Annotated in this window: 49 protein-coding genes and 1 tRNA gene (1 of these 50 only partly in view); 23 read left to right on the forward strand and 27 right to left on the reverse strand. The window is 66.3% G+C overall.

The window, feature by feature from the left end; all coding sequences use genetic code 11:
- The coding region (locus tag OLX02_RS14840; RefSeq protein WP_264424098.1) for an Ig-like domain-containing protein at positions 1-2,450 on the forward strand (2,450 nt) is incomplete at its 5' end.
- A 186-nt stretch (positions 2,451-2,636) separates the two neighbouring features.
- Here OLX02_RS14840 and OLX02_RS14845 read toward each other — a convergent pair.
- Positions 2,637-2,713, reverse strand: a tRNA-Pro gene (locus tag OLX02_RS14845).
- Positions 2,714-2,931: 218 nt separating this feature from the next.
- Here OLX02_RS14845 and yajC point away from each other — a divergent pair.
- From yajC to secF, 3 genes are read left to right on the forward strand one after another with little or no spacing between them, the layout of a single operon-like run.
- The gene (yajC, locus tag OLX02_RS14850; RefSeq protein WP_264424100.1) at positions 2,932-3,279 is read left to right on the forward strand and encodes a preprotein translocase subunit YajC; all 348 of its coding nucleotides are present in this window, start codon (positions 2,932-2,934) and stop codon (positions 3,277-3,279) included.
- Between the two features lie 27 nt (positions 3,280-3,306).
- The gene (gene secD / locus OLX02_RS14855; protein ID WP_264424102.1) at positions 3,307-4,911 is read left to right on the forward strand and encodes a protein translocase subunit SecD; all 1,605 of its coding nucleotides are present in this window, start codon (positions 3,307-3,309) and stop codon (positions 4,909-4,911) included.
- Between the two features lie 15 nt (positions 4,912-4,926).
- On the forward strand, positions 4,927-5,904 hold the full coding sequence (gene secF, locus OLX02_RS14860) for a protein translocase subunit SecF (protein WP_264424104.1): 978 nt from the start codon (positions 4,927-4,929) through the stop codon (positions 5,902-5,904).
- A gap of 58 nt (positions 5,905-5,962) precedes the next feature.
- Here the strand turns inward: secF and OLX02_RS14865 are convergent, their stop codons facing one another.
- On the reverse strand, positions 5,963-7,144 hold the full coding sequence (locus OLX02_RS14865; RefSeq protein ID WP_264424106.1) for a glycosyltransferase: 1,182 nt from the start codon (positions 7,142-7,144) through the stop codon (positions 5,963-5,965).
- 28 nt (positions 7,145-7,172) lie between these two features.
- Positions 7,173-7,745 carry a helix-turn-helix domain-containing protein gene (locus OLX02_RS14870; RefSeq protein WP_264424107.1) on the reverse strand — a complete coding sequence of 191 codons (573 nt, stop codon included), beginning with the start codon at positions 7,743-7,745 and terminating at the stop codon, positions 7,173-7,175.
- A gap of 120 nt (positions 7,746-7,865) precedes the next feature.
- Between OLX02_RS14870 and OLX02_RS14875 the strand changes: the two genes are divergently transcribed.
- From OLX02_RS14875 to OLX02_RS14885, 3 genes are all read left to right on the forward strand, one after another.
- Positions 7,866-8,339, forward strand: coding sequence for a DUF6456 domain-containing protein (locus OLX02_RS14875; protein WP_264424109.1), 474 nt, complete (start codon positions 7,866-7,868; stop codon positions 8,337-8,339).
- Positions 8,340-8,433: 94 nt separating this feature from the next.
- A complete protein-coding gene (locus OLX02_RS14880) occupies positions 8,434-10,245 on the forward strand; it encodes a DUF885 domain-containing protein (protein ID WP_264424111.1) in 1,812 nt (603 codons plus the stop codon).
- 26 nt (positions 10,246-10,271) lie between these two features.
- Entirely contained in the window at positions 10,272-12,086 is a 1,815-nt protein-coding gene (locus tag OLX02_RS14885; protein WP_264424112.1) for a DUF885 domain-containing protein, read from the forward strand.
- Between the two features lie 192 nt (positions 12,087-12,278).
- Here the strand turns inward: OLX02_RS14885 and OLX02_RS14890 are convergent, their stop codons facing one another.
- Positions 12,279-14,063, reverse strand: coding sequence for an ABC-F family ATP-binding cassette domain-containing protein (locus OLX02_RS14890; RefSeq protein ID WP_264424114.1), 1,785 nt, complete (start codon positions 14,061-14,063; stop codon positions 12,279-12,281).
- A 155-nt stretch (positions 14,064-14,218) separates the two neighbouring features.
- On the opposite strand from OLX02_RS14890, the gene OLX02_RS14895 reads away from it, so the two are divergent.
- From OLX02_RS14895 to OLX02_RS14905, 3 genes are all read left to right on the forward strand, one after another.
- Positions 14,219-14,527, forward strand: coding sequence for a PepSY domain-containing protein (locus OLX02_RS14895; RefSeq protein WP_264424116.1), 309 nt, complete (start codon positions 14,219-14,221; stop codon positions 14,525-14,527).
- A gap of 118 nt (positions 14,528-14,645) precedes the next feature.
- Positions 14,646-15,320 carry a response regulator transcription factor gene (locus tag OLX02_RS14900; RefSeq protein ID WP_264424118.1) on the forward strand — a complete coding sequence of 225 codons (675 nt, stop codon included), beginning with the start codon at positions 14,646-14,648 and terminating at the stop codon, positions 15,318-15,320.
- A gap of 133 nt (positions 15,321-15,453) precedes the next feature.
- A complete protein-coding gene (locus OLX02_RS14905; protein WP_264424355.1) occupies positions 15,454-16,776 on the forward strand; it encodes a sensor histidine kinase in 1,323 nt (440 codons plus the stop codon).
- 3 nt (positions 16,777-16,779) lie between these two features.
- Here the strand turns inward: OLX02_RS14905 and OLX02_RS14910 are convergent, their stop codons facing one another.
- The 3 genes from OLX02_RS14910 to OLX02_RS14920 all read right to left on the reverse strand — a co-directional run bounded on the left by OLX02_RS14910 (position 16,780) and on the right by OLX02_RS14920 (position 20,093).
- Positions 16,780-17,433 carry a LuxR C-terminal-related transcriptional regulator gene (locus OLX02_RS14910; protein WP_264424120.1) on the reverse strand — a complete coding sequence of 218 codons (654 nt, stop codon included), beginning with the start codon at positions 17,431-17,433 and terminating at the stop codon, positions 16,780-16,782.
- A gap of 88 nt (positions 17,434-17,521) precedes the next feature.
- Positions 17,522-19,114: a fatty acid--CoA ligase gene (locus OLX02_RS14915; protein WP_264424122.1), complete on the reverse strand. Its 1,593-nt coding sequence runs from the start codon at positions 19,112-19,114 to the stop codon at positions 17,522-17,524.
- Between the two features lie 28 nt (positions 19,115-19,142).
- Positions 19,143-20,093, reverse strand: a complete 951-nt coding sequence (locus OLX02_RS14920) for an oxygenase MpaB family protein (RefSeq protein WP_264424123.1) — start codon at positions 20,091-20,093, stop codon at positions 19,143-19,145.
- A gap of 93 nt (positions 20,094-20,186) precedes the next feature.
- Between OLX02_RS14920 and OLX02_RS14925 the strand changes: the two genes are divergently transcribed.
- Together OLX02_RS14925 and OLX02_RS14930 are read left to right on the forward strand one after the other, a co-directional pair.
- Entirely contained in the window at positions 20,187-20,906 is a 720-nt protein-coding gene (locus tag OLX02_RS14925; protein ID WP_264424125.1) for a TetR/AcrR family transcriptional regulator, read from the forward strand.
- A gap of 65 nt (positions 20,907-20,971) precedes the next feature.
- Positions 20,972-22,201: an acyl-CoA dehydrogenase family protein gene (locus tag OLX02_RS14930; protein WP_264424126.1), complete on the forward strand. Its 1,230-nt coding sequence runs from the start codon at positions 20,972-20,974 to the stop codon at positions 22,199-22,201.
- A 78-nt stretch (positions 22,202-22,279) separates the two neighbouring features.
- Here OLX02_RS14930 and OLX02_RS14935 read toward each other — a convergent pair whose 3' ends face one another.
- A complete protein-coding gene (locus OLX02_RS14935; protein WP_264424127.1) occupies positions 22,280-23,359 on the reverse strand; it encodes an acyl-CoA dehydrogenase family protein in 1,080 nt (359 codons plus the stop codon).
- A 47-nt stretch (positions 23,360-23,406) separates the two neighbouring features.
- Positions 23,407-24,081, reverse strand: a complete 675-nt coding sequence (locus OLX02_RS14940; RefSeq protein WP_264424128.1) for a TetR family transcriptional regulator — start codon at positions 24,079-24,081, stop codon at positions 23,407-23,409.
- 153 nt (positions 24,082-24,234) lie between these two features.
- On the opposite strand from OLX02_RS14940, the gene OLX02_RS14945 reads away from it, so the two are divergent.
- From OLX02_RS14945 to OLX02_RS14960, 4 genes are all read left to right on the forward strand, one after another.
- The gene (locus tag OLX02_RS14945; protein ID WP_264424129.1) at positions 24,235-26,712 is read left to right on the forward strand and encodes a TonB-dependent receptor; all 2,478 of its coding nucleotides are present in this window, start codon (positions 24,235-24,237) and stop codon (positions 26,710-26,712) included.
- 52 nt (positions 26,713-26,764) lie between these two features.
- On the forward strand, positions 26,765-28,348 hold the full coding sequence (locus OLX02_RS14950; RefSeq protein WP_264424132.1) for a flavin-containing monooxygenase: 1,584 nt from the start codon (positions 26,765-26,767) through the stop codon (positions 28,346-28,348).
- A 70-nt stretch (positions 28,349-28,418) separates the two neighbouring features.
- Positions 28,419-29,060 carry a maleylacetoacetate isomerase gene (gene maiA, locus OLX02_RS14955; RefSeq protein ID WP_264424134.1) on the forward strand — a complete coding sequence of 214 codons (642 nt, stop codon included), beginning with the start codon at positions 28,419-28,421 and terminating at the stop codon, positions 29,058-29,060.
- 230 nt (positions 29,061-29,290) lie between these two features.
- Positions 29,291-29,542 carry a hypothetical protein gene (locus tag OLX02_RS14960; RefSeq protein ID WP_264424136.1) on the forward strand — a complete coding sequence of 84 codons (252 nt, stop codon included), beginning with the start codon at positions 29,291-29,293 and terminating at the stop codon, positions 29,540-29,542.
- Between the two features lie 24 nt (positions 29,543-29,566).
- On the opposite strand, the gene OLX02_RS14965 is transcribed toward OLX02_RS14960, so the two are convergent.
- A complete protein-coding gene (locus OLX02_RS14965) occupies positions 29,567-31,483 on the reverse strand; it encodes a hypothetical protein (RefSeq protein ID WP_264424138.1) in 1,917 nt (638 codons plus the stop codon).
- Positions 31,483-31,812: a hypothetical protein gene (locus OLX02_RS14970; RefSeq protein WP_264424140.1), complete on the reverse strand. Its 330-nt coding sequence runs from the start codon at positions 31,810-31,812 to the stop codon at positions 31,483-31,485. Before OLX02_RS14970 ends, OLX02_RS14965 begins: the two co-directional genes overlap by 1 nt.
- Positions 31,813-32,148: 336 nt before the next feature.
- Between OLX02_RS14970 and OLX02_RS14975 the strand changes: the two genes are divergently transcribed.
- Positions 32,149-32,898: a calcium-binding protein gene (locus tag OLX02_RS14975; RefSeq protein WP_264424142.1), complete on the forward strand. Its 750-nt coding sequence runs from the start codon at positions 32,149-32,151 to the stop codon at positions 32,896-32,898.
- 63 nt (positions 32,899-32,961) lie between these two features.
- Here the strand turns inward: OLX02_RS14975 and OLX02_RS14980 are convergent, their stop codons facing one another.
- Genes OLX02_RS14980 through cyoA form a run of 7 tightly spaced genes read right to left on the reverse strand, consistent with a single transcriptional unit; the run spans position 32,962 to position 39,813 of the window.
- Entirely contained in the window at positions 32,962-33,501 is a 540-nt protein-coding gene (locus tag OLX02_RS14980; RefSeq protein WP_264424143.1) for a response regulator transcription factor, read from the reverse strand.
- Positions 33,498-34,826: an ATP-binding protein gene (locus OLX02_RS14985; RefSeq protein WP_264424145.1), complete on the reverse strand. Its 1,329-nt coding sequence runs from the start codon at positions 34,824-34,826 to the stop codon at positions 33,498-33,500. The genes OLX02_RS14980 and OLX02_RS14985 overlap by 4 nt, the downstream gene beginning before the upstream one ends.
- The gene (locus tag OLX02_RS14990) at positions 34,823-35,545 is read right to left on the reverse strand and encodes an SURF1 family protein (RefSeq protein ID WP_264424147.1); all 723 of its coding nucleotides are present in this window, start codon (positions 35,543-35,545) and stop codon (positions 34,823-34,825) included. The genes OLX02_RS14985 and OLX02_RS14990 overlap by 4 nt, the downstream gene beginning before the upstream one ends.
- Positions 35,542-35,919 carry a cytochrome o ubiquinol oxidase subunit IV gene (gene cyoD / locus OLX02_RS14995; protein ID WP_264424149.1) on the reverse strand — a complete coding sequence of 126 codons (378 nt, stop codon included), beginning with the start codon at positions 35,917-35,919 and terminating at the stop codon, positions 35,542-35,544. Before cyoD ends, OLX02_RS14990 begins: the two co-directional genes overlap by 4 nt.
- On the reverse strand, positions 35,916-36,563 hold the full coding sequence (gene cyoC / locus OLX02_RS15000) for a cytochrome o ubiquinol oxidase subunit III (protein ID WP_264424150.1): 648 nt from the start codon (positions 36,561-36,563) through the stop codon (positions 35,916-35,918). The genes cyoD and cyoC overlap by 4 nt, the downstream gene beginning before the upstream one ends.
- Complete coding sequence (cyoB, locus tag OLX02_RS15005; RefSeq protein WP_264424151.1) at positions 36,560-38,566, reverse strand: cytochrome o ubiquinol oxidase subunit I; 2,007 nt, start codon at positions 38,564-38,566, stop codon at positions 36,560-36,562. Before cyoB ends, cyoC begins: the two co-directional genes overlap by 4 nt.
- Before the next feature lie 14 nt (positions 38,567-38,580).
- Positions 38,581-39,813 carry a ubiquinol oxidase subunit II gene (cyoA, locus tag OLX02_RS15010; RefSeq protein WP_264424152.1) on the reverse strand — a complete coding sequence of 411 codons (1,233 nt, stop codon included), beginning with the start codon at positions 39,811-39,813 and terminating at the stop codon, positions 38,581-38,583.
- A 134-nt stretch (positions 39,814-39,947) separates the two neighbouring features.
- Here cyoA and OLX02_RS15015 point away from each other — a divergent pair, with 134 nt between their 5' ends.
- Positions 39,948-41,270, forward strand: a complete 1,323-nt coding sequence (locus OLX02_RS15015) for an MFS transporter (protein ID WP_264424154.1) — start codon at positions 39,948-39,950, stop codon at positions 41,268-41,270.
- Positions 41,271-41,276: 6 nt separating this feature from the next.
- Here OLX02_RS15015 and OLX02_RS15020 read toward each other — a convergent pair whose 3' ends face one another.
- The 9 genes from OLX02_RS15020 to OLX02_RS15060 form a co-directional block, all read right to left on the reverse strand.
- Positions 41,277-42,152, reverse strand: coding sequence for a Rossmann-like and DUF2520 domain-containing protein (locus OLX02_RS15020; RefSeq protein WP_264424157.1), 876 nt, complete (start codon positions 42,150-42,152; stop codon positions 41,277-41,279).
- Between the two features lie 299 nt (positions 42,153-42,451).
- Complete coding sequence (locus tag OLX02_RS15025) at positions 42,452-43,285, reverse strand: AIM24 family protein (RefSeq protein WP_264424159.1); 834 nt, start codon at positions 43,283-43,285, stop codon at positions 42,452-42,454.
- A 73-nt stretch (positions 43,286-43,358) separates the two neighbouring features.
- Positions 43,359-45,356: a putative bifunctional diguanylate cyclase/phosphodiesterase gene (locus OLX02_RS15030; protein ID WP_264424161.1), complete on the reverse strand. Its 1,998-nt coding sequence runs from the start codon at positions 45,354-45,356 to the stop codon at positions 43,359-43,361.
- Entirely contained in the window at positions 45,353-45,892 is a 540-nt protein-coding gene (locus OLX02_RS15035; protein WP_264424163.1) for a heme NO-binding domain-containing protein, read from the reverse strand. Before OLX02_RS15035 ends, OLX02_RS15030 begins: the two co-directional genes overlap by 4 nt.
- Before the next feature lie 133 nt (positions 45,893-46,025).
- Positions 46,026-46,739 (reverse strand): TetR/AcrR family transcriptional regulator, encoded by a 714-nt coding sequence (locus OLX02_RS15040; protein ID WP_264424164.1) that lies wholly within the window; start codon positions 46,737-46,739, stop codon positions 46,026-46,028.
- The gene (locus tag OLX02_RS15045) at positions 46,702-46,890 is read right to left on the reverse strand and encodes a hypothetical protein (RefSeq protein ID WP_264424165.1); all 189 of its coding nucleotides are present in this window, start codon (positions 46,888-46,890) and stop codon (positions 46,702-46,704) included. Before OLX02_RS15045 ends, OLX02_RS15040 begins: the two co-directional genes overlap by 38 nt.
- A 133-nt stretch (positions 46,891-47,023) precedes the next feature.
- The gene (locus tag OLX02_RS15050; RefSeq protein ID WP_264424167.1) at positions 47,024-48,466 is read right to left on the reverse strand and encodes an efflux transporter outer membrane subunit; all 1,443 of its coding nucleotides are present in this window, start codon (positions 48,464-48,466) and stop codon (positions 47,024-47,026) included.
- Positions 48,466-50,082, reverse strand: coding sequence for an MDR family MFS transporter (locus OLX02_RS15055; RefSeq protein ID WP_264424169.1), 1,617 nt, complete (start codon positions 50,080-50,082; stop codon positions 48,466-48,468). The genes OLX02_RS15050 and OLX02_RS15055 overlap by 1 nt, the downstream gene beginning before the upstream one ends.
- Positions 50,079-51,242, reverse strand: a complete 1,164-nt coding sequence (locus OLX02_RS15060) for an HlyD family secretion protein (protein WP_264424170.1) — start codon at positions 51,240-51,242, stop codon at positions 50,079-50,081. The genes OLX02_RS15055 and OLX02_RS15060 overlap by 4 nt, the downstream gene beginning before the upstream one ends.
- A gap of 304 nt (positions 51,243-51,546) precedes the next feature.
- Between OLX02_RS15060 and ahpC the strand changes: the two genes are divergently transcribed.
- From ahpC to OLX02_RS15085, 5 genes are all read left to right on the forward strand, one after another.
- Positions 51,547-52,110 carry an alkyl hydroperoxide reductase subunit C gene (gene ahpC, locus OLX02_RS15065; RefSeq protein WP_264424171.1) on the forward strand — a complete coding sequence of 188 codons (564 nt, stop codon included), beginning with the start codon at positions 51,547-51,549 and terminating at the stop codon, positions 52,108-52,110.
- A gap of 169 nt (positions 52,111-52,279) precedes the next feature.
- Positions 52,280-53,836: an alkyl hydroperoxide reductase subunit F gene (gene ahpF, locus OLX02_RS15070; protein WP_264424357.1), complete on the forward strand. Its 1,557-nt coding sequence runs from the start codon at positions 52,280-52,282 to the stop codon at positions 53,834-53,836.
- Positions 53,837-53,917: 81 nt separating this feature from the next.
- Entirely contained in the window at positions 53,918-55,387 is a 1,470-nt protein-coding gene (locus OLX02_RS15075; RefSeq protein ID WP_264424173.1) for an ATP-binding protein, read from the forward strand.
- A gap of 107 nt (positions 55,388-55,494) precedes the next feature.
- Positions 55,495-55,878, forward strand: a complete 384-nt coding sequence (locus OLX02_RS15080; RefSeq protein ID WP_264424175.1) for a c-type cytochrome — start codon at positions 55,495-55,497, stop codon at positions 55,876-55,878.
- 89 nt (positions 55,879-55,967) lie between these two features.
- Positions 55,968-57,127: the 5' portion of a CaiB/BaiF CoA transferase family protein gene (locus tag OLX02_RS15085; RefSeq protein WP_264424176.1), read on the forward strand. The gene runs 91 nt beyond the window's last position; the window shows 1,160 of its 1,251 coding nt (coding positions 1-1,160); its start codon is at positions 55,968-55,970; the stop codon falls past the right edge of the window.

A 57,127-nucleotide genomic window follows, 5' to 3' on the forward strand; every position in this document is an offset into this window, starting at 1 on the left:
CTGCGGTCGAGATCGAGGGTGTCAGCGGCGGCGCCACGCCGCGCACCGTGTTCGACCTGACGCTCAACGATGTGGCTGTCAGTTCGGTGAGCAGTGGCGACAGCGCCGGAGGCGAATCATCGATCCAGGCCTCGTTCGGCTACAGCCGGATCGGCCTTGTCACCACCAGCCAGAACGCGGACGGCAGCCTTGGCGCGCAGCAATCGTTCGGCTGGGACATTGCCGCCAACAAGGCGATCGATCCGGCCACGCTCACCGCGCCGACCAACACGTTCGCGGGCGAGGTTCCTGATCCCGTCACTTATTACATCAAGATCGACGGCATCGCCGGGGATTCCGTCAGCAAGGACCACAAGGGCTGGTTCGAGGTCTCGTCTTACCAACTGGGAGCGAACAACACCGCCAGCCTGTTCGGCGGGGCGGGTGCCGGGAAGGCCGAATTCAGCGATCTGAACATCGCGCTAGCCGGCACCACCGCGCTGACCGCGCTTCTGGCCAGCAGTGCGGCCGGCAAGCATATCGCTGCCGTCGAGATCGAGGGCGTGAGCGGGGGCGCTACCCCAAGCACGGTGTTCGACCTGACGCTCAATGACGTGCTGGTCAGTTCGGTGAACAGCGGCACCGGGGGCGGTGACGGCGCCTTGTCGACCTCGGTTTCCTTCGGTTACAGCCGCATCGGGCTGGTGACGACCGAACAGAATCCGGACGGCAGCCCCGGAGACCGCTACGAATTCGGCTGGGATCTTGCCACCGCCAAGGTAATCGACCCGGACCTGCTCGCCATTCCCGATGACCGGGCGCCGCTGGTCGCTATCGGCAGCCTCGAGCTGGCCAGCGACACGGGCGCGTCTGCGCAAGACCTTGTCACCCGCGACGGACACGTGACACTCACGGGGACGGCCTCCGATGACGTGTCGGTCGCCAGCGTCCATATCCTCGATGGCACCACCGATCTTGGCGCCGCCACGCTGGTGGGCACCAACTGGACGTTCAGCGCGGAACTGGCGCCCGGCACGCACGTGCTCACCGCTGTCGCTACCGATTCCGGCGGGCAAACTGCCAGCACCGCCGCGCAGCCGGCGATCGTGGTCGATGTTGCGGCGCCCTCGCTTACCGTGGTGAGCGAAGTCCTGACCAACGATGCCGGCGCATCGCCGAGCGACTTCATCACGAACGATGGCCGTTTCACGCTGGCCGGCGCCGTCTCCGACAACCTCACGGCCGTTGGCGTGCACGTGTTCGATGGAACGACCGATCTTGGCGCGGCAACGGTGCTGGACGGTGGCTGGAGCTTCAGCGGAACCTTGCTGGCGGGGACGCATCATCTTTCCGCCGTGGCGGTCGATCTGGCCGGGAACAGCACCTCGGTGGACGCGGCCCAGGACATCACGGTGGACGCCACCGCGCCGACGGTTGCCACCAGCTTCCAGCATCTGCTGATCGATACCGGATCGTCTTCGACCGACGGGATCACCAGCGATGGCCGGATCTCGCTGGGCGGCACTGCGGCGGATAATCTTGCCTTGGCCAGCGTGCACGTGTTCGACGGAGTGACCGATCTTGGCGCGGCGTCCGTGGTGAACGGCAACTGGAGCTTCGAGACCGTGCTGGGTGCCGGCACGCACGCCTTGGTTGCGGTCGCCTATGACGTTGCGGGCAATCACACCGCATCTTTGCCGCAAGCGTCGGTGACGGTCGTGCCGCAGGCACCGATTGTCGGCAATCCGCTGCAAGCCGTGGTGCACGGGACGTCTGGAGCCGAGACCATCGTGTTCGGCACGAACAACCGGATCGTCATCGGCGGGAATGGCAACGACGTTTTCGCCATCGCCGGCGGCAGTTCTTTCGCAGGCCACATGGTGGTGGGCGGAGGCGGCACGGATACGTTGGATCTGTCCTCGCTTGGCTCGCCTCTGAACGTTCGCCTTGGCGGCGGATTAGCGATCGGGTCGGGACTGGGGCAGTTCTTTGCCTTATCGGTCGAGAACGTGATCGGCGGCAGCGGGAACGACACGCTGGGCGCCAGCAACTCCGTAAACACCCTGACGGGTGGGCGAGGGGCGGATATATTTGTCTACGCCTCGTTGAACGATGCCAGGAACCCCGGTGCGCCCGCCGGCGCCGCAAACGATACGATCACCGATTTCCATGAGGCAGCATTGTTCCCCGCAGGTCAGCGCGATGTCATCGACCTGCGCGGCATCGACGCCGTCCTGGGCGGACGGGATGATGCCTTCGCGTTCGTTACCAGCCCATGGAATGGTGCCGGCAATGCATTCACTGCCGCTGGCCAGATCCGCTACCAGTACGTCGTCGATTCCGCCGGGCAGGAGCATACGCTGATCTCGGGCAATGTTGACCGCATCGGGCAGGGCAATGGCCTGGCCGCGGATTTCGTGATCGACCTCATCGGCCATCACCAACTCGCCGCAGCCGATTTCCTGCTGTAGCGAGCGGCGCCCCTGCGTGGAAATGTCCTCGCAGGGGAGATGCCGTGCCGGGATCCGCGTTGGCATGTCCCTGTCGGTCGGCGCAGGGCAGCAGTATTGCGCCCGAAGCACGAAATACACCCGGCAGCCTCCCATTCGCCGCGTTGGCGATGGGGAGGGGATGGGCTTGGTCTGTATTCGGAAAATTGGTCGGGACGAGAGGATTCGAACCTCCGACCCCCACACCCCCAGTGTGATGCGCTACCAGGCTGCGCTACGTCCCGACCGGAAGCGGCGCCTATAGGCACCACTTTCAGGCATGGCAAGGGCCTTGGCGTCGATTTGCTGCCAGAGAACGTCGTTACGGACATTTCCGGCGCTTGGGCGGCGCTTCGATTGCCTTGATGCGGCAAGGCTGCTAGTCGCCCAGCCCACTATTCCCTCAGGTTGCGCAGCCGCGCGTCGGCTTCGCGCACCGTTGAAAAGAGTTTCCACCGATCCCATGAACGGTCCCGCCATGCTCAGCCTTCTTTCCGCAGCCGCGCCTGTCGCCGCTGCTACCGAACCGCCCGCCTACCTCCAGTTCCTGCCCCTCGTGGCGATGGCCGGTGTGTTCTACTTCCTGATCCTGCGCCCGCAGATGCGTCGGCAGAAGGATCACCAGACCAAGCTGTCGGCCCTGCAGAAGGGTGACCAGGTCGTCACCGCCGGCGGGCTGCTGGCCAAGGTGATCAAGGTGGATGAAAACACCGTCGATCTGGAACTTGCGCCCAACGTGCGCGTCAAGGCGGTGAAGTCGACCATCGGCGACATCGTTCCCCCGGGCGGCGCGGCCGCCGCCAACGACTGATCCCTCCGGCAGGAAGACCCGGTTCCCATGCTCGAATTCCCGCGCTGGAAAGTTCTGTGGCTGTGGTTGCTGACGCTGGTCTGCGCCCTGGCCGCAGTGCCCTCGCTTACCGCCACGATGGGCATCAGCCTGCCCGCCGCGCTGCCGCAGCCGAAGATCAATCTAGGCCTCGACCTTGCCGGCGGCAGCCACATCCTGCTCGAAGCCGATCCCTCGCAGGTGCGCCAGCAGCGCATCGAGGGTATGGACGAAAGCGTGCGCGGCAAGCTGAAGTCGCTCTCGGATCCGATCCGCATCAGCGACATTTCCAACCGCGGCGGCGCGCTGACCTTCCTTGTGGAGGACGTGACCAAGGTTGATGCAGTGCGCGAGGCGATCCTGCCGCTGACCAACGGCGCGGGCATGACCGGCAAGCGTGACTGGGCGATCACCGTCTCCGACGGCAACCGCTTCGTCCTGACGCCCACCCAGGAAGGCATCGACCAGGCGGTAAGCCAGGCGATGGACACTGCCGTGGAAGTCGTGCGCAAGCGCATCGACGCGCTGGGCACCAAGGAGCCGACGATCATCCGCCAGGGCGCCAACCGCATCGTGGTGCAGGTGCCGGGCCTTCAGGACCCGCAGGCGCTGAAGAACCTGCTGGGCCAGACGGCCAAGCTCGAATTCAAGCTGGTCGATACCACGGCGCTTCCGTCCGACGTGGCGCGCGGCATCGCGCCTCCGGGCAGCGAGATCGTGCCTTACGCCGATGCGCGTGAGGGCACTGCGCCCGCCATCGCTGTCAAGCGTCTGGGCGGCATTCGCGGCGACCAGCTGACCAATGCGCAGCAGACGAACAACCAGCAGACCAACGAACCCGTCGTCAGCATTACCTTCAACACCGAAGGCGGCGCGAAGTTCGCCAAGCTGACCACGCAGAACGTCAACAAGCCCTTCGCGATCATCCTCGATGGCAAGGTTCTGTCGGCGCCCAACATCAACGAGCCGATTCTGGGCGGTAGCGCCGTGATTTCGGGCCGCTTCACCACCGAAACCGCCAACCAGCTCGCCATCTCGCTGCGTTCGGGTGCGCTGCCGGTCGATCTTAAGGTGGTTGAGGAACGCACCGTCGGTCCGGACCTCGGCGCGGATTCGATCCGCAAGGGCATGATCGCGATGGGCGTCGGCACGCTGGCGCTGGCGGTGTTCATTCTCGTCACCTACGGCCGCTTCGGCGTCTATGCCTGTGCCGCGCTGGTCATCAACGTGCTGATGATCCTGGGCATCATGGGCATTGTCGGCACCACGCTGACGCTGCCCGGTATCGCCGGCTTCGTGCTGACCATCGGCGCCGCGGTCGATGCCAACGTGCTGATCAACGAACGCATCCGCGAGGAGCGGCACCGCGGGCGGCGCGTCGTCGCCGCAGTGGAGATGGGCTACAAGGAGGCCAGCCGCGCCATCTTCGACGCCAACATCACCAACGTGATCGCGGCCGTGCTGATGTTCGCCTTCGGCTCCGGCCCGGTGAAGGGCTTCGCTGTCGTGCTGATGATCGGTATCGCCACCTCGGTGTTCACCGCCGTGACCCTGACCCGCCTGTGGGTTGCGCAGTGGCTTCGCCGCGCGCGCCCGGCCGACCTGAACCTGTAAGAGGAGACGAAGGACATGAAGCTCCTCAAACTCGTTCCCGATCACACCAACATCCACTTCCTGAAGTGGCGGGTGCCATTCTACGTCGTCAGCCTGGTGCTCATGCTGGCCTCGATCGGCCTTGTAGCCACGCGCGGGCTCAACCTGGGCGTCGATTTCGTCGGCGGCCAGATGATCCGCGTGACGTTCGAGCGCAGCGCCGAAGCCCCCGTGGCGCAGCTGCGCAGCGAAGTGGCGAAGCTCGGTTATGGTGAGCCGATCATCCAGCGCTACGGCAAGCCGAACGAGATCTCGATCCGCATGAAGCTGCCCGAAGGATCGGACCACGATGCTTCGCTGTCGGACAAGATGGCCCGCACCATTACCGCGGACGTGAAGAAGAACCACGCCGACGCACGTATCGACGGCGTCGATTCGGTTTCGGGCAAGGTTTCCAAGGAACTGGGCTGGGACGCCTTTAAGGCGCTCGGCTTCGCGGCGCTGGCGGTGGCGGCCTATATCTGGCTGCGGTTCGAATGGCAGTTCGGCATCGGCGCACTGCTCAGCCTCGTCCACGACGTGACGCTGACGATGGGGATGTTCTCGCTGACGCAGATGGAGTTCGACCTCAACATCGTAGCCGCGCTGCTCACCCTGATCGGCTATTCGCTGAACGACACCATCGTTGTTTACGACCGCATCCGCGAGAACCTGAAAAAGTATCGCAAGATGCCGATGCCGGAACTGCTCGACCTTTCGGTGAACGAGACGCTGGCGCGCACGATCGTGACCTCGCTGTCGATGCTCATCACGCTGGTCGCGCTGCTGCTGTTCGGGCCGGACGTGATCTTCGGCTTCACCGCAGCGATCACGCTGGGCATTTTCGTCGGCACCTACAGCTCGATCTACATGGCCGCGCCGATCCTGATCTGGCTGAAGGTCAACCCGAAGAGCTTCGTGCCCACGGAAACCGCGCTGGAAAAGCAGGAGCGTCTGGCGCGCGAAGGCGCCTGACACGTCCGACAACAGGAAGCGGGTGCGTCATGAGGCCGCCCGTTTCCTGCAGGGCGCTTTATCGCGCCGCGACCACGCTTTCATAGATTTCCGCCAGCCGGGCCGCATTCTCCTCCCAGCTGAAATTCGCGGCGCAGGCGGCAATTTTATCCTGCGGCGTGCGGGCCGCAATCACGTCCTCAAGGCCCCGAGCGATCGCGGCCGGATCACGCTCCACCAGCCGTCCGGCGGCCGGATTGCGCACCACTTCGCGCGCGCCGCCGATGTCGGGAATCACCACCGGCGTGCCGCAGGCGAGTGCCTCGATCCAGGCATTGGCCAGACCTTCGCGCTCCGACGGCAGCACCATGGCATCCGCAGCGCTCAGCAGCGCCGGCAGGACATCGTGCCCCACGTTGCCGAGGAACCGGACCTTTGCGGCAACGCCGCAACTCTCTGCCAGCGCGCGCAGTGCCTGATCCTGCGAGCCTTCTCCCACGATGACGAGGCGCACGGCTGCCGGCAGGTGCGCCATGGCGCGGATCGCCAGGTCCAGTCCCTTGACCGGGACCAGTGCGCCGACGCTGACCACCAGTGGGCCATCCGTTGCAATGCCAAGACTGGCCACGCTTTGGCGGGCTTCCGCGCGGGGCAGGGGGCGGAAGCGCTGGCGGTCCAGCCCGGTGTAGTGGACCTGCAGGTGCCCGGTTTCGAGGCCGAGCACGGCCATGTCCCGCCCCAGCGCCGCCGACACCGAAAGAACGGCCGAGGCGCTTGCCGATGCGTCGCGCATTTGCCGCAAAGCCGAGGCACGCTCTCCCCAATAGTGAATGTCGGACCCGCGCGCCTTCATCGCAAAGGGCAGGCCCAGCGCACCGGCGATCCGCGCGGCGGCCGGGCCATCGGGATAGAAGAATTGCGCATCGACCATGTCGAACGGCTGCGCAGCGTGGAGGCGGCGGACCAGCGGCAGGATCGCGCGGGTGATCAGCGCCGGGTTGAACCGTCCGCTGAGGCCGGGGATCAGCGTGAAGCGCGGATGGTGGACAGTGACGCTGCCGGCCTGTTCGACCGGCGGGATCGCCATCAGCTTGGCATAGCGCTTGAGCGGCAGGGGCGGCAGGCCGATGGGATTGACCACGGTCACGTCCCAGTCGCCGCGCGCGGCCAGCGCTTCCATCTGCCGGGAAACGAACCGGCCGAAGCCGGGGCGCTGGGGGGCAGGGTAGAGCGTCGCAATGGACAGCAGGCGCCGGGTCACCGCGGGTCTTGGGTCCGGAAACGGAGGCTCACAGTCGGCGGACCAGCATTTCGGCCACGCCCAGCCATGCGGGCTGGTCGATCACCACCTGTCGCTGGCCGATCCCCGGCGGGAGCAGCGCGATGCGTCCGTTGTCGTGGTCGATCATGCGGCCGAAGGCGAAACGGCCGGCGGGGCGCGGCACCAGCACATCGCGGTTGAGCGACCGGGCGAAGTCCTCGGGGCCGCACTGGCGCAGCCACACCTGATCCCCTGCGCGGTATTCGCCGACGCTCGCTTCGACGCTGAGGACCACCACCGGGCTGTCGCCATCGGGCGCGAGCGGGAACACCGCCTCCATCGGGCGCGCCAGTGCTTCCGCGCCCTGCAGGCCCAGCCGTGCGATCATCGCTGTCGGCCGGTCGGTTTCGGCGCCGACCAGCAATTGCGGATCGACATCGAGCGCGCTGGCGATGCGATTCATCCAGGCGAGCGAAAGCGAGCGCATCCCCGTCTCCAGACGGCCGATGGTCTGCGCGGTGGTCGGCGGATCGCAGCGGGCGGCTACGTCGGCCAGTGTCAGACCCTTCTGGCGGCGAATGTCGCGAATGCGGTTGATCATGGCACGGCTGCTCTCGGCTAGTGATCGGCGGGGGCGTGCGCTTTCTGCTTTCCTACAAAGCGCTGCTTCGGGCAAGTATTTAGAATGTTCGTGTTGTGTTCTAAATTACCGGGAGGATTTATGTCTCAGGTACTGGAAGACCGAGAATTGACGACCGAAGGCCCCCTGCAGTGTTCGATGATGAAGGGCAAGTCGCGGACAGTAAAGGTAAATATTGCCGAATCTCCGCTGACGTGGCTGCATGCGCGTGGTCATCTCGATGACCGGCGGTTTGCCGCGGGCGAGCGGCTCCGCGCCGACTGGGAGTGCGCGCAGCTTGCCCCGGTGGTGACGATGCAATGGAATCCGGTGCGGCTGCCGCGCGATCCGGGCCGCGATCTCACCGCCGGAGAACGTCAACTGGCGGCGCGACGACGTTTCGATTCGGCCATTTCGGCCGCCGGAAACGGGCTTTCCGACATTCTCTGGCGCGTGGTCTGCGCGGGCGAGGGACTCCCTGTTGTCGAACGGGCGCTGGGATGGCCGGTGCGCAGTGGCAAGCTGGTGCTCGGGATCGCTCTTGATCGGGTGGCGGATTACTACCGCATCCGATGAACGGCTGACGGGCATCGACGGGCGACATTTGCCCGCTTCCCGAACCGGTTTCCAAGCGGTAACGCTTGCAACGACCGGTTCGGGGAGCATCATAATGGAAAGACGCGAATTTCTTGGCCTTGCTGGCGGCGCGGTGGCCGCTTGGGGGCTCAGCTGGCCCGGCCGGGTGCTCGCGCAGGGCAGCGCCGATGCGGCGCTCAACGCGCTGCTCGACCGGATCTTCTACGACGAACTGCTGCTCAACCCGGAACAGGCGACGGGATATGGCCTCGATCGCGGCGTTCGCTCGCAGCTGCGGTACCGCCTGAGCGACGGCAGCGAGGCGGGCAAGGCTGCGCAGGACGGGTTCAACCGCCGCGTGCTGTCCGAAATCCGTGCGTTCGATCCGGCCGGCCTCAGCGATGCGGGCAAGCGGATCAAGGCCATCGCCACCTACAAGTACGAGCAGGAACTCGTCGCCGATCCGCTGGGCGTGGACGATGTGCAGTCGCCCTATCCGATCACCCAGCAGGACGGCGTCTATTTCGGTATTCCAGATTTCCTCGACAGCCAGCATCCCATCGAGAGTGCGGAGGATGCCGAGGCCTATCTCTCGCGGCTTCACTTCTTCCGCTTTTCGCTGGATGAGCAGACCGAGGATCAGCGGCGCAAGGCCGCGCGCGGCCTCGTCGCGCCGGGCTGGTCGATCGATCTCGCGCTCGGCCAGATGAAGAAGCTGCGCCAACCCGCGCCCGAGCAGAACGCCATGGTCCGCTCGCTGGTGAAGCGCGCCGCCGCCAAACAGATCGCAGGCGACTGGGAAGCGCGCGCGGCAAAGCTGGTGGCCGGCGAGATCTATCCCGCGCTTGATCGCCAGATTGCGCTGATGGAGCGGCTGCGGCGTACTACGCGCCCCGGTGACGGCGCATGGCGCCTGCCCAAGGGCGATGCGATCTATGCCGCTGCACTGGCGCAGGCGACGACCACCACGATGACGCCCGAGGAAGTTCACAAGATCGGCCTGGAACAGGTCGCGGACATTTCGGGCAAGCTGGACGCCATCCTGAAGGGCGCTGGCTACACCAAGGGCACCGTGGGTGAACGGCTCACCGCGCTCAACCACGCGGGGGAACAGCTCTATCCCGATACCGACGAGGGCCGCGCCGCGCTGTTGGCGGGCCTTAACGCCGGGGTCGCGTCGATGCAGGGCAGGTTGCCGCGCGCCTTCGCGGACATTCCCAGCGAACCGCTCGAAATCCGCCGCGTGCCGATCGAGATCCAGGACGGCGCGCCCAATGGCTATTACTACTCCGCCGCGCTCGATGGTTCGCGCCCGGCGATCTACTGGATCAATCTCAAGTCCACCGGCGACTGGCCGAAATATTCCCTGCCCGCGCTGACCTATCACGAGGGCATCCCGGGCCATCACCTCCAGGGTGGCTACAGCCGCAAGGGCGGCGCGCTGCCGATGATGCTGAAGGACTATTTCCTGTCGGCCTACGGCGAGGGCTGGGCGCTCTATGCCGAGCAGCTGGCCGACGAGCTGGGCGGCTACAACGGCATCGAACAGGCGGGATATCTCCAGTCGTTCCTGTTCCGCGCCGCGCGGCTAGTGGTCGATACCGGGCTGAACCATTTCCGATGGAGCCGCGAGAAGGCGACGGACTACATGGTCGCGACCGTCGGCTTCGCGCGGCCGCGCAGCCAGCGCGAGGTCGAGCGCTATTGCGCCTCGATCGGGCAGGCGTGCAGCTACAAGATCGGCCACACCGCGTGGGTGCGCGCCCGGCAAAAGGCCGAGGCGGCGCTCGGGCCGAAGTTCAGCCTGCCGTGGTTCCACGACATCCTGAAGGAAGGCGTGATGCCTCTGTCGATGATGGAAGCCCGCGTCGAGGAGCGCACCGCCGAACGCCTGCGCACGGCCTGACCCTCCCACCAAGGAACAAGAAGATCATGGAACGACGGCAGTTTCTCGCCGGCAGCAGCGCGCTTGCAGCCCTCACCATCGCACGTCCGGCGGCGGCCTTCACTGCTGCACCCGCGTCCGGCGCCGATCTGGCGCTCGACGGGCTGTTCGGCCGCATCTTCAACGACACGCTGGCGCTGTCGCCCGAAAGCGTCAGCTCGCTGGGGCTGGACAAGGGTGACTGGGCCGCGATGAAGTCGCAGCTCGACGACCGCACCGAAGCAGGGGTCTCTGCGGGAGTGACGCAGACGCGGCAGGCCCTGGCGGATCTGGCCAAGGTGGACCGCGCGGCGCTGTCGCCGGCCAGCCTGCTCAATCTGGATGTGGTCAACTACCAGCTTGAAACCCGGCTCGACTCGCCACGGCTCAAGGTGGATGCGGTTCAGCGCCCCTACCGGCTCTACCAGCAGGGCGGCGCCTATTTTTCGCTGCCCGACTTTCTCGACAGCCGCCATACCATCGAGACGGCTGCCGATGCGGAAGCCTATCTCGCACGGCTCGCGCTGGTGGGCAGGGCGCTGGATGAAGACACCGCCGAGCAGAAGGCGCAGGCCGCGAGGGGGCTGGTCGCGCCGGGCTGGTCGCTCGATCTGACGCTGGGGCAGATGCAGAAGCTGCGCGCCGTGGCCGCAGGCGAGAACACCATGGTCGGCTCGCTGGTGCGCCGTGCCGCAGCAAAGGGCATTCCGGGCGATTGGAAGGCGCGCGCGGAAAAGATCGTCGCGGGCACGGTCTATCCCGCGCTCGACCGGCAGATCGCCCTGGTGCAGCAGCTGCGCGGCCAGACGCAGCCGGGCGATGGCGCATGGCGCCTGCCCAATGGCGATGCGATCTATGCCGCCGCGCTGCGGCAGGCGACGACCACGGAGTTCAGCCCGGAGGAGGTCCACAGGATCGGCCTCGATCAGGTGGCGGACCTGACGGCGAAGCTGGACGCGGTGCTCAAGGCTGCGGGGATGACCAAGGGCACGGTCGGCGAACGGCTTGCCGCGCTCAACGTCCAGCCGGACCAGCTCTACCCGAACACCGACGAAGGGCGCGCCACGCTCATCGCCAGCCTCAACGCGGGCGTGGCGCGGATGACCGGCCTGCTGCCGCGCGCCTTCGCCACCCTGCCGGGCCAGCCGCTCGAAATCCGCCGCGTTCCGGTGGAGATTCAGGACGGAGCGTCCAACGGCTACTACTACCGGGCTGCGCTGGATGGCTCGCGTCCGGCGATCTACTGGATCAATCTCAAGGACGTAGGCGACTGGCCGAAGTATTCGCTGCCGTCGCTGACCTACCACGAGGGCGTGCCGGGCCATCACCTGCAGATCTCCATCGCGCAGACGTCGAAGGACATTCCGATGCTTCGGAAGATCGGCGGGTTCTCGGCCTATTCCGAAGGCTGGGCGCTCTATTCGGAACAGCTGGCCGACGAACTCGGCGCTTATGACGGCATCGAGAAGGCGGGCTATCTCCAGTCCTTCCTGTTCCGCGCCGCGCGCCTCGTCATCGACACGGGGCTGCACACCAAGCGCTGGAGCCGTGAGCAGGCGACCGATTACATGGTCGCCACCACCGGCTTCGCCCGCCCGCGCAGCCAGCGCGAGGTAGAGCGTTACTGCACCATGATCGGGCAGGCGTGCAGCTACAAGATGGGCCACATCGCCTGGACCCGCGCGCGTGAAAAGGCGCAGAAGGCACTGGGGCCGAAGTTCGACGTCAAGCACTTCCACGAAGTGCTGCGCGAAGGCGCGATGCCGCTATCGATCCTCGAAAAGCGCATCGACGAAAGGACGGCGGCCGCGCTTCGGGGTTGAAAATGAAGGGGCAGGTTCGAGGGCCAGCGGCCCTCGAGCTCCCGTCACATCCCCGGCGTGGGTGAGAACAATTCGGCGGCGTAGCGCGTTTCCGGCGCCGTCACTCTATGGACGCGTGTCGGTGCCTCACGCGCCGGGCTTTCGCTGGAAGACGGAGGCAGGGTGCAGGGATGGTAAATCCCTGCAATATTCCTACCCTTCGGCCATTTCCGCCAGTTCCAGCCAGCGTTCTTCCGCTGCTTCCTTGTCGGCGCGCACCTTTTCCAGCGCGGCCATCAGCGCATCGAACTTCTTCGGATCCTTTGCGTAAAGGTCGGCGTCGGCCAGTTGTGCCTCGCCGCGCGCGATCGCCGCGTCCAGTTCCTCGATCCGCTTGGGCAGCAGCTCGTAGTCGCGCTGGTCCTTGTAGGAGAGCTTGCCCTTCTTGGGCGGCGGCGGGGGAGGGGGCGCCGCTTCGGCCTTCGCGGCCGTCGGTTTTGCCGGGGCGCTGCGGCTTTTGCGCATCTTCTCCCAGTCGGCATAGCCGCCCGCGACCACATCGACCTTGCCCGAGCCATCGAGGCCCAGCGTGATCGTCACGGTGCGGTCGAGGAAGTCGCGGTCGTGGCTGACGATCAGCACGGTGCCGTCGTAGTCCGAGATCACTTCCTGCAGCAGGTCGAGCGTTTCGAGATCGAGATCGTTGGTCGGTTCGTCCAGCACCAGCAGGTTGGAAAACCGCGCGAACTCGCGCGCCAGCAGCAGGCGCGAGCGTTCACCGCCCGATAGCGTGCCCACGCGCGCTTCGACGAGGCCGGGATCGAACAGGAAGTCCTTGAGATAGCCCTGGATGTGCTTGCGCACCCCGCGCACGTCGATCCAGTCTCCGCCTTCGGCCAGCACGTCGCGCACCCGCTTGTCGGGCGCCATCAGGCTGCGCTGCTGGTCGATCATCACGCCTTGCAGCGTCTTGGCCAGCGTCACCGTGCCGCTGTCGGGCTGGATCTCACCGGTCAGCAGCTTCAGCAGCGTGGTCTTGCCCGCGCCATTGGAACCCACCACGCCGATGCGGTCCTTGCGCGTGATGCGCAGCGAGAAGTCCTTGATGATCTGCCGGTCGCCGAAGGACTTGTTGACGTGATCGGCCACGATCACCGCTTTGCTCTTGGCATCGTCGCTGGCGATGGCGAGCTTGGCCGTGCCTTGCGGGCTGAGCATGGCGGCGCGCTGGGCGCGCATTTCCCACAGCTTCTCCAGCCGGCCCTGGTTGCGCTTGCGCCGGGCGGTCACGCCGCGTTCCAGCCAGTGCGCCTCGATCTTCAGCTTGGCATCGAGCTTGTCCGCGGCGCGCGCTTCCTCGGCGTAGACCTGTTCCATCCACGCTTCGTACCCGCCGAAGCCGATTTCCTTGCGGCGGAGCGATCCCCGGTCGAGCCACAAGGTTGCCCTGGTCAGTCGCTCGAGGAAGGTACGGTCGTGGCTGATGACCACGAAGGCGCCATTGTAGCGCTGGAGCCAGGATTCGAGCCAGTCGATCGCGGCAAGGTCGAGATGGTTGGTCGGCTCGTCCAGCAGCAGCAGGTCCGGTTCCATCGCCAGCGCGCGCGCCAGCGCCGCACGGCGCCGTTCGCCGCCGCTGGCGCTGTCGGCCTTGCGGCTCAGGTCGATGCCCAGCTGCCCGGCAATCGCTTCCACTTCGTGGCGTTGCGGGGCATCCTTGCCCGCCAGCGTGAAGTCGAGCAGCGTGTCATAGCCGGTGAAGAACGGGTCCTGCTCCAGCGTGACGACCTTGGTTCCCGGCTGGATCGAGCGGGTGCCCTTGTCGGCATCGATCTGCCCGCCGATCAGCTTGAGCAGCGTGGTCTTGCCCGCGCCGTTGCGCCCGATCAGCGCGAGCCGGTCACGCGGGCCGATGTTGATGTCGAGATCCCGGAAAAGCCAGCCGGTGCCCTGGACAAGGCCGAGGCCTTCCCAGCTGAGAATTGGTGCTGCTGCCATGGTCGCAGCGCCTAGCGCGCATCGCGCCGAACGTCCAGCCGCCGGGCCTCCAGGCTTTGCCGTGTGGTGCATTCCTGCCACCTTTGCGGATGAACCGCACCGGACGGGCATATTCACAGCTTGTTCAATGCGGCGGGGCTAGGCATCCCATCATTATGCGATGGACCGTCAAACTCGTCGGCGCGCTTGCCGCGCTTCATGTCGCCGCCGTGCCTCTCGTGGCCCACGCCGAACCGCGTGCGGACGAGCAGGGCGAGGCGCGCCGCGACTTGCGCGCGGGCAACGTCCGCAGCCTGCGCGACATCGAGCGGCGCGTGCTGCCCTCGAAGCCGGGGATGCAGTATCTTGGCCCCGAATACGATCCGGCCGCGATGGCCTATCGGCTCAAGTTCATCCGCGATGGCCGCGTGGTGTTCGTCGATGTCGATGCGCGCACCGGGCAGGTTCTCGGCGAGTCCCGCTGAACGCCGCCTTTTGGCCCCGTTTCTTGACCGTTCAGGTTCTTGGGACCATCTAGCCCTGTAACACGTTTGGCGTGAAATCCCCTTTTCCGGGGACGAAGCGCAAGAAGGGGCAGCCGCAATGCGTATCCTGATCGTCGAGGATGAACCCACCCTCGGCAAGCAGCTCAAGTCGACTCTGGAGCAAACCGGCTATGCGGTCGATCTTTCGACCGATGGCGAGGATGGCCACTTCCTCGGTTCGACCGAGGAATACGATGCCGTGATCCTCGATCTGGGCCTGCCCGAAATCGACGGCCTGACCGTGCTCGGTATGTGGCGCAAGGAAGGCCGGAAGTTTCCGGTGCTGGTGCTCACCGCGCGTGACAGCTGGTCCGACAAGGTCGCCGGCCTCGATGCCGGCGCCGACGATTATCTCGCCAAGCCTTTCCAGACCGAGGAACTGATCGCCCGCCTTCGCGCGCTGATCCGCCGCGCCTCGGGCAATTCCAGCTCCGAACTTACCGCCGGCGACGTGCGGCTCGACACCCGCTCTGGCCGCGTCACGCTGGGTGGCGAGCCGGTCAAGCTGACCGCGCAGGAATACAAGCTGCTGTCCTACCTGCTCCACCACAAGGGCAAGGTGGTCAGCCGCACCGAACTGATCGAGCATATCTACGATCAGGATTTCGACCGCGATTCCAACACGATCGAAGTCTTCGTCACCCGCATTCGCAAGAAGCTGGGTCCGGACGTGATCACCACGATCCGCGGCCTTGGCTACAGCCTCGACGATCCGGCGCTGCCGCGCGGCTGAGCCGCCCGCGTCCAGCCTCTTCGTCCTTCCGCAAGGTTACGTGCCGCCCGTGCAGGTCCCGGTCAAAGACAGCACGCCACAGGAAGGAAACGCTCCGCCGCGCGCGCCGCACACCGGCTCGCTCGCGCGGCGGATGCTGTTCATCGCCTTCGCGTGGATCACGGTGCTGCTGCTGGGCGGCGGCATCGCGCTCGACCGCACGCTGACCGGGCTGGTCACGCGCAATTTCGACGAGCAGCTGGGCTATATGCTGACCGCGATGGTCGCTTCGGCGGAAATCGGCCCGGATGGCGAAGTGTTCTTCAACCGTCCCTTGGGCGACCAGCGCTTTCTGGAACCCAACAGCGGGCTTTACTGGCAGATTTCGGGGCAGGGGCACGAGGATTTCCCCTCGCGCTCGCTGTGGGACCGCACGCTCAAGCTGAAGAACGACCACTTCGACAACCAGCCCCACATCTATGACAGCGACCAGTTCGACGGCGAACGCCTGCGCGTGATCGAACGTTCGGTGATTCTGCCGGGCAGCAACACGCTGTGGCAGTTCTCGGTCGCCGCCAGCCGGGGCGAAATCGACGCGCAGATCCGTCGCATCCGCTCGATCCTGGTGTGGTCGTTCGTGGTGCTCGGCCTTGGCCTGACGGGCATGGCGTCGCTTCAGACGTACTACGGCCTTTCGCCGCTACGCCGCGTGCGCCGCGCCATCCAGCTGATGCGCGAAGGCGGGGCCAGCCGCGTGGACGAGCCGCTGCCGCTGGAAGTGCAGCCGCTGGTACAGGAACTCAACGGCCTGCTCGAACACTCCGAGCGGCAGGCGGAGGAGGCGCGCACCCACGCCGGCAATCTCGCCCATGCGCTCAAGACCCCGCTGACCGTGGTGATGAACGCGGCGACAGCCAAGGCGCCCGATCTGGCCGATACCGTGATCCGCGAAGCCGCGGTGATGCGCCGACAGGTCGATCACCATCTCGCCCGCGCCCGCGCGGTGGGGCGGCGCGCCACCGGCCTTGCCCGTGCGCAGGTGTGGGAAAGCGCGGAGGCGGTGGAGCGTGCCGTCACCCGGCTCTATCCCAAATCCCGGCTCGACATGGACGGGAACCGCGATGCGCTGGTCGCGATCGAGCGGCAGGATCTGGACGAGATCCTCGGCAACCTGATCGAGAACGCGGCAAAGTATGGCGGCGGCTCGGTGTTCATTACCATCGACGCCGCGCCCACCGATCCCAAGTATTGCGATATCTGGGTCGAGGACGACGGCCTTGGCATCCCGGAAGCCGAACGCGAACGCATCTTCGACCGCGGCGCGCGGCTCGATACCGGCAAGCCCGGCACCGGCCTTGGCCTTGCCATCGTGCGCGACGTGGCAGAACTCTATGGCGGATCGGTCGAACTCGGCGAAAGCGAGGACCTTGGCGGTTTGCTCACCACGCTCCGGCTGCCGCGCGCGGCGGGGAAGTAGCGCTTACACCAGTCCGCGCTTGGCCGCCTCGATCGCGGCTTCGGCGCGGCTGGCAATGTTGAGCTTGCGGTAGATGTTCTTGACGTGGGTTCCCACGGTGTGCGCACCGATGCCCAGCGCGTGGGCGGCCTCGGCGATGGTCAGCCCGCGCCCGATCGCGCGCAGCACATCGGTTTCGCGCTGGGTGATCGCGACGTCCACCTCGACCGGCGCGCGCGCCTCGATCCGGAACCGCTCCAGCAGCTTGCGTGCGATCTGCGGGGAGACCGGCACTTCACCGCGCTCCAGCCCGCGCAGCCGCTCCTCGATGGCGGAAATGTCGTCGCCCTTGAGCAGGTAGCCCTGCGCGCCAGCGCCCAGCGCGCGCATCACGTTGCCGTCATCCTCGAAGATCGTGGTGACGATGCAGGTGGCGTTGGAATCGCCCGCAAGTTCTGAAATGATCGCATCGCCCGAACCGTCGGGCAAGCCAAGGTCGACCAGGGCGATCAGCGGCAGGTCGATCTCGCGGTGGTCGCGCAGCCACGCGCGCGCTTCCGCGAGCGAGCCGGCCTCGTGCGCGCGGGCCACCCCGAAGACGTCGGCCGCACGCTCCGCGAGAGCCTCTCTCAGCGGGGCGATGTCCTCGATGACCAGCACCTGGCGGCTGTCGTCCATGATCTCTCCCCGCTCTCCTGGCCGGCTCTACGCCGATGGGCGAGCGCAGGCCATCCCCGGATCGCGGGAGAGGGAGGCTACCTGCGGGTCAGTTTACCTGCCGTTCGTGTCCGGCCCAATACGGCTCGCGCAGCGTACGGCGCAGGATCTTGCCGGAAGGATTGCGCGGCAGCGCCGCGATCACATCGACCGACTTGGGCACCTTGAAGCCCGCCAGCCGCTCGCGCGTCCACTCGATCACGCTGGCCGGATCGATCGTGTGGCCGGGCTTGGGCACGCAGACGGCCTTGACCGCTTCGCCCCAGGTCTGGTCGGGCACGCCGATCACCGCCACTTCCAGCACGTCCGGATGGCCGTAGATCGCGCTTTCGACCTGCGCCGGATAGACGTTCTCGCCGCCGGAGATGATCATGTCCTTGATGCGGTCGTGCATGTAGACATAGCCGTCTTCGTCGATGTAGCCGGCGTCGCCCGTGGCGATCCAGCCATCGTCGGTCAGCGTGGCGCGCGTGGCTTCGGGCAGCTTCCAGTAACAGATCATGTTGTTGGACGACCGCGTCTGGATCTCGCCGATGGCGCCGGGGGGCAGCGTTTCGCCGTTATCGCCCACCACGCGCACTTCCACGCCGGGCAGCGGCTTGCCCGCCGAGCGCATCCGCTGGTTGCCTTCGGGCGTATGGTCTTCCGGCGGCAACATGCAGATCGTGCCGGTGGTCTCTGTCATGCCATAGGCTTGGATGAACTCGGCATCGAACATGGCGATGCATTCGCGCAGCAGTTCGAGCGGGATCGGCGATGCGCCATAGATGATGTATTTCAGGCGGCTGAAGTCGGTGCTGGCGCAGTCCGGGTGGTTGAGCAGCATCTGCAACGCCGCGGGCACGATGAAGAAGCGCGTCACGCCCTTCTGCTCCACCGCATCGAACACGGCGCGCGGCTCGAACTCCGACAGGATAATGCCCGGAAGGCCCGCGCCTAGCGCCATCACGCCCAGCCCGGTGCCGCCGATGTGCGCGCAGGGCATGGCGACAAGGATCGCCTCGTCGTCGGAAACGATCTGGTGCGGCAATTGCTGGCCCACGGTCTGCTTGCGCAGCCCGAACAGGTTGAGGTTGGACAGCACGGCGCCCTTGGGATTGCCGGTGGTGCCCGAGGTATAGAGCTGCAGCACCGCGTCCTCCGGTCCTGCCGGGGTGAAGGTGGCGCGGCCGGCGGCGTTGATCCAGCCGCGCGCTTCCTTGGCGGTGAAGCAGCGCAGCACCGAAGGCAACGCGGCGAAAGTGTCCTGCACCCCCTCGAACCCGTCACCCAGGAACACCGCCTTGGCCTCGGCATTTTCTGCGATCCACGCGGCTTCGGGCACGGCGAGCCGCCAGCCGATCGGCACCATCACCACGCCCACGCGCGCGGCGGCGAAGAACAGCGTGAAGTATAGCGCCGAGTTCTTGCCCAGCCAGGCGATGCGGTCGCCCTTGCCAATGCCCATCGCCGCCAGCGCGCCCACCGCGCGCGCGGTCGTCTCTTCCAGCTCACCATAGGTCAGCACCGCGTCCGGTCCGTCGAGCGCGATGCGGCCTGGCCGGTCCTCCGCCCAGAACCGGATGAAGTCATCAAAGGTGAGCAAGTGCGCGGTGCGCTCCGCAATAGTCTGCGGAACGCTCGCGAGCGTCGTTTCAGTCATGCCCCTAGTCTCCCGGACCGTGATTCTTTTATCGTTTGGCCGTGAGGATGCGTTGCTGGCGTTCGTATGGCAACCACGCAAAACTGCCGGGCAGGCCCAGCCGCTCGGCCGCCTGCCACGCGGGAGAGGTCGTGTCGCGCCAGGTATCGGCCAGCTTGCCGGCGGTCCGAAGCGCCATGCGGTCGAAGGTGGTGAGGTCCCACTCCGCGCCAAGTTCCAGCCGCTCACGCACCACGGGGGGCAGGATGGAGACCGCACCGCGCGCCAGCGCCCGGTGCAGGAACTTGGGCGTGCCCGGCGCCGCCTTGCCCGAAGCGATGATGTCGAGGAACTCGGTGTTGATCGGGTGCGGCTCGAAATCGGGCAGAAGCGCGTTCATCATGTCCATGAAGTCGGCTTCGGACGCGGCGCTGTGAGTCACGCCGTAAAGCGCGCCAACCGTCTGGCCTTCCTCGAAAAAGCGGGTCTGGTCTGCTTCCGAAAGCGGACGGACGAACGTGTGATAGGCCTTCATGAAGCCATAACCGGCGGTGGCATGGACCCAGTTGAGCAGTTCCGGTTCCAGGGCCTGATACGCGCGCCCACCGGGCGTCTCGCCGCCCACCTTGGCGTGCATCTTGGTCACCGCGCCGATCACCTTGCGGGCCATCGATGCGGGGCCATAGACCCCCACCATCGCCGCCGTGCCGGTGCGGCGCGAACGGCCGATGGGGTCGATCGGATAGACCGAATGGTCCCACACGCCGCTGCGGATTCGCGCGTCGGCGAATTCGAGCAGCACCGCTGCCACGCCGCCCACGCCCATCGCGATCATGTTGCGGAACACCTTCCACTGCACCGAATCGGGCGCGATCAGCGACGGTTCTCCCACCGGGTTGCGGAAATCGACCTTCCATTCGCGGGAAGCGGCCTTGCGCGCCCGCTCGGCGAGTGCCGGGGCGATGGTGTTTTCGTTCGTCTCGGGATCGTGCAGGGCCAAGGGGTTTCTCCGGTCTATACCTATCACGTGATATAGGTGAATTATCACGTGATAGGTTTCCCCGCAACACGTTCCGCCGTATAGGGGCGGCCCATGACACAATCGCCTTTTGCAAACCTTTCCGATGCCGCTGCCGCCACAGCTTCCGGCGCGGAAGGTATCCCAGGGAATGAGCACGCGAACGAAACCACGGCCCAGCGCATCCTGCGCACCGGCATGGCCTGTTTCGCGCGTGAAGGCTTTGCCGGTGCGACCACGCGGATGATCGCCTCCGCTGCGGGCGTGACGCTTCCCGTGATCGCCTATCACTTCGGCAACAAGGATGGCCTGCACCGCGCCTGTGCGCACGAAATCGTCGAGCAGCACCGCCGCCGCCTGCTGCCGCTCGTGGCTGCCGCGCGCACCGCGGCGGACGAGGGGGCGCTTTCGCCGCAGGACGCGCGCGCGTGGCTGGAGCGTATCCTGACCGCGCTGGTGGAGGCGATCACCGCCGATGCGGACCAGCGGCTCGCGACCGATTTCGTGCTGCGCGAAATGAGCGAGCAGGGACCGGGGTATGACTTGCTTTACGATAAGCTGTGGATGCCCGGCATCGGCCTTGTCGCCGATCTGCTGGCGCTTGCGCGCGGTCAGGCGCGGGCAGGGGAGGATGAGCGGATCGGCGCGCTGATGCTGCTCGCTTCGCTTTCCGCCTTCACGCGCGAGGAACCGGTGGCCCGCGCCTTCCTCGGCTGGGACAGTCTGGAGGATGGCCGGCGCCATGCCATCGCCCGCGCTGCCCACCGTCTGCTGGCCGGTCTCCTGATTGCATAGCCGGGCTTGCGGCATCCCCACCGGGTCGTTATCAAGTTTGATAAACAATTCGACGGGGAATGAAGATGGACCTGGACTGGACGGCCGAGGATCTGGCCTTTGCCGAGGAAGCGCGCGCCTTTTTTGAAAAGGAGCTGACTCCCGAACTGCGCGATGCCGGCCGCCTCATGACCAGCGTCTATGGCGATCACGATCTGGGCATGGAGTGGCAGGCGAAGCTCCACGCCAAGGGCTGGGCCGCGCCGAACTGGCAGCCCGAACACGGCGGACAGGACTGGACCGACGCGCAGCATTACCTGTTCGACCGCGAGCGCGTGCTGGCCGGTGCGCCGCCCACCTCGCCGATGGGCATCCACATGGTCGCCTATGTGATCCAGGCTTTCGGCACGCCTGCGCAAAAGGAGTTCTTCCTGCCCCGCATCCTGACGGGCGAGATTTTCTTCTGCCAGGGCTACAGCGAGCCGCAGTCGGGCTCGGATCTCGCGTCGCTGCAGATGCGCGCGGATTCGGATGGCGACGATTTCATTCTCAACGGCTCGAAGATCTGGACCACCCATGCGCAGCAGGCGAACTGGATGTTCTGCCTTGTGCGCACGACGCGCGGCCTGCGCCCGCAGCAGGGCATCACGTTCTTGCTGCTGGACATGACCGCGCCGGGCGTGGTCGTGCGTCCGCTGGTGATGACCTCGGGCGAAACGGTGCAGAACCAGATCTTCTTCACCGACGTGCGCGTCCCCAAGGCCAATGTCGTGGGCGCCATCGACGATGGCTGGACGGTGGCGAAGTATCTGCTCGAATTCGAGCGCGGCGCGCGCGGTTATGCGGCTGGCCTGAAAGTGCGCGCAGAGGCGCTGCGCGAACAGGCACGCACCGCGCCCACGCCTTCGGGCACGCTGCTCGATGACGAGGTCTTCGCCTCGCGCCTCGCGCGGCTGATGATGAAGCTCGATGTGCTGGAAGTGCTGGAGTTCAAGCTGCTCAGCGCCGCCAACGACGATGGCTCGGTCGGCGCGCTGTCGTCGATGATGAAAGTGCTCGGTACCGAGCTGGCGACCGAGATGACCGAACTCGCCTACCGCGCGGCGGGCACCACCGGCACGATCTACCAGCCGCACGGCACCCGTCCTGGCGGCGCGGTGCCCGGCCACGTGCCACCGGCCGATGGCAGCATCGTGGGCGATGTGTGGCAGGCGCTGGCCCCGCTGCGCTACTTCAACGAACGCGCCGGGCCGATCTATGCCGGCTCGAACGAGATCCAGCGCAACATTCTGGCGAAGCGCGTGCTCGGCCTCTGAGCCACGCTGCGGCCCAAAAGAAACCCCGGCCTTTCGCAAGGCCGGGGTTTCTTTTTGTGCAACGATGCGGCGGCGGGATCAGGCCACGCGCAGCTTCCGGTAGCGCGCGACATGGGCGTCGACATCGCCGAACTGGTTTTCGATCGCAGTCGTGCGGCGGAAATAGTGACCGACGCGCAGTTCTTCGGTCAGGCCCATTGCGCCGTGAAGCTGCACGGCCTGCTGTCCTACATAGCGCACCGCTTCGCCGATGGTCGCCTTGGCCGCCGAGACCGCTGCGCTGTCGTCGCCGCGCAGCGCCGCGAGGATCGCTGCCGCCGCGCTCTGCTCGATGTGAATGCGCATATCGACCATGCGATGCTGCAGCACCTGGAACGAGGCGAGTGCCTGCCCGAATTGCTTACGCTGCTTGGTGTAGTCGATGGTGTCGTCCAGCATCGTGCGCATCAGCCCGGTCGCCTCTGCGCAGATCGCGGCAGTGCCCGCATCGACCGCCGCGACAATCGCTTCGGCCACGCCGTCACCCACCGCAACCAGATCGGCCGGGGTGTTCTCCAGCCGGATGTCGGCGGCGGGATGATCGTCGATCAGGCGGTAGGCGCGCAGGGGCAGGGCGCTGCCGGCACCGCGCAGGCGGAACACGGCGGGACCCTTGTCGGTCTGTGCGGTGACGAGCACGGTATCGGCCTCTTCGGCCCAGCGCACGGCGCGCTTGGTGCCCGTCAGGTGCCATTCGGTGCCGTTCAGGATGGCCGTGGTGCGGATCGAAAGCGCGTCGCCGCGGCTCTGCTCCTCTTCCCAGCCCAGTACGATCACGCTGCCGGCGGCAAGAGCCTTGCCCAGTTCGTCCTGTCCGCCCAGCTTGCCCAGCAGGGTGCCCGCGATCACCGGGCCTTCGACGTAAGGCGTGGGCGCCAGCGCGCCGCCAAGCGCGTCCATCACCACCATGTGCGATTGCGCGCCGCCACCGAAGCCGCCCCAGGCTTCGGGCAGGCCTGCGCCGGCAAGGCCCAGTGCGCCGTGGATCTCGTCCCAGAACGCGCGCTGCCGGGCACCGCCGAGCAGTTCGCGGCGCCGGTCGAAGGCGAGATATTGCTTCAACCAGCCCGCCACGCTGTCGGACAGCATACGCAGGTCGTCGTCGAGTTCGAGGTTCACCTTGCAGTCTCCCAGGGTCTGTTTATCAACCCTGATAACGAGACTGTTCAGAGAAGCAAGCCGCGCATCAGCGTTTCGACGGTCTGTTCGCGGTAGCGCGCATGAAGCTCCGGATCGGCGTTTGGAATTCCCCCGAACACCGCCGAAAGCGTGAAGCGGTTGGAATAGAGCCCGTCGGCCGACCCGATCGTGTTGAAGTAGAACAGCTTGGGATCGAGTGGCCGGAACTCGCCCGCTTCCACACCCGCCGTGATGATGCGCGCCTGCGCATTGGCGATCGGCATCAGCAGTTCCTCGGCGATGTGGCGCACGCGCAGGGGATCGGATTCGCGCACCATCACCTGGATCAGGCGGTTGAGGTAGGGGATCTGGTAATAGGTATCGATGATGCCGCGCAGGTGGATGCGCATCCGTTCTGTCGGCGTCACGTCGAGCTTGAACAGGCGGTCGAGCTGGCGAATGCGCCTGTAGACGTCGCGGTCGAGTAGCGCGGCGAGCAGGCCTTCCTTGCTGCCGAAGAAATAGCGAATCATCGCGTGGTTCACCCCCGCGCGCGCCGCGATGTCGACAATCCCGATTTCCACCGTGTCCAGCTCGCGCATCAGCGCGCTGGCCGCGTCGAGCAGCGCTTCGCGGCTGTTCTCTCGTCCCGCGCGCGGTGAGGGGGCGCGCGGCGTGGGCGTGCGGGAAGGGTTGGCCGGGCTTCGGCTGGCATTGGTCATGACTTCGTTTGCGCTCCCCGTGGGCCACTTGGCAAGCGACGGCCTGCCACTTTTGGCAAATCTGCAACACTCGCAGAAAACTTAGTTATCATGATTGATAACTGATTATCGGGTGATAAAAGGCCGCAAACAAGGGTTCATGGGAGAGTAGAAATGTCGCTCACGAAAACACGCTGCCTACCGTTCCTGCTTGCCGGCTCGGTTCTTGCCGGTCCGGCTTTCGCCCAGACCGCGCCGCAATCCGCACCGCAGGCGGATCAGGCCAATGCGGCCTCGACGCAGGAAATCATCGTCACCGCCCAGCGCCGTGAACAGTCGCTCAGCGATGTTCCGGTGTCGATCCAGGCCTTTGGCGCAGAAACGCTGAAGAACCTGCGCGTCACCTCGACCGAGGATCTGCCTTCGGTCGCTCCGTCGCTCAACATCTCGCGCGGGTATCAGGGCATCCCGATCTACACGCTGCGCGGCGTCGGTTTCAACACGATCAACCTGTCCTCTACCTCGACCGTCGGCACCTATCTCGACGAAGTCGCACTGGCCTATCCGTTCATGAACTCGGGTCCGGTGTTTGATCTCGAGCGCGTGGAAGTGCTCAAGGGGCCGCAGGGCACGCTCTATGGCCGCAACACCACGGCCGGTCTGGTTAACTTCATCACCGCCAAGCCGAAGGATACGTTCTCGGCCGGGCTGACCGTCGAAGGCGGTAACTTCAAGACCTTCAATTCCGAAGGCTTCATCAACCTGCCCATGGGCGACAAGACCGCTCTGCGCGCAGCGTTCCGCACCGAGGACAGCTACGAAGGCTGGCAGAAGAGCGCGAGCCGCGACGAGCGCCTGGGTGAAGTCCATCGCTATGGCGGCCGCCTGACGCTGACTTCGCGGCCGGTCGACGGCATGAAGATCGAGATCGGCGCCAATGGCTGGATCAACAAGTCCGAGCCGCTGGCCGGGCAGGCCGTGGGCTTCACGCCCAACACCGATCCCGCCAACGGCACGTTCTTCAGCAATTTCAATGCCGCAGGCGTGCCTGCTTATGTGGCGAGCCACAAGAACACGTGGGATCAGAACCACGCCGATTGGGCGCCCCTGTCGCAGCGCGGGCCGGACATCGGCCGGGGCGCGGGCATTTCCGACCGCCTTGCCGAAAACGACTGGTTCATCGGCCTGCGCGGGTTGCTTGAATTCGAGATCACGCCCGATGTGACCTTCGTGTCGCTCACCGGCTACAACAAGGTGAAGCGCGAGGCGACGTTCGACTGGTCGGGCGCGCCCTATGAAATCCTGATCCAGAAGGCCGAAGGGCAGGCCCGTTCGATCAGCCAGGAAGTGCGCTTCCAGGGCAAGACCGGTCCCGCGGAATGGACGGTCGGGGGCTACTTCTCGAACGACAAGGTGACCGATACCAATCGCACCATGCTGGGCCAGAATGCCAACGTCGGCGCGGTCCGTGCGCTGGTATTCGGGCTGGACCTGTTGAACTCGCCTTTCAATTCCGATGGTTACACGGCGGCAGACGTCGCCACCTCGTTCCGCACCTATCGCGATACGGCGAACTTCGACGTCGAAACCAAGAGCCTGTTCGCCAGCGCCGACTGGACGCTGATGCGGGGCCTGACGCTGACCACCGGCATTCGTTACACCCGGGACACGCAGGACTACGCCGGCTGCTCGCGCGATTTCAACGGCTCGATGCAGCCCAACGTCAACCTGTTCAACCGCGCCTTCTTCTATCAGGTCTATGGTGCGTTCACCGCACCGATCGGCAAGAACCAGTGCAATACCTTCGACCCGGCGACCGGCACGTTCGGCATCGTCACCTCGAAGCTGGATGAGGACAACGTGGCCTGGCGCGCGGCGCTCGGCTGGGAAATCAATCCCGACGCACACCTCTTCGCCTCCGTTTCGCGCGGTTACAAGTCGGGCGCGACACCGGTGAATGCGGCGAACATCTCGACGCAGAACCGTCCGGCGCATCAGGAAAAACTGACGTCCTACGAACTGGGCACCAAGCTTTCGCTCCTGAACCGCGCGGTGAACCTGAACGTGACCGGGTTCTACTATGACTACGGCGACAAGCAGCTGTCGGTCTATTTCGCGGACCCGATCTACACCACGCTGCTGCGGCTCGACAATATTCCCAAGTCGCGCGCCTATGGCATCGACGGCGACGTCAGCGTGAACGTCGGGCGTCACTTGAACGTCCAGCTCGCCGCCACGCTGCTGAAGACCGAGATCCAGGGCTACGTGGGCATCGATGCGGGCGCCAAGACCTTCAACTACGATGGCGCCACGTTCCCGCTCAGCCCGAAGTTCTCGGGCGCGGCGACCGTCACGTGGGATTCGCCGGTCAGCGACAAGCTCGGTTTCCGGGCCATCGTGAACGGACGCTACCAGTCGTCGGCGAAGAACACGCTTGAGGACGATCCGCAGCTGAACCTCAAGCCCTACGGCACGATCAACGCCAGCCTCGCGCTGCACGATCTCGACAACAAGTGGGAAGTGTCGGTCTGGGCGCGCAACCTGACCAACGAATACTACTGGGTGTCGGCGGCGACCAACGCCAACCTTGCCGTCCGCTTCCCCGGCCACAACCGGACTTGGGGTGTGACGCTCAAGACGCTGTTCAAGTGATCGTCATTCAATTAATCGACTGACTAACGAAAAAGTGTAGGGAGATTTGGGAATGGTGCGCCGCGAGATCGACGCCGTCGTTGTCGGAGCCGGTTTTGCCGGAATGTACATGAGCTATCTCCTCCGGAAGGAGGGATACGATGTGCAGGGCATTGAGGCGGCGGCCGATGTCGGGGGAACGTGGTTCTGGAACCGCTACCCCGGCGCGCGGTGCGACATTCCCAGTCTTCTCTATCAATATAGCTGGAACGAGGAGATCCGCACATCGTGGCGCTGGAGCGAGAAATACGCGACCCAGCCCGAGATCCTGGCCTATGCCAATCACTGCGCGGATCTGCTGGACATCCGCCCGCTCTACCGCTTCCAGACGCGGGTGACCAAGGCGGAGTGGGACGAGGCAGCGGACCGCTGGCTGGTCGATACGGACAAGGGCGAGGCGCTGTCCGCCCGCTACCTGGTGATGGCGACGGGTGCGCTTTCGGTGCCCAAGGAACCCGATTTTCCGGGGTTGGACCGCTTCAAGGGCCCGCAGCCGGTCACCGGGCGCTGGCCGCATGAAGGCGTCGATTTCAAGGGCAAGCGCGTGGCCGTGGTGGGCACCGGCAGCTCAGCGATCCAGTCGCTGCCGCATATCGCCGCCGATGCCGCGCAGGTCTATGTTTTCCAGCGCACGCCGAATTTCAGCCTGCCGGCGCTGAACGCGCCCATCCCGGACGAGGAGCGCGAGGCGTTCGAGGCAGCCTGGCCGCTCTACAAGCAGGCGATCGACACCGGCGAGCCGGGCGTCGAAATGTTGCCCGAGGACTGGGAGCCGAGCGACGAGGAACTGGCCGAGCACGTCAAGGTGCTGTGGAACGGGGGTGGGCTTGTCTCCACCGTGATGATCCCGCGCCTGACCAAGGACGAGCGGATCAACGAGGCAGCCTGCGAATTCGTGCGCAGCCAGATCCGTGCGCAGGTAAATGATCCCGTGCTGGCGGAAAAGCTCAGCCCGCGCAGCTTCCCGATTTCGACCAAGCGCGCCTGCGTCGATACCGACTACTACGTGACCTACAACCGCGAGAACGTGACGCTGGTAGACCTCAATGAGGGCGCCATCGTCGAAGTGACGGAAAAGGGCATCCGTACCACGAACGCAGAGTACGAAGTCGACGTGATCGTCTGGGCGCTGGGCTTCGATGCGATGACCGGGGCGCTGACCCGCGTGGATATTCGCGGCAAGGACGGCACGCCGCTGAAGGATGCGTGGCATGGCGGCCCCGCGATGTGGAAGGGGATGATGGTGGCGGGCTTCCCCAACCTGTTCACCATCACCGGGCCGGGCAGTCCTTCGGTGCTGATGAACGTGATCCTTGCGGGCGAACACAACGTCGAATTCATCGCCGACGTGATCGACCGGATGCGCGAGCAGGGCGAAACCCGCGTCGAAGTGAGCGAGGCTGCGCAGGAAGCATGGGTGGACCACGTCCGACGTGAAGCCGAGGCGACGCTCTTTCCGCGCGCCAATTCGTGGTACATGGGCGCCAATATCCCGGGCAAGCCGCGGGTCATGCTTCCCTACGTCGGCATCGACTACAAGAAGCGGTTGAACCAGAACGTTGCTGCAGGCTTTCCCGGCCTGATGTTCGAGGGCTGAAGCGGGTTGCGCCGGGGATGGCGCGGTGCTTGATCCGGGGGACAGACCTGTCCTTTACGGAGAACGCGCCGTGGCAAACCCCGTCCGCCTGCATGCATATTTCCGCTCCAGCGCGTCGTGGCGGGTGCGCATCGCCTTGGCGATGAAGGGGATTGCGCATGAAACCGTGGCGCATTCGCTGCTCGACGGGGAGCAGCGCGACCCGGCCTATCTGGCGCTCAATCCGCAGGGACTGGTGCCTGCGCTGGAAATCGACGGGCTGGTGCTGACGCAGAGCCTGGCGATCTGCGAGTACCTGGATGAAACGCGGCCCGCGCCGCCGCTGCTACCCGCCGATCCGGCAGGGCGCGCGCACGTTCGTGCGCTGGCGCAGGCGATTGCGTGCGACGTTCATCCTCTTCAGAACCTGCGCGTGCTGCAAGCAGTGGTGAAGCTGGTCGGCAGCGCTGAGGCCGGACCGGCTTGGGGTCGGCGCGTGTGCGAGGAAGGGCTTGATGCCTTCGCTGCACTGGTCGCGAACGAGACGGGCGTGTTCTGCGCTGGGGACACCCCTGGGCTGGCTGACATCATGCTGGTGCCCCAGCTTGCCAATGCGCGGCGGTTCGGGGCTGACCTGCGCTGGCCGCGCCTGCTGGCGATCGAGCAGGCGTGCATGGCGCTTCCCGTCTTCGCCGACACCGCCCCGCAGCACCAGCCGGGCTTCACCCCCTGAGGCAGTTCTGCGGCGACTCGGTTTCGCACGGCTGCGCCACGCTCCGGACCCGCTCGAAGTATCCGAAATGACCCTCTAATACTCCTTGTCTGCCAGTGGGTTGGCGGGGTCGCGTCGAAGTGGATACGAAACGCCCTTTCTCTTCTTGTCCGCTCGTTCAACAACTGGCGAGCATGATGCTCCGGCACGGGATGACCACGGTGTCGTAGAGGGCTGAAGGGGAGGGCACGATGCGTCTGGACATAGGGATGCCAGCCTGGGATTTCTCGCTTGGGGGCGGAGTTTGCGGCGTTGCCTCGTACGCTCGCGTCGGCGCCTTGGCGGCGAACGACACTGCGGTGGAAGATGCGGCCTCGCTTCTGGTCGAAGCGCTCAATCGGCTGGATGTAGCCGATTGCCCGGTCGCGGCCGCCTTCGTGGATCACGCGCTGGCATTGCTTCGGCTTGAGCGCATGACGACCCTGGCCGAGCCGTTCGCCTGAACGGCCCCGCACAAGTCGCGGCCATCAGCCAGCGCGCAGCGTGACCTCGATCCGGCCGGGAAGGTCGATCGTGAATGTCGCCGTGCCATCCTGTGCCGCGACCAGATCCGTCTCCACAGCGCCTTCCAGCACATAGCGTCGACCGGGTTCCAACTGCGAAAGCCCGATGGTGTGGCGTCCGGCGCCGGCACCGGGCACGAACGTCGCTTCCAGGCCGGTTCCATCGCTCCAAGCCCGGGTTACCAGCACGGCGGGATATTCCAGCGTCTCGATCATCGGGCCGGCTAGGGCGGCCTTGGACGGCCCTTCGGTGAAAGTTCGGCGGAAATCGCCGGTGTCCATCAGCAGACCCATGATCGCGGTGGCGTTGCTGATGTTGGAGCCCTTGGCAAAGCGCAGCACGCCGCCATCGCGCTGGGGCTGGCAATCGCGCTCCAGCCCGGCGAGCGCAGCGGCGGCGAGGCGTTCGTCGCCAAACTCGCGCGCGGAAACGAGGTAGGTGCCATAGGCGCCGACGTGGCCGGTGCCGTACTTGCCCGCGTCCAGTCCTTCGCCGGGCATCGTCATGCGCGGCCCTTGCGCGTCCTCGCTCACCAGCGGGGCGATTTCCTCGCGCGCGATGGCCCAGAGCTGGCGCGCACGCGTGGGCAGGAAGGTGTTCTCGAAGAACGCATAGCCCGCTTCGCCGACGGGGAAGGGCACCGGCATCCCGGTCAGCTGGGAGCGCAAGCCCACGATCGAGCCCGAGGAATCGGTGAACTCGTCGTCGATGCCGCGCACCCAACCGTCGATGTGCCGGTCGACCAGCCGCGATCCGGTCAGCGCGTCATGCGTGACGAGGCTGAGCATCCCGTAGTGATTGCAGATCGGGTAGAGCCAGTTCGGCTCGCAGGCGAAGATCCCGAATTCCGCCTTGGCGTAGTTGGCATCGACCGACCCGTTGATCGTGCGGAAATCGTGGCGCCAGGCCTTCCGGTCGTTCAGCCGGAAGGTCAGGCTGCCCGGCTCCATGTAGCGCCGGTCGCCCGTCGCCAGCATATAGCCGCCGACGTGCGCGCCGAACCAGCCGGTCAGCATGATGTTGTCGCGGCCGGCCGGGTCCCAGTCGGTGAAGTTCAGGTGGCCCCAGCAACTTTCATAAACCCAGTAATCCCAGACCTTCTTCTCGAGATACTTCTCGATCAGGTTGCGCTGCGCCAGGCCCATGTAGCCGCGGAAGTTGGGCAGATAGGCCGTCTGCGCGACGGCCAGCGCAAAGCCCATGTGGTTGATCTGGTACCGCAGCGCCGCCGGCTGGAACTGGTCGATGATGGTGAAGCCATCGAAGCGGTCCACCGGTTGCAGCGCCCGGTCAAGCAGGTAGCGCAGGCCTGCCAGTTGCTCGGCATCCATTTCGCGCTTCGCCGGATCGGGTTCGTGCGCGGATTGCTGCGCCACCTCCGTAAAGGATTTGGGCAGGAAAGCGCTCCGCGCTGCCGCCTTGACGAGGCCGGCCGCGTGGGCCTTGCGATTGCTGCGCGCGAAGGCGAGGATGACCGCACCGGCGGCCAGCGGAACCGCGATCGGGGCGCCGGCCCACGTCGTCGGCCCGGACATCGCGCCTGCAAGCGCGGCGCTGCCCAGCCAGACGATGACCGGGGCAACGACAACTCCAGCCCAGAACCACGCCACGAGCGAAGCGACGAACAGCACCATCACCAGCGGAAACAGCAGCATGGCCCAGCCGCCCACGGCCAGGAACCCGCCGCCCGGAATCCACAGGCCAAGGCCCGCTGCCCGCCATGCAGGTGCAAGGCCCAGCAAAGTCGGCGCGAGGCCGGCCAGGCACAGCGCGGCATAGATCGTCCAGCTGCGCCGTTGGCGCGCGGCGGTGACTGGTCCCTTGATGCCCCGGTGCGGTGAAAGTCCGGGAATGTCGCGTTCGAGCGGGATCGTGGCCATCAGTTCCTCCAGCCGAGCGGGCGGCAGATATTTGCGTGAATAAGGGTCGCGATCGCAGGATCGTCGGCAGGATCGGAAAGGGCGGGGCGATCGGATGCGACTGCGGGGCCGGCAATCAGCGTGAGGATCGCCGCCTCCGCCGCCAGCAGACGGCGACGCCAGCCCCCGGATCGGGGGGCTGGTGACGGGGCGCGCGCAGTCTGGCCCGGACGCCAGGCGACGGCGGTGTCCATGCGTTCCTGACCGCGCAGTCCCAGGCTTCGTGCAAGCGCGCGGAACGGCGCGAGCAGCCGCATCAGCAGGAAAAACGCAAAGGCGCAGCAGGCCATGGGTCCTCTCCGGTCGGGTCGATCTGCCCGATTTCTAGTCAAACTATCCTAGTTATCGACCCGCGTCCAGCCCACCGTCCGTTGCGTTTTCCGGGAGCGGTTTCGCTTATGCTGCAGGCGGACGCGGTGCAGCAATTAGCCGGAACGGTTCGCCTTGATGTGGGCTCGGTTCATGGAATTTGCCAACCAGCGCCGAATATGCCGGCGGCCCTCTGCGTAACGATGGCACCGCGGCCGAGATGCCGAAGAGGCGCGAAGGCGCTCCGCATCTCCTAGCAGGCCCCGCTTTTGGTCATGCCGTCTTGCGCGGCGGGTTGTACAAAGGAAGCCAAGCCAATGGAACCGATTACCAAGTTCGCCATCGCCGCCGATGGCGAGGTGACCATGTATGTGAACCATGAAGGCACGTACGAGCATGAGGATTTGGCGCTCAACCAGCGCCTGTCCTTCGATGCATCGACCAATCAGATCGTGTTGACGACGACGCATGAGGACTACGTGCAGCTTGTCGCCTACGCGCAGACTCCCGATCCTGCCGATGATGTTGCCAACTTCGTAGTGACCAGCACGACCTATGCCGACCTTGCGGGGACGGTGATCACGAAGCCGACCGACCATCTTGCTGACGACGGCATCGCCGAGGATCAGGATCACGACGGATCGTGGGATGACAGCGTAAGCGGCACGGCCGGAAACGATGTCCGTCACGGCGGCGCCGGCGGTGATCATATCCGGGGGAATGACGGCGATGACCGGCTGTTCGGTGAGGAAGGCAACGATCACATCACCGGCGATGCCGGCAATGACACGATCAGTGGCGGCGCCCGTGCGGACGTGATTTCCGGGGGGCTGGGCAATGACCGCGTTTCCGCCATCGATGCGATCCCTTCGACCGTTGGCGACAATGCCTTCGCCTTCGTCGGCACGGCGGCGTTCACGGCAGCCGGGCAGATCCGCGTCGAGCAGGTTGGTGCCGACACGCTGGTCAGCTTGAACCTCGATACCAACCTGGCCACGGCGGAGATGTCGTTCATCCTCCAGGCGGTGGCATCGTCCACCGTGTCTGCGGTAGACTTCGTCCTGTAAGCACGGCTTCGGTCTTTTTCCGAGAAAGATGTAGCGGATCGGCCTCCCGGCCGGTCCGCGATTTCATCGCAGGGGTCGCTTTTCCAGCTTCCGCGCCAGCGTTCGGCGGTGCATTCCCAGCCGCCGCGCGGCTTCCGATATGTTGAAGTCGCACGCGACCAGCATGGAATGGATATGCTCCCATTCCACGGTCTTGATCGACGTCTTTCGGCTGTCGAGCGGGACGGTCGGATCGCCGGTGGTCCGGCCGAAGCCCGCCTCGATATCATCCGTGTTGGACGGCTTGACCAGATAGTGCGCCGCGCCCAGCTTGATCGCCTCTACCGCCGTGGCGATGCTGGCGAAGCCGGTCAGGACGACGATCCGGATCTCCGGGTCGCGCGTATGCAGCATCTGCACGCACGTGAGGCCCGAAGCGGTGCCCAGCTTCATGTCGACCACGGCATAGTCGAAGCCGGCCTCTGGCGGCAGCGCAGCGACACCATCGGGCGAGGCGGTGTGGGTGACGACATAGCCCCGCCGCTCGAACGAGCGGCGCAGCGTCCGCGCGAAGACCTCGTCGTCTTCCACGATCAGCAGGCGCGGAGCCACGGTCTCACTCATCCCCGCGCGCCCTTATCGTAGGCGAGCGAGGCCAGCGGAATGGCCAGCCGCACGCGCGCGCCGCCATCGGGCAGGTTGGCCACGTCAACCGTGCCGCCCAGCTTGCGCACCACGTTGACCACCAGGAACAGGCCCAGCCCGCCGCCGGCGCGCCCCTTGGTCGAAGAATAGGGCTTGCCGAACGATTCCAGCATTTCCGGGGCAAAGCCGGGGCCATGGTCGCGCACGTCGAGGAACAGCCGCCGCCGGGTGCGCCGCGCCTCGAAATCGACGGGGCCGGGCGAGACTTCCAGTGCATTGTCGATCACGTTGCCGATCACCTGGCGCAATGCGGGATCGGCGACGATCGAGACGTCCTCGCCCAGTTCGTCGGTCAGCCGGATTTCCCCGCCCGAGCGTTCGCGCCAGTCGGCTGCGATGTCCTGCACGAAGCCGCGCAAGGTCGTGATCGAGGGGTTTTCGCCGCGCACTTCACCGGCGGACATCAGGATGCCGGAGACGATCGATTTGCAGCGGCGAAGCTCCGTTTCCATTTCCACGACATCGGCGCGCAGGTCCGGGTCGGCGGCGATCGCTGGATGATGCGCCCAGTCGCCCAGGATCACCGACATCGAGGACATCGGCGTCCCCAGTTCGTGCGCGGCCCCTGACGCCAGCAGGCCCATCCGTACGATATGGCGTTCTTCCGCCGCCTGCTGGCTCAGCGCGGCAACGGCGGCTTCGGCCTGTCGCCGGTTGTGCCCCATGCGGATCACGAAATGGACCAGCAGCCACGCGTTGAGCGCGAAGCACACCAGGCTGCCCAGCAGGTAGAGCCGGAACGGATCGGGAGCATAGGCGGGCGGCAGGTCCAGCGGCTTGTAGAGGAAGGTCAGCACCGTCACCGCCACGACCGCGGCCAGCGCCACGATCCAGCTGCGGCTCGTCGGCAGCAGGATCACGCCGATGGCGATCTGGAGCAGGAACAGGAAGGTGAACGGGTTGGTCGATCCGCCGCTGAAATAGAGCTGCCAGCCGAGCGCTGCGACATCGAGCAGCACGGCGCCCAGCATCTCGCGGTCGGCGAAGCCTTCGCGGCTGCGGATGAGGCCGATGGTGGCGAAGTTCACCAGGACCAGCAGCACCGGCACTGCGATCAGCGGCACCAGCGGCAGGCGCACGTCGAGAACCGCGTCCGCGAAAACGATGGTGATGAGCTGCCCGAATACCGCCAGCCAGCGTAGTTGCACCAGCAGCACCATGTTGCGGGCGCTGGCCGGAACATAGCCTGGCGGCAGGCTGGCAGCCACGGGAAGGGCGGGCAGGGAAGGGCGCTTTCTGGTCATCCGGCCTTGCGCCATACCACGATCGCGCCGCCCACGCACATGACAGCAAGGGCAAACCAGGTCAGGGCATAGGCAAGGTGGCTGTTGGGGAACTGCACGACCGTGAGCCCCGCTACGGGCGAGGCACCGGCCGGAGACGGTGTTTCCACCTGGGCGTCCACGAACAGGCGCGGATCGGCGAGGATCAGCCGCCGCGCGGCGATGGCCGCCACGTCGCGCGAATACCATCGGTCCTGTGTGGGCACGTTGTCCCGCAGCCAGGTGCCCGCAGGCTCGCTGACCCGCAGCAGTCCGACGACCGTCACCGGCCCCGCGGGAACTGCCTTGCGCTGACCCGCCAGCCGGGTGCCGGCGGGTACGAAGCCCCGGTTGACATAGACGATCCGCCCACCGTTTTCACGCAGCGGCACCAGCACCCAGTATCCGCTGCCAAGTGTCGAGGTTCCGGTGACGAGCGCGGTGCCTTCGGGAAGGTAAGTGCCGGACACGCGCAGCCGGCGATAGGCGATGCCGTCGAGCGGGCCGTCGGGCAGCGTCTCCAGTCCGGTTGGCGCGGCGGCGATCATCCGCTCGACGCGCGCGATCAGCGCTTCCTTCCACGCGAGACGATGCACCTGCCATACGCCCAGCGCGCCGAACAGCAGCGTCAGCAGGATAAGAAGCGACACCAGCCGGAACGGGGCCGGCCGCGCCATCCCCGTCCCGGCAGCGCCTGTCATTGCATGTCGCCCATCGCTTGGGTCATCGGCATCATGTTGTGGTTGAGGTGATACATGACCCACAGCGTCCCGGCGAGGACGATCACCACCAGCACCAGCGTGAACAGCAGAGCCATCAGGTTCCAGCCGCCTTCCGCCTTGCCGTTCATGTGCAGGAAGAAGATCATGTGGACCACGATCTGCACGGCCGCGAACCCGGTGATGACCAGCGCGGTCAGGCTGCGATCCGCCAGCGCACCGCTCATCACCAGCCAGAACGGGATCGCGGTGAGGATCACCGAGAGGATGAATCCCATGGCATAATCGCGCATGGTGCCGTGGCCGGCGTCATGGCCGTGTGCATGTTCGGCATGATGTTCGTGCGAACCGCTCATCGCAGCATTCCCATCAGGTAGACGAAAGTGAAGACGCCGATCCAGACGACGTCGAGGAAGTGCCAGAACAGGCTGAGGCACATCAGGCGGCGCTGGTTGGCGGCGATCAGGCCATGCCGGCCCACCTGCACCAGCAGCACAGTCAGCCAGACGAGGCCGAACGTCACGTGCAGCCCGTGCGTGCCCACCAGCGTGAAGAACGCGGAAAGGAACGCGCTGCGCTGCGGCGTGGCGCCTTCGTGGATCAGGTGGCCGAACTCGTAAAGCTCGATGCCCAGGAAGGCTGCGCCGAACAGCGCCGTCACCACCAGCCAGGCCTGCGTCTGCCGCACCTGGCCGCGCTGCATCGCCAGCATGGCGAAGCCATAGGTGATCGACGAGAACAGCAGCATCGAGGTGTTCACCGCCACCAGCGGCAGGTCGAACAGGTCCTTCGGCCCCGGCCCCGCCGCATAGTTGCCGCCCAGCACGCCAAAGGCGGCGAACAGCATGGCGAAGATGAGGCAGTCGCTCATCAGGTAGATCCAGAAGCCCAGCATCGTGCTGCCGCCTTCGGGATGATCGTGCTCGTGCAGGTCGTAGTAGCGGGTGGTGAGCGCAGCGCTTCCGCCTGCGTTCGCCACCGGTTCGTGCTGTGCCGTCATGCTGCGGCTCCCTGCGCCAGCTGGCGCGTGCGGGCGTCTTCACACGCGGCCACGGTTTCGGCCGGGATGTGGAAGTCACGCCGGTAGTTGAAGGTATGGGCGATGGCGACCACCACGATGGCGGCGAAGCTGGCGGCGGCAAGCCACCAGATATGCCAGATCAGGGCGAAGCCGCAGACGGCGCTGATCGCCGAGAGGATCACGCCCGTGCCGGTGTTCTTCGGCATGTGGATCGGGCGGAATCCTTCGGTCGGCCGGGGCGCGCCCGCCGCCTTCATGTCGGCCCATGCGTCAAGGTCATGGACGATCGGCGTGAAGGCGAAGTTGTAGTCCGGCGGGGGCGAACTGGTCGACCATTCGAGCGTGCGCCCGCCCCAGGGATCGTCCGCGTTCACGCGCAGCTGGTCGCGGCGCAGGATGCTGACGGTGTACTGGATCAGCATGGCGGCGATGCCCATGGCGATCAGGAACGCGCCGAAGGCCGCGACCTGGAACCAGATCTGGATCGAGGGATCGTCGAACACCCGCATCCGGCGCGTCACGCCCATCAGGCCAAGGATGTAGAGCGGGGTGAACGCGACCCAGAAGCCCACGACCCACAGCCAGAAGCTGACCTTGCCCCAGAACGGTTCGAGCCGGAACCCGAAGGCCTTGGGCCACCAGTAGTTGATCGCCGCGAACACGCCGAACACCACGCCGCCGATGATCACGTTATGGAAGTGCGCGATCAGGAACAGCGAGTTGTGCAGCACGAAGTCGGCCGGGGGCACTGCCAGCAGCACGCCGGTCATGCCGCCGATCACGAAGGTCAGCATGAAGGCGACCGTCCACATCATCGGCAGGTCGAAGCGGATGCGACCGCGGTACATCGTGAACAGCCAGTTGAACAGCTTGGCGCCCGTGGGGATGGAAATGACCATCGTGGTGATGCCGAAGAAGCTGTTGACGCTGGCGCCCGATCCCATCGTGAAGAAGTGGTGCAGCCACACGATGTAGGACAGGATGGTGATGACCGCCGTGGCATAGACCATTGACGAATAACCAAAGAGCTTCTTGCCCGAGAACGTGGCAGTGATTTCGGAGAAGACACCGAACAGCGGCAGGATGAGGATGTAGACTTCCGGGTGGCCCCAGATCCAGATCAGGTTGATGTACAACATCGGGCTGCCGCCGAAGTCGTTGGTGAAGAAATTGGTGCCGATGGTGCGGTCCAGCCCCAGCATCGCCAGCACCGCGGTCAGCACCGGGAACGAGGCGACGATCAGGATGTTGGCGCACAGCGCGGTCCAGGTGAACACCGGCATCCGCATCATGGTCATGCCCGGCGCGCGCATCTTCACGATCGTGGCGATCAGGTTGATGCCGGACAAAGTCGTGCCCACGCCCGCGATCTGGAGCGACCAGATGTAGTAGTCCACGCCGACGCCGGGACTGTAGCCGAGGCCGGACAGCGGCGGGAAGGCGAGCCAGCCGGTCTGCGCGAACTCACCCACGAACAGCGATGCCATGACCAGCGCCGCGCCGGACGCCGTCATCCAGAAGCTGAAGTTGTTGAGGAACGGGAACGATACGTCGCGCGCGCCGATCTGCAGCGGGACGACATAGTTCATCAGCCCTGTCACGAACGGCATCGCCACGAAGAAGATCATGATCACGCCGTGCGCGGTGAAGATCTGATCGTAGTGGTGCGCGTTCAGGTAACCTTCCGATCCGTGGAAGGCCATCGCCTGTTGCAGGCGCATCATCACCGCGTCGGCAAAGCCGCGCAGGAACATGACCAGCCCCAGGATCATGTACATGATCCCGATCTTCTTGTGATCGACGCTGGTGAACCACTCCTTCCAGAGATAGCCCCACAGCTTGAACCAGGTGATGGCGGCGAGCAGCGCCACGCCGCCTAGGACGACGGCACCAAATGTGGCGAGCACGATCGGCTCGGTCGGGATGGCTGCAAGGCTCAGGCGGCCGAGCAGGGGAGACCAGATCTGTTCATGGACGGGCATGATGGGCACCGTGTTCAGGAATGAGGATGCGGGGCGGGGGTGGCGTCAGCGGCCGGGGGCGCCGCCGCCGGTGCGGGTGCCGGCCACAACGAAGGCCGGTAACGGTCGCGGGCAAGGTTCGCGCCGCGGAGCGGGGCCAGGCTGGCCGGCGCGCTGACGTGCGTGTCGGGCGCGGCGGTTGCGGTGTTGTCGGCGCAGGCGGCCTGCACCCACAGCTTGCCCTGCGCGGGGCTGGTGCCGGGCAGGGCGATGCCCACGTTCTCGCGGCCGAACTTGTCGTAGGTCAGCGCAGCCACGTTCCACGCGCCGGCCTTGCCGGTACCGCCGCGCGAGTCGAGCGCCATCATCTGGCCCATGCACATCTTGCCGGGTTCGACGCAGAGGTTGACCACCGCATCGAACAGGTCGGGCGCGATAGCGGCATAGCGGCGCACCGGCTCGCGTTCGCTCGGCTTTTCGAGCGTCAGGTAAGCGGCGCGGTCCAGCGTGCCGCCGCCCTTGGCGACAGACGAGGCCCAGGTTGCGAATTCATCGGGCGAAACGCCGCGCATCCGGAAGCGCATGTTGGAGAAGCCGGCGCCGCTGTAGTTCGCGGAAAAGCCCATGGACTCGCCCGGCCGGTTCAGCACGGCGTGAAGTTTGGTCTCCATCCCCGGCATCGCATAGATCTGCCCTGCCAGCGACGGCGCGTAGAACGAGTTCATCACCGTGGCTGACGTGATGCGGAAGCGCAGCGGTCGGTCGGTGGGCAGCACCAGCTCGTTGACCGTGGCGATCTTCTGTTCGGGATAGATGAACAGCCACTTCCAGTTGAGCGCGACCACGTCGACCTCGAGCGGCTTGGCCTGCGCCGGAACCGGCTGGTTCTGGTTGATCCGCCCGATCGTACGGTAGGGGTCGAGCAGGTGGGTGGACACCCAGGTCAGCGCGCCCAGCGCGATGATGATCAGCAGCGGCGCGGCCCAGATCAGCAGTTCCAGCTGAGTCGAATGATGCCAGTCCGGCTCGTAGCGCGCGTCGGTGTTGGTCGAGCGGTAGCGCCACGCGAACAGCACCGTCAGCGCCATCACTGGCACGATGATGAGCAGCATCAGCACGGTCGAGATGACCACGAGGTCTGCCTGCTGGCGCGCGACGTCGCCGGCTGGGTTCAGCACGACCCAGTCGCAGGCCGAGAGCGGGAGGAGGAGCGCAGGCGCGGCCACCGCACGCCAGCGACGGGCGGAAAGGAAGGAGGGCGTTTCCATGAGGCGCGGCCTAGGAGCGGCAGGACGTTCAGGCGATAGGACATTTTGTCCAATCCCATTGACCGGGATCAATGACGATAGGGGCGCATTCGCCACGCACCCCATGCGTGTGCGCCAGGGAACTTGCCGGGAAGATGACCGCCGCGATGCTTGAGCAACCCTCCGACCAACCGCCCGCCAGCGGGCATGGCCATATCTCGCCCGGCGAGATCGCGATCGGCGTCATCATCGGCCGCACGTCGGAGTTCTTCGACTTCTTCGTCTACGCCATCGCTTCGGTGCTGGTGTTCCCGCACTTCTTCTTTCCCTTTGCCGATCCGCTCAACGGCACGCTCTATTCGTTCATGGTGTTCGCGCTGGCGTTTGTGGCGCGGCCGTTCGGGACGGTGGCGTTCATGGCCGTCGACCGGGCGCTGGGGCGCGGCGCCAAGCTGACCATCGCCCTGTTCCTGCTGGGCGGATCGACCGCGGCCATCGCCTTCCTGCCGGGATACGAGGACATCGGCGCGGGTGCGATCTGGCTGCTGATGCTGTTCCGGCTCGGCCAGGGTTTTGCGCTGGGCGGCACGTGGGACGGCCTCGCCTCGCTGCTCGCGCTCAACGCGCCCAAGGCGCGGCGCGGCTGGTACGCCATGATCCCGCAGCTTGGCGCGCCGCTGGGCCTGATCGTGGCGAGCCTGCTGTTCGCGTTCTTCACCGCCTCTCTGCCCGCGGCCGACTTCCTCGAATGGGGCTGGCGCTTCCCGTTCTTCGTGGCCTTCGCGATCAACGTCGTGGCGCTGTTCGCACGGCTCCGCATCGTCGAGACGCCAGAGTTCCTGCGGCTTTACGAAACCCGCGACCTTCAGCCCGAGTCGCCGCTCGCCACGGTGCGCAGCGAATGGCGCACGATCGTGGTCGGCGCGCTGGCCCCGCTGGCGAGCTTCGCCATGTTCCACATGGTCACCGTGTTCCCGCTCTCGTGGGTGTTCCTTTACACCGATGGCGAGCCGACCCGCTTCCTGATCATCGAGGCGCTCGCCGCTGCCGCCGGCGTGATGGCGATCGTCTCGTCCGGTGCGCTGGCCGATGACCTCGGTCGCCGCCCTCTGCTGGGCTATTCCGCCGCCGCCATCGCCGCGTTCAGCATGGTCGCGCCCTATCTGCTGGGGCTGGGCGAGCTGGGCGAGATCGCGTTCATGTTCGTGGGCTTCGTGCTGCTGGGCCTGTCTTTCGGCCAATCCTCGGGCACGGTTGCGGACAATTTCAGCACGCGCCACCGCTACACCGGTTCGGCGCTGACCAGCGACCTTGCCTGGCTGCTGGGCGCAGGCTTCGCGCCGCTGGTGGCGCTGTGGCTTTCCGCCAGCTTCGGTCTCGTGGCCTCGGGCGCGTATCTGCTGTCGGGTGCCCTGGCGACGTTGGTGGCACTGCGCCTGAACGTGCAACTGGGCGGGCTTTCCGCCTCGGAGGACTGAGCCGTCTTATTCGAGATCGCGGCGCAGGGCGCTGAGCCGCGAAGTGCCGGAACCGCGCTCCAGTTCGTCCAGCGTGGCGAGCGCCATCGCCCGGTAGGCTGGCAGGATGTCCGGGCACTCCCCCTCCAGCGCGGCGAGATGATTGCCGATCGTCTCGCGGTCGCCGCGCAGCAGCGGACCCGAAAGCGCCGAAAACCCGTGTGCGAGGCTATTCTCCAACGCGGCCCGGACCAGCGGTGCCAGCAGGCCGGCGGGATCCTCGACCCCGGCCGTGCCCAGGGCGCGGAACGATCCCGCCAGCAGAGTGACGAGGTGGTTCGCCGCATGGCACAGCGCGGCGTGATAAAGCGGGCGATGCGCCTCCGCGATCTCGACCGCGATGCCGCCGAGCAGCCCTACCAGCGCTCCTGCCGCGATCGTCGCCGCCTCGCTCGATCCGGTCACGGCGAAGCGGGCGCCCACCATGCGGCCGACTTCAAGCTGCGGCTCGCCGGTAAAGGTCATGACCGGATGGATCGCCGCCGTGAGCGCGCCCCTGGCCCGTAGCGGCTGCAGCACCGCTGCTCCGCTGCGGCCGCTGACGTGGGCGACAAGAATGGGCCGCCCGGCGGGGAGCGACCGTGCCACTTCGGCTGCGACCGGGGCAATGGCGTCGTCCGACACCGCGATCACGATCACGTCGCAAGCGTTGGCCAGCGCCGCGCAGTTTTCGGCCGGGGCCGCGCGTCCGATCTGCGCAATCGCGGCGTCGCGCTTTTCAGCAGATCGACCCCACACGAGCGGAGGGGGCGAGGCGTGGGGGCCGAGCGCAAGCGCGAGTGCACGGGCAACCCGGCCGGTGCCCGCGATGCCGATCTGGCGATAGGGCGGGCCAGCCGTCACCGCACGTCTCCGAGTGGCCTGCTGACCTTGGTAAGTTGAGGCGCCTGAGACTGTCCTGGGGAATAATTCGGATCGTTCAGTGATGCGATATTGATCGATGGGGCCGATGGCGGGCGGCAAGTGTGCGAAGCGAGCAGCATGGGCGGTGTTCTGCAGCAGGACCGGGGGGACAGGACAGGGAAATCAGTGGACGCCGCTCAATTCCGCCGCGGTGGGCATGGGGCGGGCACGTTACAGACGCGTTCGTCATCCCCGCTTGTGTGCAGGGATGACGAGACGGTAGGCGGATATTGCCCCCGTCAGCGGTTGCCGTCGATGAAATCGCCCAGCGAGCCGAGCACGGAGCCTTCGCCGCGGTTCTGGCCACCGCCGGGGGCCGCCGCTGCGAGCATCCGCCCTGCGAGGCGGGCGAACGGCAGCGACTGGATCCAGACTTTGCCGGGACCGCGCAGGCGCGCGAAGAACAGGCCTTCGCCGCCGAACAGTACGCTTTTCACGCCGCCCGCGCCGATCAGGTCGAAATCGACCGAGGGAGTGAGCGCGGCGAGGCAGCCAGTGTCGATGTGCAGTTCCTCGCCGGGGGCGAGTTCGCGTTCGATCACCGTGCCGCCCATCTGCACGAAGACCCAGCCATCGCCTTCGAGCCGCTGCATGATGAAGCCTTCGCCGCCGAACAGGCCGGTCATGATCCGGCGCTGGAAGGCGATGCCGATGGAAACGCCCTTGGCCGCGGCGAGGAACGAATCCTTCTGGCAGATCAGCGTGCCGCCCAGATCGGACAGCTTGATCGGCAGGATCGCGCCGGGCGTGGGCGAGGCGAAGGCGACGCGCGCCTTGCCGGTGCCGTTGTGCGTGAACACGGTGGTGAACAGGCTTTCGCCGGTCAGCAGGCGCTTGCCCGCGCCCAGCAGCTTGCCCATGAAGCCATCATTGGCGCCGCCCGAGCCATCGCCGAACACGGTGGACATGCCCACGCTGGCATCTTTCCAAACGAAGGCGCCCGCTTCGGCGACGGCGCTCTCGCCGGGATCAAGCTCGATTTCGACGAACTGAAGCTCCTGCCCCTTGATCTCGAAGTCGATATCGTCGGCCACGCCGCCGCTGCGATGATGAGACCACGGACTTTGCGCCATTCTGCCTGCTCCTCGTGCAATGGATCGGCAGGCAGCATAGCCGCGCGATTGCGAAGTTGCAGTGACGATCTGCTCAGGCGGCGCGGCGCCCGTCGATCAGTGCGAAGGCGGACGTTTCATCGAGCGGCAGGCCAAGGTGGAACCCCTGCCCGAACTGGCACCCCATTTCGACCAGCGCGGCGCCCTGTTCATGCGATTCGATCCCCTCGGCCACGACCGAGAGGTTCAGGTTGCCAGCCAGATCCAGGATTGCGCGGATGATGTTGCGGCTCTTCGGCTCGTCCATCGAGGCGATGAACGAGCGGTCGATCTTGAGCGTGTCGAACGGCAGGTTCTGGAGATAGCTGAGCGAGGAATAGCCCGTTCCGAAATCGTCGAGGCTGGTGAGCACGCCCCATTCGCGGATTTCTTCCAGCACCTGCCGCGTGCGTTCCGAATCGATGATCGCCACGCCTTCGGTCACTTCGAGCCGCAGGCATTCGGGCGGCACGCCGGTTTCGATCAGCACGCGCTGCACCTGCTGCGCGAAATTGGGCTGAAGGAACTGCTGCGGCGCGATGTTGATGCTGATGAACGGTGGATCGTGGCGGGGCAGGCGGGCGTGCAGCCGGGCCAGGGCGGAACAGGCCTGGCGCAGCACCCAGTCGCCGATGAACACGATCAGCCCGCTCTGTTCTGCCGCCTCGATGAAGGCGCCAGGATCGAGCAGGCCGCGGGTGGGGTGGTTCCAGCGGATCAGCGCTTCGTAACCGCGCAGCACCCGTTCCCCGCCCAGCGAGAAGATCGGTTGGTAGAACAGCACAAACTGCCGGTCGCGGATCGCCTCGCGCATTTCGCGTTCCAGTGCCATGCGGTTGCGCGCCTCGCTGCCCAGCGCATCGGTGAACGTGACGGTGCGTCCCGATCCTTCGGCCTTGGCCTCGTACATCGCGAGATCGGCGTCGCGGCGGATCTGCTCGACATCGGTATAGACCAGCCCCGAATGGGCGATGCCGATCGAGGCGCCCGCGCTGAACTGGTCCTTGTCGACCACGGTCGGCGCGCGCAGGGCTTCGTGGAGCATCGCGGCCAGGAGGGCCGGGGCCTCCGCATCGAGCAGGCTGTCGAGCAGGACGACGAACTCGTCGCCGCCAACGCGCGCGAGCGTAGCGTGGCCGCAGCCGGGGTTGGCCGCGAGGAATGCGCCGATCGCGGTTTCGAAACGGCCGGTCACGTCGATCAGCAACGCGTCGCCGGCATGGTGGCCGTACTTGTCGTTGATCGCCTTGAAGCCATCGAGATCGATGACCATGATCGCCAGGCCCTGACGGCCGGCGGGCAGACGCTCGAACGCGATCCGGCAACGCTCGTCGAGCAGGACACGGTTGGGCAGACCGGTCATCGCATCGTGCAGGGCATCGTGCAGCAGCGCGTCGCGGGCGCGCTCGCGTTCGATCACGCGGGCGACCTGGGTGCCTGCCTGGGCTACAGTCAGCAGGATATTGTCCTTGTCCACCATGGACTTGCTGGAGAAGAATTCGATCACGGCGACGATTTCGTCGCCCAGCATGATGGGAAAGGCACAGGCCGAAACCAGCTTGGCGCCGACAGCTTCCTCGCGGCGGCAGAACCAGCTTTCGTTCGCGATGTCGTCGATCCAGTGCGGATGCAGGTCGCGCAGGACACGGCCGGACAGCCCTTCGCCGAGCGCCAGGGTCAGGCTGCGCGAGGCTTCAATGAAGGTGAACAGGCGCTGCGGATCGGAGGCGTACCAGGTGTCGCACGCATTGGCGAAGCGACCGCGCTCGTCGATGCGGATCGCGTTGCCGAAGTCCCAGCCCATGTGCGTGCAGATTTCTTCCAGCGCTGTGTGAAGGACGGCGCTGAAATCATCGGAATGGTTGGCATAATCGGTAATGCGCTGAAGCAAGGCCAGGCGAACCTGGCTTTCGTAGAGTTCGCGCAGGCCGCGTTCGGCGATGGCTTCCGCGTCGCGCCGGGCGCGGCGTTCCTGTTCCAGCAGGCGGCGCAGGCGCGCCACCAATTGCCTGTCATCCGTCTCGGCGGGAACGGGAATGGGCGTATGCTTCATGCCGCCCAGTCCAGCGCGAGCCGGCAGACCGGCTCGCCATGGTGGACGCACGAGATGTGCTCGACTGCCACGGTTTCCGCAAAATGGTCGCCGCTGCCTTCCACGAAACCCTGCGCCAGATGGCAGAGCTGCCGCTGCGATCGGTAGGCCATCGCCAGCCGGCCGTCGTCCAGTTCGTGGAAATGGAAGTGCGGGCACGCTGCGCCGGCGTAGAGCTTGCGGACTTCGGGGTGGATGATGTCGTTGACGCTGGTGACGAAGGAGCGGGCCGACCGATGCTGTTCGAACAGTCGCGGGTAGCGTTCGGCCAGCAGCGGGATCGCCTTGCGGCCGAACCAGCGCAGCACTTGCGGCACGGGCTGGTCGAGCGTTGCCGCGGCCCTGTCCACGATCGCAAGCAGTTCGGCGTCGGGATACGATCCGAGCGAGGAGTAGATGCCGTCAAGGCCGGCCGCATCGAGAAGATCGGCCCACGAATCAGGGCCATGTTCTGCGACGACAGCATCCTCGAGCACGTTGAAGATGACGCCTTTCATGGGATCCTTCGCGCCGAAATCGTTTGCGACGGTATCTCATGCAAAGCTGCCGAAGGCGTGAAGCCGGCCCCACGAACAAGCCCCTACCGGGGCGCTAACCATGTTTTCGGCCCAAGGACCGGAATCCGCAGGCTCAGGAGGCCGCTGGGCCTGCGCCGTCGAGCAGGCCGCGGAAGAAGAAGCGGACATAGCGCCGCGCCCAGGCTTCGTTGTCCGCGGTAGCGGAATTGCCCTGCGAGGCGGCGAGGCGCGCGTGGCCGAGCAGGCCTTCAAGCCAGAACCGCGCGGCAAGCTCGACGTCGGCGATGGCCGTCTGGCCGCTGGCATTGGAAGCGCGAAACTCGTCGGCGATGGAGTGCAGCGCGTTGTCGTAAACCGCGCCGCGGCCGCAGCCCTGTCGACCGGCTTCCTGGTCGACCCAGTCGATCAGCCGTTCCATCAGCATCCCATCGGGCGAGAACAGCATGTCGAGCACGCGCGTGGCGCGGGCGGTGAACGCTTCGACGGGGGGCTGGTCGATGCCGTGAGCGAGGATGGAGGCGCGCTGCCGGCCGATCCGCCAGTCCAGCAACGCCTGCATGAGTTCGGCCTTGCCGGCGAAGCGTGAATAGATCGTGGCCTTGCCGATGTGGGCATGGCGGGCAACGCGGTCGAAGGTGAAGTGCTCGAAGCCGAAGCTCAGGAGAACCTGCCAGCTGGCTTCGAGGATCTTTTCGGAGAGGCGGCCCGCATCGGCCACCGACGGGCGGCCGCGCCGCGGGATGGCGTGACCCGAGTCGGCGCTTTCCGGTTCGCAGGCGAGGCTGCTGTCAGTGGCGGACGGTGGTGCTTTGCTGGAGGGCGACATGGACGTCATACTGCCGCATATCGATGTGGCAGGGCGAGTCCTTCGCCGCCGGGTCGTTGTCGCAAACGATCCTGTAAACCGGGCAAGTCATCACCAGCCCTTCCGTGTAGGCCAGCCAAAAGCGGCGGCCGACTGCCGAAATCCAATCCATCCGTCCCAATCCTTCGCCTTCGTGGCGTTGTTATTGGAAACGAAGTTGCCTTAGATTTTATCCCCTGAAAAGAGGGAATAACGGAACGGTTCCGGCTCATTGTCGCCCTCCCTTGGCGTGACGGGAAATTCCCTTACGGCGCGGGCGCCCAGCCCAGTCCGAGCGACTTTTCGACCGCGATGAAGCCTGTGGTGAGGTCCGCTCGCGCTGAAACCGCCGCAAGCTGCGCCTGGAGCGCCTGCCGCTCGGCGGTCAGGGCATCGCTGCGGCCGATGGTGCCAGCCTGCGCCCGCTGCTGCTGGAGCGAGGCCGAGCGGGCGGCCTGGCCTTGGCCTTCCAGTGCCTTGGCGAAGGTGATGCGCTGGCCGCCGAAGCGGGTGAGCGAGGTTTCGGCGTCCTGCAGCGCGCCAAGCACGCGGGCGCGGTAGGTCGCTTCGGCTTCGGCATAGGCGCCCTTGGCGTTGCGGATCTGCGCTTCGGTGCGGCCGCCGTCGAACAGGCTCCACTTCAACTGCGGCACGGCCAGGCCGATGATCTTCGAGGGATCGAAGATGTCGCCGATATTCTGCCCGCCAAGGCCGAGCAGACCAAGGAAGGAGATCTTGGGAAAGCGGTTGGCGATCTGCACGCCGACATCGGCGTTCGCGGCGGCCAGCTGGCGTTCGGCGATGCGCACGTCCGGGCGGCTGCGCAGCAGGAGCGCGGGGTCGCCCACGGCAACGCTTTCCGGCGGCAGCGGAACCGGGCCGGGGCTGGCGATCAGCGAATCGAGCGTGCCGGGTTCGCGGCCCGTCAGGACGGCGAGCTGGTCCGCCAGCACGGTGACGTCGGCGCGGGCCTTGGCGCGGTCGCCTTCCGTCTGGGCGCGCTGGCCGCGTGCCTCGTTGAGCGGCTGTTCGGGCGCGGTGCCACCGCTGAGGCGCGCCTGCGCCAGCTGCACCAGCTGGTCGTCGATCGCGGCCTGCCGGTCGAGCACGGAGAGCACCGCTTGCCGTGCCCGCAGCGCGACATAGGCGCGCGCGATTTCGGCCGAGAGCGTGACCTGCGCATCGGCCAGCCCGGCTTCGGCGGCGTCTGCCCGGGCGGAGGCGGCCTCGATCTTGCGGCGGGTGCCGCCGAACAGGTCGATCTCCCACGAAGAGTCGAAGCCGACATTGTAGACGTTCACGGAGTCGCGCCCGCCCGACTGGCCGTTCGAGCTGAACAGGCCGCCCGGTACGTTGAAGTAGGGCGCTGCCGCCGAGACATTCACGCTGGGCAGGATCGCGGTGCGATTGGCGGCCAGCCCGGCGCGCGCCTGCGCGATGCGGGCGTTGGCGATGGCCACGTTCGGCGATCCGGCCAGCGCATCGGCGATCAGGCCGTCCAGCACAGGATCGCCCAGAGCCTGCCACCAGCTGGCGGCGGGTGCTTCGGCGCGCGCGGCGGCGTCTGCCCGCAGGAATGCCCCGCGAGAAGCCGCATTGGACGCCACGTCCGGGGCGCCCGTGTAGTTCGGCCCGACTGTAGTGCAGGCGGACAGGAGCAGCCCCGCAACGAGCGCGGGAGCGAGGGTGAGGGCAGTCTTGCGTCGCATCAGTGCATCGCCATCTGGAAGCGGCCCTTGGGAAGGGGCCGGAGGAAAAGGATAAGCGGAACCACCGCGAGAATGCCGACCATCAGCGCGATGAATTCGTCGCTGAAGGCCATGACCAGCGCTTGGCGCAGGACCATGCCGTCGATCGACTGGACTGCCGCCGCCATGCCTTCGGGGCCGCCGCCAAAGCTGACGGCCTGGGCATTGACCCAGTCCTGCACCGCGGGATCGTTGGCGCCGAGCGAGGAATTGAGCGTCCAGTGATGATAGTCGAGCCGGCGTTCCTGCAAGGTGGCGAGCAGGGCGAGGCCAATCGACCCGCCAAGGTTTCGCGCGGCGTTGAACAGGCCGGAGGCATCGCCTGCGTCGTCGGAGGACACGCTGCTGATCGCCGCCTGGTTGAGGAACAGCATCGAAAGCGCCTGGCCCAGTCCGCGCAGAAGTTGCGACACGACGAAGTCCGAACCGTCGGAATTGACCGTCAGCGTGGTGTCGAGCCAACACGACATGGCCATGACCAGCATCCCTGTGGCCACCACCGCGCGCATATCGAAGCGGGTGATGAGCAGCGGGAACAGCGGCATCATCATCGCCGCCGGAATGCCTGACAGGAACACGATCTGGCCCGACTGGAACGCGTTGTAGCCGGCGATGGCGGCCAGGAACTGCGGGATCACGTAGGAGGTGCCGTAGAGCACCGCCCCGATCAGCAGGCCCAGCACGAACACCGAGGCGAAGGCGCGGTTGCGCAGCAGCGCGAGCTTCACCACCGGGCGCCGCGCGGTCAACTGGCCCACGCCGATCAGCACGAAGCCCAGCGCGGTGACGATGCTCAGCTGCCAGATCAGCGCCGACTGGAACCACTGTTCGCGGTTGCCTTCTTCCAGCACCACGGTGAGACCACCAAGCCCCAGCGCCATGCCGAGGATGCCCAGCCAATCGGCGTCGAACAGTTCCTGCAGCCGCATCCGCGTGCTGGGCAGGCCCACCAGCAGGAACACCATCAGGATCAGGCAGACCGGGATGTTGATGAAGAAGGCATAGTGCCACGACAGGTTCTCGGTCAGCCAGCCGCCCGCGAGCGGGCCGAGCACAGGGCCGAGGATCAGCGTGGAGCCGAACATGGCGGTGCCGATCGGCTGCTGGTGCCGGGGCAGGCGCGTGGCGATGATCGTCATGCCGGTGGGGATCATCGCGCCGCCGGTGAAGCCCTGGCCGATGCGGCCGACGATCATCATCGTCAGGGACGTGGAAAGGCCGCACATCACCGAGAACGCGGTGAACAGCGTGGCCGCGATCAGCAGGAAACGGCGCAGGCCGAACACGCGCTCCAGCCAGCCGGTGAGCGGAATGATGACGATTTCGGCAACGAGATAGGACGTGGCGATCCAAGTGCCTTCAGTGGCGGAGGCGCCGATCTCGCCCTGGATGGTGGGCAGCGAGGAATTGACGATCGAGATGTCGAGCGTGGCCATCAGCGCGCCGATGGCGCCGGCGAACACGGCCAGCCACGCGGACAGGTCCGCTTTCTGCGGCTGCCCGTAGCTGGCCGGCAGCGCCGGTTCGGCATCGCCGGGAAGGGGTGCGGCATCGCCGGGAAGGGCGGCGGCGCTCATTGGTGTGCGGGTGCCTTGTCCTGCTCGGCGCGGATCGCGTCGATGGCCTTGCTGGCCGACTTGGTATCGACCTCGACCTTGAGCGACAGGCCGGGGACGAGGACCTTGCGCGATTCAGGGCCGGCGTTGAGCCGGATGCGGACCGGCACGCGCTGCACGATCTTGGTGAAGTTGCCGGTCGCGTTCTGCGGCGGGATCAGCGAGAAGTTCGCGCCGGTGCCCGGCGTGATGCTTTCCACGACGCCGTGGAATTCGACATCCGGCAGCGCATCGACCGAGATGGTCACCGGCTGGCCGGGACGCATCAGGCCGATCTGCGTTTCCTTGAAGTTCGCCTCGACATAGATCGCGTCGGTGGGAACGATGGTCAGCAGGCGCTGGCCGGGCTGGACGAACTGGCCGAGCCGGACGCTGGAGGAAGCGACCTTGCCCGCGACCGGCGCGACGATGCGCGTGACCGAAAGATCGTTGCGCGCGGCCTGCTGCTGGGTGCGGGCGGATTCGATCTGGGCGGCGGATTGGCCCGCCTGCGCACGGATCGAAGTGACCTTGCTGCGCGCGGCGGCGACTGCCGATTGCTGGGCGCGGACCTGTGCGGCGGCCTTGTCGCGGTTCGACACCATCTGGTCGAGCGTCTGCTTGGGTTCAGCACCGGTGGCGACGAGCGGACGATAGCGGGCGACTTCGCCATTGAGATAGGCGAGGTCACGCTGCGCGGCCGACAGCGCGGCTTCGGCCTGTCCGACTCCGGCCTGCGCCTCGCCGATGCTGGCAAGCGTGGCGGTTTCGGTGGCGCGCGCGACATTGACCTGCGCTTCGGCCTGGGCGAGGCGGGTCTGATAGTCCGTGGGATCGACCTGGAGCAGCAGCGCGCCCGCCGCGACCGCCTGGTTGTCCTTGACGTTCACCGCGCGCACGTAACCGGACAGCTTGGAACTGATCGACACGCCGTCGGCGCGGACGTACGCATCTTCCGTCTCCTGGAGGAAGCGGCCGTGATTGCGATAATCGATGTAGCTGTACGCGCCATAGACCGCGCCCACCGCCAGCACGCCGAGGGCGATGCGACCGATCATGCGGCGCTTGCCGTTGGGTGGCCCGCCGTCCTGGATCTCGGTGTCGGCCACGGTCTGGGGCTGCGGGGCGGTTGGCTCGCTCATCGGGAATCCTGTAAATGAAACGAAATCGTTTCGTTCTGGACGGCGCAATTGGTCTCATTGCAAACCGGTTTCAAGTGCAATCTGGGAAACTGTCTTGTGGTTTTTGCAACTGCGAACGCCAGCGCCGTTGCGCGGAGTAACATTCGACATAACGGCCGGTTCCGGGACACTGCATCGATCGGTGTCCATTGATCGAGGTTTTCAATCAATCTGGCCGGAATAGATCATTGGAAATTGCAACATCGGGGGGCTAGCTCGAACCTCGTATCCCGCTTCACTCACCTACGACCACAAAGGAAATCGTATGTCTCTCGTCGGAACCTCGATCAAGCCGTTCAGCACGACCGCCTTCGTGCAGGGCAAGTTCGTCGATGTCAGCGAAGCCGACCTCAAGGGCAAGTGGGCGGTGTTCTTCTTCTACCCCGCCGACTTCACCTTCGTGTGCCCGACCGAGCTGGAAGACCTCGCCGACAAGTACGAGGAGCTGAAGGGCCTCGGCGTGGAAGTGTATTCGGTGTCGACCGACACGCACTTCAGCCACAAGGCCTGGCACGACAGCTCGCCCGCCATCGGCAAGATCAACTACTACATGCTTGGTGATGCGACCGGCACGATCACGCGCAACTTCGACGTGATGCGCGAAGGCCAGGGCCTGGCCGACCGCGGTACGTTCGTGGTCGATCCGGACGGCGTGATCCAGATCATGGAAACGACCTGCGAAGGCGTTGGCCGCAACGCCGAGGAACTGGTCCGCAAGATCAAGGCCGCGATCTACGTTCGCGAACACCCCGGCCAGGTCTGCCCGGCCAAGTGGGAAGCCGGCGCCGAAACGCTGGCCCCGTCGATCGACCTCGTCGGCAAGATCTAAATCCTGTTACCCTGCCGGGGCCATCGTGTCCCGGCATTCGGGCCGGGCGGCGCCTTTCCCCATTTCGGCGGCGCCCGGCCACCTCTTCCAGATCCCAACCGTTTTCGTTCCATCGCCCGGCCTTGCCGCGGCGCGCCTGTCGTCCTGCCCATAGGGAACCGTCATGCCAATTCTCGATGCTGCCACCACCGCCCAGCTGAAGGCCTACCTTGGCAACCTGCGCCGGCCGATCGAGCTGGTCGCCTCGCTCGACGACAGCGCCAAGGCCGCCGAGATGCGCGCGCTGGTCGAGGAGATCGCGGCGCAGTCGGACAAGGTTTCCGCGCGGTTCGATGGCAGCGACGCGCGCCGCCCCAGCTTCGCCATCCGTGCCGATGAAGGGCGTGCCGAAGCGGTGTTCGCCGGCCTGCCGATGGGCCACGAGTTCACCTCGCTGATCCTCGCGCTGCTCCACGTGGGCGGGCACCCGCCCAAGGAAGACGCCGAACTGCTCGACCAGGTGCGCGCGCTGGAAGGGCCGCTGCACTTCGAGACGTTCTTCTCGCTCACCTGCCAGAACTGCCCCGACGTGGTGCAGGCGCTGAACATCATGGCGGCGCTCAACCCCAACGTGACTCACGTCGCCATCGACGGCGCGCTGTTCCAGGACGAAGTGGAGCGCCGCAAGGTCATGGCCGTGCCGATGGTGTTCCTGAACGGCGAACTGTTCGGGCAGGGCCGCATGGATCTGGCGCAGATCATGGCCAAGGTGGATACCGGCGCGGTCGCCCGCGCGGCCGAGAAGATCAAGGCGAAGGAGCCGTTCGACGTGCTCGTCGTCGGCGGCGGCCCGGCGGGCGCGGCGGCGGCGATCTATGCCGCGCGCAAGGGCATCCGCACCGGCGTGGTCGCCGAACGCTTCGGCGGCCAGGTGCTCGACACCATGGGGATCGAGAACTTCATCTCGGTGCCGCACACCGAAGGGCCGAAGCTGGCCGCGCATCTGGAGCAGCACGTCAAGGAATACGACGTCGACGTGATGAACCTGCAGACCGCGACTGCGCTGAAGGCGGCGGGCACGGACGGCTATGCCACGGTCGAGCTGGAAAGCGGGGCCAGCCTGAAAGCCAGGACCGTGATCCTGTCCACCGGCGCCCGCTGGCGCCAGATGGGCGTGCCGGGCGAAGACGAATATCGCAACAAGGGCGTGGCCTATTGCCCGCACTGCGACGGCCCGCTGTTCAAGGGCAAGCGCACGGCGGTGATCGGTGGCGGCAATTCGGGCGTGGAAGCGGCGATCGACCTTGCCGGCATCGTCGCGCACGTGACGCTGATCGAGTTCGACGCGGTGCTGCGGGCCGACGCGGTGTTGCAGACCAAGCTGCGCTCGCTGCCGAACGTCACCATCGTTACCTCCGCGCTGACCACGGAGGTGCTGGGCGATGGCGAGAAGGTGACGGGCCTTGTCTATCGCGACCGCGATACCGAGGAACTGCACGAGGTGCCGCTGGAAGGCATCTTCGTGCAGATCGGTCTGGTGCCCAATACCGAGTGGCTGAAGGGCTCGGTCGGCCTCAGCCCGCGCGGAGAAATCGAGATCGACGCGCGCGGGGCAACCGATGTGCCCGGCGTGTTCGCGGCGGGCGACGTGACCACCGTGCCCTACAAGCAGATCGTCATCGCCATGGGGGAAGGCTCGAAAGCCGCGCTCTCGGCGTTCGATTTCCTCATCCGCCAGGGGGTCTGAGAAGCCGGCGCGCGTGAAAGGCCGGGGAAAGACGCGCGCCCAATCTTGCAGACTCGCGCCCCAGCCGCCAGAGCCGCGAGCGTGAGCGCATCCATCATCATCGGCGCCGACCGGTCCGGCGCCCCTGTCCGGATCGACGTCGAGGAACTGTTGGCGACCCGCCTGCTGGTGCAGGGCAATTCCGGGTCGGGCAAGTCGCACCTGCTGCGCCGCCTGCTGGAGGAAAGCGCCAGCCTGGTCCAGCAGGTGGTGATCGATCCGGAAGGCGATTTCGTCTCGCTGGCGGAGCCGTTCGGCCACGTGGTGGTCGACGGCGCGGCCTATGACCAGGCGGAGATCGCCAAGCTCGCCGCGCGCATCCGCAAGCACCGCGCCTCGGTGATCCTCGCGCTCGACGGGTTGGAACTCGAAGCGCAGATGCGCTGCGCTGCGGTGTTCCTCAACACGCTGTTCGATGCCCCGCGCGATGAATGGTATCCCGCGCTGGTCGTGGTCGACGAAGCGCAGATGTTCGCGCCCGCCGCTGCCGGTGACGTGACCGACGAAGTTCGCCGACTGTCGCTGTCGGCGATGACCAACCTGATGTGCCGTGGCCGCAAGCGCGGACTGGCGGGCGTGATCGCTACCCAGCGTCTGGCCAAGCTGGCCAAGAACGTCGCGGCGGAAGCCTCGAACTTCCTGATGGGGCGCACTTTCCTCGACATCGACATGGCTCGCGCGGCCGATCTGCTGGGCATGGAGCGCAAGCAGGCGGAGCAGATCCGCGATCTGGAACGCGGGCATTTCCTGGGCCTTGGCCCGGCCATCGCGCGCCGCCCGGTGGGAGTCCGCATCGGCGACGTGGCGACCAGCGCGCGCAACGTGGTGCAGGGGCTGATGCCGATGCCCAACGCTGCCGGCGCCGAGATGGAATCGATTCTGCTGGCCGAGCCGCTGGCGATGGAGCCGCCGCCGCGCGCGCCCGAGCCTGAGGCGCCGCCGATCGACAGCGACGAACTGCTGGAACAGATCGAAGGCACGGTGCCGGTCTCCGAACAGGTGGAGCCGCCGGTCGAGCCGAGCCTGTTCGCGCAGGAAGAAACCGCGGCCGACGTCGCCGCGATCCTGGCGGAAATGGCGGCCGAGCCGGACTGCACCTTCCAGCCGGCGGCGCAGCTCTACCAGGATTTTACCGTGCGCTGCCGGATGCAGCGGCTGGCCAATACCGGGGTCGATCTGGCGGTGTTCCGCCGCCGTTTCGCGATGGCGGTGGCGGGGATTCCCGACGATACCGAGCCGCGCTGGCAGGACGTGTTGCGGATTGCGCGCGGCGTGCCCGACGATCTGCTCGCGCCGTTCCTGCTGATGGCGACGGCGGCGGTGGAAGGCACCGCGTGCCCCGACGACGACAGGCTGGCGGAAGTCTATGGCACGCGTTCGCCGGGGCGCATCCGGCGTCTTCTTGAACATCTTGAGAAAAGCGGGCTGATCGTGGTGCGCACCGACTATGGCGGGCGGCGTTCGATCGGAATTCCCGACCTGGGCCTGACCACGGCACCCGTCGCGGGCTAGCGCAAAAAGGCGTTTGCCTTGGCAGTTCATTCCGTTCAGTTGCCGGCCGTTCACTTGCCCGACAGCCGTGGACGGCTAGGACGGCCGCTCGATTAGGGGAGATTGCAATGAAAGTCCTGCCTTTGATTCTTGGTGCTGCGGTTCTGGCGGTAACGGGTTCGGCGGTGGCCGGCGCGCAGACGGCCGGCGATCCGGCCAAGGGCAAGACCGTCTATGCACGCTGCGCCGCCTGTCACGATCTCAACACCGGCGCCACGCGCCTCGGGCCTTCGATGAAGGGTATTGTCGGTCGCAAGGCCGGGTCGGTGGCGGGCTTCAACTATTCGCCCGCGATGAAGGCCAAGGCCGTGACCTGGAACGCGCAGGCGCTCGACCAGTATCTGGCCGCTCCGGCCAAGTTCATCCCGGGCAACCGGATGCCGTTTGCCGGCCTGCCCAACCCGCAGGACCGCGCGGACCTGATCGCCTACCTCAAGCAGGCCGCGAAGTAAGCCGCGCTGCCCGGTGAAGGCCGTGCCCGCTTGAGCGGCGGGCCGGCCTTGCCTATGCCCCGCCCCGGAACAGGAACGGGGAGGGCAGGATGGCAAAAGATGGCTTTGGCGGGGCGCTCGCGGGTGTGCGCGTGCTCGATCTTTCGCGCGTGCTCGCCGGGCCGTGGTCGACACAGATCCTCGCCGATCTTGGCGCCGACGTTCTCAAGATCGAGCAGCCCGGGCGCGGCGACGATACGCGCAGCTGGGGACCGCCGTTCCTGCCCTTGCCGGATGGCGGCGAGGACCGGCAGGAAAGCGCCTATTACATCTGCTGCAATCGCAACAAGCGCTCGCTCGCGGTGGATATCGCCAGCGAGGGCGGCGCCGCGCTGATCCGGCGGCTGGCGGCCGAAGCAGACGTTCTGGTCGAGAACTTCAAGGTGGGCGGCCTTGCGCGCTACGGGCTGGACTACGACACCATCCGCGCGATCAATCCGCGCCTTGTCTATTGCTCGGTCACCGGGTTCGGCCAGACCGGGCCCTATGCCGCGCGCCCGGGGTATGACTTCGTGGCGCAGGGCATGGGCGGGTTCATGTCCGTCACCGGCGAGGAAGGCGGCGGCCCTTTGCGCGCAGGCGTGGCGATGGCCGATCTTTCCACCGGGATGTATGCCGCGGTCTCCGTGCTGGCCGCGCTGCGCCATGCCGAGCGCACGGGCGAGGGGCAGCAGATCGACCTGTCGCTGCTCGACACCCAGATCGCGATGATGGCGAACCAGGGTTCGTCGTGGCTTGTCGGGGGGATCAATCCTGGGCGCCTGGGCAACCGGCATCCCACGGTGGTGCCCTATCGCACGTTCGCGGTGGCCGATGGCGAGATCATCATCGCGGTGGGCAACGATGGCCAGTTCCGCGCGCTATGTGCCGAACTGGGCATGGCCGAACTCGGGACGGACCCCCGCTTCGCCACGGCGGCGGCGCGGCTGGTCAACCGCGATGCGATCGAGGGGCTGGTGCAGGAGCGCGTGCGCGGCGAGACGGGGCTGGCGCTGATCGATCGGCTCGTCGCGGTCAACGTGCCCGCCGGCCCGGTCAATTCGCTGCGCGACGTGTTTTCCGATCCCTTCGTCACCGCGCGTGAGACGGTGCAGTCGTTCACCCGCGCCGACGGGGCGACGATCCCGACCGTGGCGTTCCCCGCGAAACTGTCGGCCACGCCGGCCACCTACCGCGATGCGCCGCCGCGCGTGGGCGAGAACACGCGCGA

This window comes from Novosphingobium sp. KCTC 2891 (assembly GCF_025938155.1).
Lineage (GTDB): Bacteria > Pseudomonadota > Alphaproteobacteria > Sphingomonadales > Sphingomonadaceae > Novosphingobium.

Bases quoted from the DNA above. Each gene is read 5' to 3' on its own strand.
- yajC (WP_264424100.1), top strand. From the start codon at position 2,932: ATGAACGGTCCCGCCATGCTCAGCCTTCTTTCCGCAGCCGCGCCTGTC.
- secD (WP_264424102.1), top strand. From the start codon at position 3,307: ATGCTCGAATTCCCGCGCTGGAAAGTTCTGTGGCTGTGGTTGCTGACG.
- secF (WP_264424104.1), top strand. From the start codon at position 4,927: ATGAAGCTCCTCAAACTCGTTCCCGATCACACCAACATCCACTTCCTG.
- OLX02_RS14870 (WP_264424107.1), bottom strand. From the start codon at position 7,745: ATGATCAACCGCATTCGCGACATTCGCCGCCAGAAGGGTCTGACACTG.
- OLX02_RS14875 (WP_264424109.1), top strand. From the start codon at position 7,866: ATGTCTCAGGTACTGGAAGACCGAGAATTGACGACCGAAGGCCCCCTG.
- OLX02_RS14880 (WP_264424111.1), top strand. From the start codon at position 8,434: ATGGAAAGACGCGAATTTCTTGGCCTTGCTGGCGGCGCGGTGGCCGCT.
- OLX02_RS14885 (WP_264424112.1), top strand. From the start codon at position 10,272: ATGGAACGACGGCAGTTTCTCGCCGGCAGCAGCGCGCTTGCAGCCCTC.
- OLX02_RS14890 (WP_264424114.1), bottom strand. From the start codon at position 14,063: ATGGCAGCAGCACCAATTCTCAGCTGGGAAGGCCTCGGCCTTGTCCAG.
- OLX02_RS14895 (WP_264424116.1), top strand. From the start codon at position 14,219: ATGCGATGGACCGTCAAACTCGTCGGCGCGCTTGCCGCGCTTCATGTC.
- OLX02_RS14900 (WP_264424118.1), top strand. From the start codon at position 14,646: ATGCGTATCCTGATCGTCGAGGATGAACCCACCCTCGGCAAGCAGCTC.
- OLX02_RS14905 (WP_264424355.1), top strand. From the start codon at position 15,454: ATGCTGTTCATCGCCTTCGCGTGGATCACGGTGCTGCTGCTGGGCGGC.
- OLX02_RS14910 (WP_264424120.1), bottom strand. From the start codon at position 17,433: ATGGACGACAGCCGCCAGGTGCTGGTCATCGAGGACATCGCCCCGCTG.
- OLX02_RS14915 (WP_264424122.1), bottom strand. From the start codon at position 19,114: ATGACTGAAACGACGCTCGCGAGCGTTCCGCAGACTATTGCGGAGCGC.
- OLX02_RS14925 (WP_264424125.1), top strand. From the start codon at position 20,187: ATGACACAATCGCCTTTTGCAAACCTTTCCGATGCCGCTGCCGCCACA.
- OLX02_RS14930 (WP_264424126.1), top strand. From the start codon at position 20,972: ATGGACCTGGACTGGACGGCCGAGGATCTGGCCTTTGCCGAGGAAGCG.
- OLX02_RS14940 (WP_264424128.1), bottom strand. From the start codon at position 24,081: ATGACCAATGCCAGCCGAAGCCCGGCCAACCCTTCCCGCACGCCCACG.
- OLX02_RS14945 (WP_264424129.1), top strand. From the start codon at position 24,235: ATGTCGCTCACGAAAACACGCTGCCTACCGTTCCTGCTTGCCGGCTCG.
- OLX02_RS14950 (WP_264424132.1), top strand. From the start codon at position 26,765: ATGGTGCGCCGCGAGATCGACGCCGTCGTTGTCGGAGCCGGTTTTGCC.
- OLX02_RS14960 (WP_264424136.1), top strand. From the start codon at position 29,291: ATGCGTCTGGACATAGGGATGCCAGCCTGGGATTTCTCGCTTGGGGGC.
- OLX02_RS14965 (WP_264424138.1), bottom strand. From the start codon at position 31,483: ATGGCCACGATCCCGCTCGAACGCGACATTCCCGGACTTTCACCGCAC.
- OLX02_RS14970 (WP_264424140.1), bottom strand. From the start codon at position 31,812: ATGGCCTGCTGCGCCTTTGCGTTTTTCCTGCTGATGCGGCTGCTCGCG.
- OLX02_RS14975 (WP_264424142.1), top strand. From the start codon at position 32,149: ATGGAACCGATTACCAAGTTCGCCATCGCCGCCGATGGCGAGGTGACC.
- OLX02_RS14980 (WP_264424143.1), bottom strand. From the start codon at position 33,501: ATGAGTGAGACCGTGGCTCCGCGCCTGCTGATCGTGGAAGACGACGAG.
- OLX02_RS14985 (WP_264424145.1), bottom strand. From the start codon at position 34,826: ATGACCAGAAAGCGCCCTTCCCTGCCCGCCCTTCCCGTGGCTGCCAGC.
- OLX02_RS14990 (WP_264424147.1), bottom strand. From the start codon at position 35,545: ATGACAGGCGCTGCCGGGACGGGGATGGCGCGGCCGGCCCCGTTCCGG.
- cyoD (WP_264424149.1), bottom strand. From the start codon at position 35,919: ATGAGCGGTTCGCACGAACATCATGCCGAACATGCACACGGCCATGAC.
- cyoC (WP_264424150.1), bottom strand. From the start codon at position 36,563: ATGACGGCACAGCACGAACCGGTGGCGAACGCAGGCGGAAGCGCTGCG.
- cyoB (WP_264424151.1), bottom strand. From the start codon at position 38,566: ATGCCCGTCCATGAACAGATCTGGTCTCCCCTGCTCGGCCGCCTGAGC.
- cyoA (WP_264424152.1), bottom strand. From the start codon at position 39,813: ATGGAAACGCCCTCCTTCCTTTCCGCCCGTCGCTGGCGTGCGGTGGCC.
- OLX02_RS15015 (WP_264424154.1), top strand. From the start codon at position 39,948: ATGACCGCCGCGATGCTTGAGCAACCCTCCGACCAACCGCCCGCCAGC.
- OLX02_RS15025 (WP_264424159.1), bottom strand. From the start codon at position 43,285: ATGGCGCAAAGTCCGTGGTCTCATCATCGCAGCGGCGGCGTGGCCGAC.
- OLX02_RS15030 (WP_264424161.1), bottom strand. From the start codon at position 45,356: ATGAAGCATACGCCCATTCCCGTTCCCGCCGAGACGGATGACAGGCAA.
- OLX02_RS15035 (WP_264424163.1), bottom strand. From the start codon at position 45,892: ATGAAAGGCGTCATCTTCAACGTGCTCGAGGATGCTGTCGTCGCAGAA.
- OLX02_RS15040 (WP_264424164.1), bottom strand. From the start codon at position 46,739: ATGTCGCCCTCCAGCAAAGCACCACCGTCCGCCACTGACAGCAGCCTC.
- OLX02_RS15045 (WP_264424165.1), bottom strand. From the start codon at position 46,890: ATGGATTGGATTTCGGCAGTCGGCCGCCGCTTTTGGCTGGCCTACACG.
- OLX02_RS15050 (WP_264424167.1), bottom strand. From the start codon at position 48,466: ATGCGACGCAAGACTGCCCTCACCCTCGCTCCCGCGCTCGTTGCGGGG.
- OLX02_RS15055 (WP_264424169.1), bottom strand. From the start codon at position 50,082: ATGAGCGCCGCCGCCCTTCCCGGCGATGCCGCACCCCTTCCCGGCGAT.
- OLX02_RS15060 (WP_264424170.1), bottom strand. From the start codon at position 51,242: ATGAGCGAGCCAACCGCCCCGCAGCCCCAGACCGTGGCCGACACCGAG.
- ahpC (WP_264424171.1), top strand. From the start codon at position 51,547: ATGTCTCTCGTCGGAACCTCGATCAAGCCGTTCAGCACGACCGCCTTC.
- OLX02_RS15080 (WP_264424175.1), top strand. From the start codon at position 55,495: ATGAAAGTCCTGCCTTTGATTCTTGGTGCTGCGGTTCTGGCGGTAACG.